Source organism: Halorubellus amylolyticus, from assembly GCF_034808145.1.
Lineage (GTDB): Archaea > Halobacteriota > Halobacteria > Halobacteriales > Natrialbaceae > Halorubellus.
In genome coordinates this window covers 239,603-295,138 of sequence record NZ_JAXHGM010000004.1, presented here as the reverse complement: position 1 = coordinate 295,138, position 55,536 = coordinate 239,603, and the positions used below count along the sequence as shown (strand labels likewise).

The 55,536-nt window shown below is 70.1% G+C and carries 53 protein-coding genes and 1 tRNA gene (1 of these 54 running past the window's edge); 18 read left to right on the top strand and 36 right to left on the bottom strand.

From position 1 onward, the window contains the following. From SM754_RS12615 to SM754_RS12605, 3 genes are all read right to left on the bottom strand, one after another. Positions 1–1,132, bottom strand: partial view of an acyl-CoA dehydrogenase family protein gene (locus SM754_RS12615; RefSeq protein WP_323676590.1) — the 5' portion only. Its footprint begins 5 nt before the window's first position; the window shows 1,132 of its 1,137 coding nt (coding positions 1–1,132); it begins with the start codon at positions 1,130–1,132; its stop codon lies beyond the left edge, outside the window. Positions 1,133–1,181: 49 nt separating this feature from the next. Next, a complete protein-coding gene (locus SM754_RS12610) occupies positions 1,182–2,465 on the bottom strand; it encodes an alanine--tRNA ligase-related protein (RefSeq protein WP_323676589.1) in 1,284 nt (427 codons plus the stop codon). Positions 2,466–2,655: 190 nt separating this feature from the next. Continuing rightward, positions 2,656–3,177 (bottom strand): helix-turn-helix domain-containing protein, encoded by a 522-nt coding sequence (locus tag SM754_RS12605; protein WP_323676588.1) that lies wholly within the window; start codon positions 3,175–3,177, stop codon positions 2,656–2,658. 201 nt (positions 3,178–3,378) lie between these two features. On the opposite strand from SM754_RS12605, the gene SM754_RS12600 reads away from it, so the two are divergent. Continuing rightward, a tRNA-Leu gene (locus SM754_RS12600) sits at positions 3,379–3,463 on the top strand. Positions 3,464–3,836: 373 nt separating this feature from the next. On the opposite strand, the gene SM754_RS12595 is transcribed toward SM754_RS12600, so the two are convergent. Next, positions 3,837–4,436, bottom strand: a complete 600-nt coding sequence (locus tag SM754_RS12595) for a hypothetical protein (RefSeq protein ID WP_323676587.1) — start codon at positions 4,434–4,436, stop codon at positions 3,837–3,839. 262 nt (positions 4,437–4,698) lie between these two features. Between SM754_RS12595 and SM754_RS12590 the strand changes: the two genes are divergently transcribed. Continuing rightward, a complete protein-coding gene (locus tag SM754_RS12590; protein ID WP_323676586.1) occupies positions 4,699–5,271 on the top strand; it encodes a DUF420 domain-containing protein in 573 nt (190 codons plus the stop codon). A 40-nt stretch (positions 5,272–5,311) separates the two neighbouring features. On the opposite strand, the gene SM754_RS12585 is transcribed toward SM754_RS12590, so the two are convergent. The 7 genes from SM754_RS12585 to SM754_RS12555 all read right to left on the bottom strand — a co-directional run bounded on the left by SM754_RS12585 (position 5,312) and on the right by SM754_RS12555 (position 10,770). Continuing rightward, the gene (locus SM754_RS12585; protein WP_323676585.1) at positions 5,312–5,851 is read right to left on the bottom strand and encodes a GNAT family N-acetyltransferase; all 540 of its coding nucleotides are present in this window, start codon (positions 5,849–5,851) and stop codon (positions 5,312–5,314) included. Between the two features lie 104 nt (positions 5,852–5,955). Continuing rightward, complete coding sequence (locus SM754_RS12580) at positions 5,956–6,666, bottom strand: universal stress protein (RefSeq protein WP_323676584.1); 711 nt, start codon at positions 6,664–6,666, stop codon at positions 5,956–5,958. 122 nt (positions 6,667–6,788) lie between these two features. Next, a complete protein-coding gene (purF, locus tag SM754_RS12575) occupies positions 6,789–8,270 on the bottom strand; it encodes an amidophosphoribosyltransferase (RefSeq protein ID WP_323676583.1) in 1,482 nt (493 codons plus the stop codon). 104 nt (positions 8,271–8,374) lie between these two features. Continuing rightward, positions 8,375–9,148, bottom strand: a complete 774-nt coding sequence (locus SM754_RS12570; RefSeq protein ID WP_323676582.1) for a response regulator — start codon at positions 9,146–9,148, stop codon at positions 8,375–8,377. A gap of 102 nt (positions 9,149–9,250) precedes the next feature. Then, on the bottom strand, positions 9,251–9,424 hold the full coding sequence (locus SM754_RS12565) for a 50S ribosomal protein L37e (RefSeq protein WP_227131278.1): 174 nt from the start codon (positions 9,422–9,424) through the stop codon (positions 9,251–9,253). Next, positions 9,421–9,615 (bottom strand): LSM domain-containing protein, encoded by a 195-nt coding sequence (locus tag SM754_RS12560; protein WP_323676581.1) that lies wholly within the window; start codon positions 9,613–9,615, stop codon positions 9,421–9,423. The genes SM754_RS12565 and SM754_RS12560 overlap by 4 nt, the downstream gene beginning before the upstream one ends. Positions 9,616–9,705: 90 nt before the next feature. Further along, a complete protein-coding gene (locus tag SM754_RS12555) occupies positions 9,706–10,770 on the bottom strand; it encodes a M20/M25/M40 family metallo-hydrolase (RefSeq protein ID WP_323676580.1) in 1,065 nt (354 codons plus the stop codon). Positions 10,771–10,992: 222 nt separating this feature from the next. On the opposite strand from SM754_RS12555, the gene SM754_RS12550 reads away from it, so the two are divergent. Both SM754_RS12550 and SM754_RS12545 read left to right on the top strand, forming a co-directional pair. After that, on the top strand, positions 10,993–11,334 hold the full coding sequence (locus SM754_RS12550; RefSeq protein ID WP_323676579.1) for a hypothetical protein: 342 nt from the start codon (positions 10,993–10,995) through the stop codon (positions 11,332–11,334). Positions 11,335–11,397: 63 nt separating this feature from the next. Beyond that, a complete protein-coding gene (locus tag SM754_RS12545; protein WP_323676578.1) occupies positions 11,398–12,357 on the top strand; it encodes a zinc-dependent metalloprotease in 960 nt (319 codons plus the stop codon). A 43-nt stretch (positions 12,358–12,400) separates the two neighbouring features. Here SM754_RS12545 and SM754_RS12540 read toward each other — a convergent pair whose 3' ends face one another. From SM754_RS12540 to SM754_RS12510, 7 genes are all read right to left on the bottom strand, one after another. Then, positions 12,401–12,667 carry a DUF8527 family protein gene (locus SM754_RS12540; protein WP_323676577.1) on the bottom strand — a complete coding sequence of 89 codons (267 nt, stop codon included), beginning with the start codon at positions 12,665–12,667 and terminating at the stop codon, positions 12,401–12,403. Then, positions 12,667–13,056 (bottom strand): nuclear transport factor 2 family protein, encoded by a 390-nt coding sequence (locus SM754_RS12535; protein WP_323676576.1) that lies wholly within the window; start codon positions 13,054–13,056, stop codon positions 12,667–12,669. Before SM754_RS12535 ends, SM754_RS12540 begins: the two co-directional genes overlap by 1 nt. Before the next feature lie 124 nt (positions 13,057–13,180). Continuing rightward, positions 13,181–13,990, bottom strand: coding sequence for a mechanosensitive ion channel family protein (locus tag SM754_RS12530; RefSeq protein ID WP_323676575.1), 810 nt, complete (start codon positions 13,988–13,990; stop codon positions 13,181–13,183). Next, a complete protein-coding gene (locus SM754_RS12525; protein ID WP_323676574.1) occupies positions 13,987–14,982 on the bottom strand; it encodes a hypothetical protein in 996 nt (331 codons plus the stop codon). The genes SM754_RS12530 and SM754_RS12525 overlap by 4 nt, the downstream gene beginning before the upstream one ends. A 110-nt stretch (positions 14,983–15,092) precedes the next feature. Further along, positions 15,093–15,647 carry a hypothetical protein gene (locus SM754_RS12520; RefSeq protein ID WP_323676573.1) on the bottom strand — a complete coding sequence of 185 codons (555 nt, stop codon included), beginning with the start codon at positions 15,645–15,647 and terminating at the stop codon, positions 15,093–15,095. Between the two features lie 81 nt (positions 15,648–15,728). Next, complete coding sequence (locus tag SM754_RS12515; protein WP_323676572.1) at positions 15,729–15,920, bottom strand: glycine zipper domain-containing protein; 192 nt, start codon at positions 15,918–15,920, stop codon at positions 15,729–15,731. 85 nt (positions 15,921–16,005) lie between these two features. Beyond that, positions 16,006–16,560, bottom strand: coding sequence for a hypothetical protein (locus tag SM754_RS12510; protein ID WP_323676571.1), 555 nt, complete (start codon positions 16,558–16,560; stop codon positions 16,006–16,008). Between the two features lie 116 nt (positions 16,561–16,676). Between SM754_RS12510 and SM754_RS12505 the strand changes: the two genes are divergently transcribed. The 3 genes from SM754_RS12505 to SM754_RS12495 all read left to right on the top strand — a co-directional run bounded on the left by SM754_RS12505 (position 16,677) and on the right by SM754_RS12495 (position 21,338). After that, positions 16,677–19,379 (top strand): AAA domain-containing protein, encoded by a 2,703-nt coding sequence (locus SM754_RS12505; protein WP_501993789.1) that lies wholly within the window; start codon positions 16,677–16,679, stop codon positions 19,377–19,379. 77 nt (positions 19,380–19,456) lie between these two features. Further along, positions 19,457–19,978, top strand: a complete 522-nt coding sequence (locus SM754_RS12500) for a DUF6789 family protein (protein WP_323676569.1) — start codon at positions 19,457–19,459, stop codon at positions 19,976–19,978. A 94-nt stretch (positions 19,979–20,072) separates the two neighbouring features. Next, entirely contained in the window at positions 20,073–21,338 is a 1,266-nt protein-coding gene (locus tag SM754_RS12495) for a lactate racemase domain-containing protein (RefSeq protein WP_323676568.1), read from the top strand. A gap of 11 nt (positions 21,339–21,349) precedes the next feature. Here the strand turns inward: SM754_RS12495 and SM754_RS12490 are convergent, their stop codons facing one another. Beyond that, the gene (locus SM754_RS12490; protein WP_323676567.1) at positions 21,350–22,540 is read right to left on the bottom strand and encodes a hypothetical protein; all 1,191 of its coding nucleotides are present in this window, start codon (positions 22,538–22,540) and stop codon (positions 21,350–21,352) included. Between the two features lie 167 nt (positions 22,541–22,707). Between SM754_RS12490 and SM754_RS12485 the strand changes: the two genes are divergently transcribed. Continuing rightward, the gene (locus tag SM754_RS12485; protein WP_323676566.1) at positions 22,708–22,983 is read left to right on the top strand and encodes a hypothetical protein; all 276 of its coding nucleotides are present in this window, start codon (positions 22,708–22,710) and stop codon (positions 22,981–22,983) included. A 20-nt stretch (positions 22,984–23,003) separates the two neighbouring features. Here the strand turns inward: SM754_RS12485 and SM754_RS12480 are convergent, their stop codons facing one another. From SM754_RS12480 to SM754_RS12470, 3 genes are all read right to left on the bottom strand, one after another. Next, positions 23,004–24,287: a hypothetical protein gene (locus SM754_RS12480; RefSeq protein WP_323676565.1), complete on the bottom strand. Its 1,284-nt coding sequence runs from the start codon at positions 24,285–24,287 to the stop codon at positions 23,004–23,006. 88 nt (positions 24,288–24,375) lie between these two features. Further along, positions 24,376–27,201 (bottom strand): ATP-dependent helicase, encoded by a 2,826-nt coding sequence (locus SM754_RS12475; RefSeq protein ID WP_323676564.1) that lies wholly within the window; start codon positions 27,199–27,201, stop codon positions 24,376–24,378. 89 nt (positions 27,202–27,290) lie between these two features. Continuing rightward, a complete protein-coding gene (locus SM754_RS12470; protein WP_323676563.1) occupies positions 27,291–28,205 on the bottom strand; it encodes a hypothetical protein in 915 nt (304 codons plus the stop codon). 272 nt (positions 28,206–28,477) lie between these two features. Between SM754_RS12470 and rpl7ae the strand changes: the two genes are divergently transcribed. Genes rpl7ae through ndk form a run of 4 tightly spaced genes read left to right on the top strand, consistent with a single transcriptional unit; the run spans position 28,478 to position 29,726 of the window. Further along, positions 28,478–28,837, top strand: coding sequence for a 50S ribosomal protein L7Ae (rpl7ae, locus tag SM754_RS12465; protein WP_323676562.1), 360 nt, complete (start codon positions 28,478–28,480; stop codon positions 28,835–28,837). A 6-nt stretch (positions 28,838–28,843) separates the two neighbouring features. Then, positions 28,844–29,068, top strand: a complete 225-nt coding sequence (locus SM754_RS12460) for a 30S ribosomal protein S28e (RefSeq protein ID WP_227131260.1) — start codon at positions 28,844–28,846, stop codon at positions 29,066–29,068. Next, positions 29,068–29,265: a 50S ribosomal protein L24e gene (locus SM754_RS12455; RefSeq protein ID WP_323676561.1), complete on the top strand. Its 198-nt coding sequence runs from the start codon at positions 29,068–29,070 to the stop codon at positions 29,263–29,265. Before SM754_RS12460 ends, SM754_RS12455 begins: the two co-directional genes overlap by 1 nt. Next, positions 29,262–29,726, top strand: a complete 465-nt coding sequence (gene ndk, locus SM754_RS12450; RefSeq protein ID WP_323676560.1) for a nucleoside-diphosphate kinase — start codon at positions 29,262–29,264, stop codon at positions 29,724–29,726. Before SM754_RS12455 ends, ndk begins: the two co-directional genes overlap by 4 nt. A 112-nt stretch (positions 29,727–29,838) precedes the next feature. On the opposite strand, the gene SM754_RS12445 is transcribed toward ndk, so the two are convergent. Beyond that, positions 29,839–31,728: a S9 family peptidase gene (locus SM754_RS12445; RefSeq protein ID WP_323676559.1), complete on the bottom strand. Its 1,890-nt coding sequence runs from the start codon at positions 31,726–31,728 to the stop codon at positions 29,839–29,841. 117 nt (positions 31,729–31,845) lie between these two features. On the opposite strand from SM754_RS12445, the gene SM754_RS12440 reads away from it, so the two are divergent. Both SM754_RS12440 and SM754_RS12435 read left to right on the top strand, forming a co-directional pair. Further along, complete coding sequence (locus SM754_RS12440; protein ID WP_323676558.1) at positions 31,846–34,356, top strand: penicillin acylase family protein; 2,511 nt, start codon at positions 31,846–31,848, stop codon at positions 34,354–34,356. After that, complete coding sequence (locus tag SM754_RS12435) at positions 34,353–34,691, top strand: hypothetical protein (protein WP_323676557.1); 339 nt, start codon at positions 34,353–34,355, stop codon at positions 34,689–34,691. The genes SM754_RS12440 and SM754_RS12435 overlap by 4 nt, the downstream gene beginning before the upstream one ends. 226 nt (positions 34,692–34,917) lie before the next feature. On the opposite strand, the gene SM754_RS12430 is transcribed toward SM754_RS12435, so the two are convergent. The 8 genes from SM754_RS12430 to SM754_RS12395 form a co-directional block, all read right to left on the bottom strand. Further along, positions 34,918–36,063 (bottom strand): methionine synthase, encoded by a 1,146-nt coding sequence (locus SM754_RS12430; protein ID WP_323676556.1) that lies wholly within the window; start codon positions 36,061–36,063, stop codon positions 34,918–34,920. Then, the gene (locus SM754_RS12425) at positions 36,060–37,058 is read right to left on the bottom strand and encodes a 5-methyltetrahydropteroyltriglutamate--homocysteine methyltransferase (protein WP_323676555.1); all 999 of its coding nucleotides are present in this window, start codon (positions 37,056–37,058) and stop codon (positions 36,060–36,062) included. The genes SM754_RS12430 and SM754_RS12425 overlap by 4 nt, the downstream gene beginning before the upstream one ends. A gap of 98 nt (positions 37,059–37,156) precedes the next feature. After that, on the bottom strand, positions 37,157–37,735 hold the full coding sequence (locus SM754_RS12420; RefSeq protein ID WP_323676554.1) for a HemK2/MTQ2 family protein methyltransferase: 579 nt from the start codon (positions 37,733–37,735) through the stop codon (positions 37,157–37,159). Next, on the bottom strand, positions 37,732–39,126 hold the full coding sequence (locus tag SM754_RS12415) for a mechanosensitive ion channel family protein (RefSeq protein WP_323676553.1): 1,395 nt from the start codon (positions 39,124–39,126) through the stop codon (positions 37,732–37,734). Before SM754_RS12415 ends, SM754_RS12420 begins: the two co-directional genes overlap by 4 nt. Beyond that, positions 39,123–39,959 (bottom strand): 16S ribosomal RNA methyltransferase A, encoded by an 837-nt coding sequence (locus SM754_RS12410; protein WP_323676552.1) that lies wholly within the window; start codon positions 39,957–39,959, stop codon positions 39,123–39,125. Before SM754_RS12410 ends, SM754_RS12415 begins: the two co-directional genes overlap by 4 nt. Positions 39,960–40,047: 88 nt before the next feature. Further along, positions 40,048–40,611: a DUF655 domain-containing protein gene (locus SM754_RS12405; protein ID WP_323676551.1), complete on the bottom strand. Its 564-nt coding sequence runs from the start codon at positions 40,609–40,611 to the stop codon at positions 40,048–40,050. A gap of 49 nt (positions 40,612–40,660) precedes the next feature. Then, positions 40,661–41,017 (bottom strand): RNA polymerase Rpb4 family protein, encoded by a 357-nt coding sequence (locus tag SM754_RS12400; protein WP_323676550.1) that lies wholly within the window; start codon positions 41,015–41,017, stop codon positions 40,661–40,663. A 1-nt stretch (position 41,018) separates the two neighbouring features. Continuing rightward, positions 41,019–41,309, bottom strand: a complete 291-nt coding sequence (locus tag SM754_RS12395; RefSeq protein ID WP_323676549.1) for a 50S ribosomal protein L21e — start codon at positions 41,307–41,309, stop codon at positions 41,019–41,021. A 434-nt stretch (positions 41,310–41,743) separates the two neighbouring features. Between SM754_RS12395 and SM754_RS12390 the strand changes: the two genes are divergently transcribed. The 3 genes from SM754_RS12390 to SM754_RS12380 all read left to right on the top strand — a co-directional run bounded on the left by SM754_RS12390 (position 41,744) and on the right by SM754_RS12380 (position 46,225). Next, positions 41,744–43,096, top strand: a complete 1,353-nt coding sequence (locus tag SM754_RS12390; protein WP_323676548.1) for an RNase J family beta-CASP ribonuclease — start codon at positions 41,744–41,746, stop codon at positions 43,094–43,096. Next, positions 43,096–44,151 carry a geranylfarnesyl diphosphate synthase gene (idsA3, locus tag SM754_RS12385; RefSeq protein ID WP_323676547.1) on the top strand — a complete coding sequence of 352 codons (1,056 nt, stop codon included), beginning with the start codon at positions 43,096–43,098 and terminating at the stop codon, positions 44,149–44,151. Before SM754_RS12390 ends, idsA3 begins: the two co-directional genes overlap by 1 nt. A 349-nt stretch (positions 44,152–44,500) precedes the next feature. Continuing rightward, a complete protein-coding gene (locus tag SM754_RS12380) occupies positions 44,501–46,225 on the top strand; it encodes a glutamate--tRNA ligase (RefSeq protein ID WP_323676546.1) in 1,725 nt (574 codons plus the stop codon). 30 nt (positions 46,226–46,255) lie between these two features. On the opposite strand, the gene SM754_RS12375 is transcribed toward SM754_RS12380, so the two are convergent. The 5 genes from SM754_RS12375 to tmcA all read right to left on the bottom strand — a co-directional run bounded on the left by SM754_RS12375 (position 46,256) and on the right by tmcA (position 53,087). Continuing rightward, on the bottom strand, positions 46,256–46,969 hold the full coding sequence (locus tag SM754_RS12375) for a hypothetical protein (RefSeq protein ID WP_323676545.1): 714 nt from the start codon (positions 46,967–46,969) through the stop codon (positions 46,256–46,258). A gap of 28 nt (positions 46,970–46,997) precedes the next feature. Beyond that, a complete protein-coding gene (locus SM754_RS12370; RefSeq protein ID WP_323676544.1) occupies positions 46,998–47,483 on the bottom strand; it encodes a DUF456 domain-containing protein in 486 nt (161 codons plus the stop codon). Positions 47,484–47,523: 40 nt separating this feature from the next. Then, positions 47,524–49,677: a HAMP domain-containing protein gene (locus tag SM754_RS12365; protein WP_323676543.1), complete on the bottom strand. Its 2,154-nt coding sequence runs from the start codon at positions 49,675–49,677 to the stop codon at positions 47,524–47,526. Continuing rightward, positions 49,674–50,618 carry a glycine betaine ABC transporter substrate-binding protein gene (locus tag SM754_RS12360; RefSeq protein ID WP_323676542.1) on the bottom strand — a complete coding sequence of 315 codons (945 nt, stop codon included), beginning with the start codon at positions 50,616–50,618 and terminating at the stop codon, positions 49,674–49,676. Before SM754_RS12360 ends, SM754_RS12365 begins: the two co-directional genes overlap by 4 nt. Positions 50,619–50,720: 102 nt before the next feature. Continuing rightward, on the bottom strand, positions 50,721–53,087 hold the full coding sequence (gene tmcA / locus SM754_RS12355; protein WP_323676541.1) for a tRNA(Met) cytidine acetyltransferase TmcA: 2,367 nt from the start codon (positions 53,085–53,087) through the stop codon (positions 50,721–50,723). A 443-nt stretch (positions 53,088–53,530) separates the two neighbouring features. Between tmcA and SM754_RS12350 the strand changes: the two genes are divergently transcribed. Beyond that, the coding region (locus tag SM754_RS12350) for an integrin alpha (RefSeq protein WP_323676540.1) at positions 53,531–55,536 on the top strand (2,006 nt) is incomplete at its 3' end.

Here is a 55,536-nt window from a genome sequence, read left to right as displayed (position 1 = left end):
CGTCGAGCAGGTGGCGCGCGATGATCTTCTTCTGAATCTCGCTCGTGCCCTCGTAGATGGTGAGGATTTTCGCGTCACGGTAGAGGCGTTCGACGGGGAAGTCCGTCGTGTACCCGTAGCCGCCGTGGATCTGCACGGCCTCGTTCGCGACCTCGATCGCGTTCTCGCTCGAGAAGAGCTTGGCTTGCGACGCCGCCATCGCCGTCTCCTGCGGATTCCCGCTCGCCTTCTTCCGCGCCGCGTCGTACGTCAGGAGCCGGCCGGCCTGCACCTTCGTCTGCATGTCCGCGAGCTTGTGGCGGATGGTCTGGATGTCGCTGATAGGTTGGTCGAACTGCTCGCGCTCCTGACTGTACTCGAGGGCGGCGTCGAGCGCGGACTGCGCGAGCCCGACCGACTGCGCGCCGATGGCGATGCGGCCGCCCGTGAGGATGGTGAAGGCCGCGGACAGCCCGCGGCCCTCCTCGGTGAGCTGGTACTCGGCGGGGATGCGCGCCCCGTCGAACTCCAGGCTCGTCGTGTCGCTCGCACGCAACCCGAGCTTGTCCTCCTTCTTCCCCACCGAGACGCCCTCGGTGTCCTTCGGAACGAGGAACTGGGTGACGCTCCCGGGGTCGTCGCGGTCGGTCTTCGCGAACAGGATGACGACGTCGCTCCGCCGGCCGTTCGTGATCCACTGCTTCGTGCCGTCGATGACGAACTCGTCGCCCTCGCGGCGCGCGACCGTCGACATCTCCGCCGGATTCGACCCCGCCTGCGGTTCGCTGAGCGCGAACGCGCCGACCGGCCGGCCGGTCGCCATCTCCGGCAGCCACTCCTCGCGGACGTCCTCGCTCCCGAACTCCGCGATGCACGACGTCGCGAGCCCGTGCACGCTGAGCGCGGTCGCGACCGACAGCATCCCGTACGCCAGTTCCTCGTTGACGAGCGCGTACGTCACCGGGTCGGCGTCGTACCCGCCGTAGGTCTCGGGGACGGTCAGTCCGGTGAGGTCGAGCTCCGCGAGGTCGTCCCAGACCTCCTCGGGGAACGACTGCTCGGCGTCGCACTCCGCGGCGACCGGCCGGAGCTCCTCGACGGCGAACTCGCGGACGACGTCACGCACCGCCTCCTGCTCGCTCGTGAAATCCATACGCCCGCTACGTGCGGTCCCCGAAAAAATTGCCCGATTCCGCGGAGCGTCACGCCGCGTCCCGGAACCACTCGACGACGCCCGTCGGGTCGACGGACAGCCCGCCACCCTGCGCGAACTTCGGACTCCCACCGCCACCGCCGCCGAACTCGTCGGTGACGCGACCGACGACCTCGCCAGCGTCGACGCTCGCGGCCGCCCCGGCGGCCGCGACGACGAACGTGCTCCCGGCCTGCCCGACGAGCACGACGACCGCCGCGCGCTCGCCCGCCGCCTCGCGAACCACCGGCTCGACGTCGTTCGCGTCCACGCCCTCGACGGTGCCGACGAGCCAGCGCTCGCCGTCGCGCTCCACGACCGGGAACTCCGACAGTCGCGCTTCGAGCGCGCGACGCTGCGCGTCCGCGGCCTCCTCGCGGAGCGCGGCCACCTCGTCCGTGAGCCGCGACACCGCCTCCGGTACCGCCGCCGGTGCGACGTCGAGCTCCCGACCCGCCGCGAGCAACGCCGTCTTCTCGCTCCCGCGGCGCTCGATGCCCCGCGGCCCGACCGCGAACTCGACGCGAGTCATCCCCTCTCCGGGGTTCGACCGGCCGAGGACCGTGATCGGCCCGATCTCGCGCGTGTTCCGGACGTGCGTCCCACCACACGCCGCGACGTCGAACGGCCTCCCGGACGGCTCGCCCGCCGCCACCTCCGCCCCACCGACGGTGACGACCCGCACCTCGGCGTCCTCGCCGAACACGCCCTCCTCGGTCTTCTCGTTGAACACGATCCCCTCGCGCTCGCGTGCCGCGTCCACCGACAGCGTCTCCCAGGTCACGTCCCGCGACTCCCAGACCGCCTGGTTCGCGCGCCGCTCCAACGTCACCAGGACGTCGTCGTCGACGGCCGTCGACGTCACGAAGTCCACGCGCACGCGGTCCGCGTCGCTCTCCGCGACCGCCTCCGCGCTCGACCGGTCCGCGGCCGCGCGGATGTCGAACCCGCCGTACCCGAGGTCGTCCATGCACGTCCGCGCCGCCCCGTACAGGACGTGACTCGCCGTGTGCGCTCGCATACAGTACATCCGCCGGCGCCGATCGACGCGACAGAGCACGGACCGACCGGCGCCGAACGTCGGCGGTTCGTCGAGCGTATGCACGACGACGTCACCGTCCACCTGCACGTCCACGACGGCGCGACCGCCCATCCGTCCCCGGTCGCCGGGCTGGCCGCCGCTCTCCGCGTAGAAGTACGTCTCCTCGAGCACCACGTCCCGTCCGTCGACGCGTTCGACTGTCGCCTCGAAACTCGTCGTGTACGGCTCCACAGCGGCACGCTGTACGGTCATCACCGAGACAAGACACGTGGCGGCAGCAAAAGCACTTCGCCGTCACGAACGCTCCCCACGCCCAACCGCATCGCCGACCCGCCGCGAGCAACGCCGTCGAGACGCCGGAGCGCACCGCGGAGACCACCGTCCAGGCGCCGGGGTCATCGTCGAGGTACCGGACACCACCGCCGTGACTCGTTCCGCGACGCTACTGCTCGGAGATCTCGACGTCGAGGTAGTCCTCTATCGCGGCGATGAGACCACCGCCGATGCCCGCCTGCGTCGCACGACCCTGCTCGATCGCGATGATGTCCGCCTCCGTCGCGCCGAGCTCCTCCGCGAACTCCTCGCGCTGCAGGCCGCGCTCCTGGCGCGCCTCCGTCACCGTCTTCCCGTAATCGTTGTGGAGGTACGGCAACTGGTCGTCGTCGTAGTTCGTGCCCTCCTCCTCCCAGTGCCCGGAGTCCGAATCCCAGACGTCGTTCGCCTTCGCGGCGTTCTGGACCGCGCGACGCTTCCGGTCGCGCTCGCCGCCGCTCCCGCTCTCGCTCCCGGTGTCGTTCGATGACCGCTTCGTCTCGGTGTCGTCGTGGGGGGCGCAGGACGCGCACACGTTCAGTCGCGCGCCAGCGACGTTCGCCATGCTGAGGTTCTCGCTCGCCGCGCCGCAGAGCTCGCACGTGTCGCCGTCGCCGCCACCCGACGAACCACCCGTCGAGTACTTCGCCATACCTCTCCCTTTCGCACCACACCATTTCAACCCCGCGCTTCGACCGACCGCGACCGACCCGTGTCTACGCGCCGAACGGGGTCGTGTGGACGTCCAGGCGGCGAGCCCGCCGGCGGCGTGCGAATCCCAGTCACTCCCGGCGGAAAAGAAAGGGCTTTTATTCGTCCCCCGGAAACGAAGGAGTGCAGCAAGATACCGCGAGCGTGGGTAGCCAAGCTAGGCCAACGGCGCAGCGTTGAGGGCGCTGTCCTGTAGAGGTCCGCCGGTTCAAATCCGGTCCCACGCATCGCACCTCGCAGCCGGACAGGCTGCACTCGCTGCGATGCGGGTGCTCTCCCTCGTGGACAGCACCCACGCACATTCCTTTCCGACGCAACGATCGACCAGTGACGTGTCGATGTTGCGTCGATTCTTCGTGTCTGCGTCGACCTGCGGATGCTGCGTCGCTCTCGACGGTCAGCGACGAGTTGGTCGAAGGTGTTGGGCGGCGAGCGCGGTCGTCCCGACGCGCTTGGACGCACCGTCCGTCCTCGTCGTCGACCGTGTCGTGGTGACGGTGTCCTCTCGTCGCGTCGACAGCTTCGAATCGGTACTGTTGGTTCCGTCGGCGGTCGTCGACGTCGGCGCTCCGTGGGACCGGTAGCGCGTCGGTCGTCCCCTCACTCCGTGACGTCTCGCTGGAGTGCGGTGCCGGCGACGAACGAGACGCTGGCGCCGACGACGCCAACGGCGAGGGTCTGGGCCTCGGAAGCGAACACGCTCGGCGCGAGGGCGAACGCGAGCACGTTCAGGACCACGTACGCGGGGTCCACGACGGTCGGGAGCCAGCGCACGAGCGGGTTCGGGAGGACCGTCACGAGCACGCCGGAGACGACGCTCGCGACCGCGAGGATGCGGACGATGCGTCCGTACCGCGCGCGGTCGCCGCGTCCTTCGAACAGCCGCTTGGCCATCACGGCGAAGCCGACGACGAGCGTCGCGTTGACCGCCTGCACCACGAGGAACCCGACCGCGTCGAGGGGTCTCCCCGCGCTCACCGCTACTGGCGCGTACTGGAGGGACTGGAGGACCGTCGCGCCGCCGAGGAGGGCGCCGGCGGCGAGCAGGACGGCGACCGCGCGCGACGTCAGGGACGACACTCGGTCGTCGACCGACGCGGTGGTCGTCGTCGTCGGACCGTCGCCGTCTCGGTTCGCGCAGTCCTCGCAGTACGCGGACCCTCCGCGGACTGGCCTGCCACAGTCGACGCACTCGTTCATGCCGACGGGTCGGGCGGGCGTCGGGAAAAGTCCCCCGTCAGCGCGACGACGATCGCCGCGCTCGAGACGCGCCGCCAGCAGGAGCTCCGGGACGAGTACTGCGAACCGGCGTCGTCGTACACGTCGCTCCCCGGACTTCGACGCGGAGTCGCCCGAGCGCGTCGGGAGCGTCGTCCGGCCCGACATCTCGGTGCACGACCGCGACTCGTCGCGGCGACGCGAGACGACAAGCGGTAAGCCGACCGAGTGCCCAGGAGCGGGTATGGAACGGCGCGTCCGTCGGAATCTCCGCGAGGTCACGGCCGTCCTCTCGGTCGTCTCGCTCGCACTCGTGTTCGCCGCGGCCCGGCAGGCCATCCCCGGGTCCGTCCTCCCAGGTGCCCCAGCGTGGGTTCTGGACCTCGTCCCGCACGTGAACGCGGGCATCAGTCTCGTCGCAATCGTCTGCATCGTCCTCGGCGTCCGCGAGGCGCGCGCGAAGCGCTTCGATGCGCACCGCAGGTACATGCTCGCCGCGTTCGGCCTGTTCGTCGCGTTCCTCGCCCTCTACCTCTGGAAGGTCGCGCTCAAGGGCCCGCAATCGTTCCCGGGGACGGGCGTCGTCGAACTCGCGTACCTCGGCGTGCTCGCGGTCCACATGCTGCTCGCCATCGTCTGCATCCCGCTCCTGTACTACGTCCTCCTGCTCGCGTGGACGCACTCCGTCGCCGAGATTCCGGAGACGAACCACCGGCGCGTCGCGAAGGTCGCGGCGCCGCTCTGGCTCGTCTCGTTCGTCCTCGGGAACGTCGTCTACGTCCTCCTCTACCTCGCCCCCACGGGATTCTACGGGTGAACGGGAGCGGTCGACTCGCTCCCGCCGTGCGCGCCAGCGGTCACTCCCGCTGTGCGCGCCACTCGTCTGCGGTCGTCGCGTAGACATTGGAGTCGACGAACTCGCCGTCGACGAACGCGCCCTCGGGGATGGTGCCGACGTGCTCCAGGCCGATCGACGAGAGGAGTGCGTTCGACGCCTCGTTCGTCTCGTAGGCCTCCGCGCGGACCGAATGCATGCGCTTCTCGTCGAACAGGTAGTCGATGAACGTCGCGGTCGCGTCCGACCCGTACCCCTCCCCGTGCGCGTCCGCGGCGATCCACGCGGAGAGGATGACGTGGCCCGCTCGCTCCGCCACCCACACCGTGTTCACGACGCAGACCGGTTCGCCGTCCGCGACGACGAGGAGCGTGATGCCGTCGCCGCCGTCGACCTCCTCCTCGATCCACGCCTCGTGATGCTGCCGGCTTCGCGGGTCCGCGACGCCGAGTGACTGCCGGACCGCCGGGTCGTTGACGGCGTCGGTGAGGAACTCGGCGTCCTCGGTCGTCATCGTACACAGCTCGACCGTCTCTCCTTCGAGAAAGGTTGCACCGGGCATACCATCGAGGACTCGACACTGCATGTTAAACCACCGGCAGGGTGTGCTAACGCCTCACGATGAACGAAGTCAGGCTTCGTCCGAAGTCGGTCGACGTCGCACTATCACCGGAGGATCAGGACGGGAACGTCCTGGTCCTCGACGATGTACTCGCCGACCGGTCCGAAGACCTCGTCACCGACGTCACGCTGGGTTTCACCCATGACGAGCAGGTCGCAGTCACGCGCGGCCTGATTCAGCTCGAAGGGAACGTCCCCTCCGGTTCGGACTTCGCGACCGATCTGCACGGCTGGAACGCCGTGTTCCGTGAGAATCGAAGCCTTCTCGTTGAGGACGCGCTCCCCTTCGGCCTCCCCGTCCGGGTCGTCCGGATCCGCGACGTGGACGAGGTCGAGCGAAATCAGTCCCTCGCGATTGACTATGTTGAGCAGGTTCGACATCCGCTCCTCGGCGTTCTCCGTGTGTCGGGCAGCGATGAGTACCTTCCCGAGGGTGTTCGCGCCACCGGGGAGGAGAATCGCGTCGACGTCGTCGTCCTTGGATATCCGGTGGCGGGCTTCGATAGGGTCCGGCTCGAAGATCAGGTCGAACTCCGTCCGGACGCCTCGCTCCTCGAACCGCTCGGCGTGGGCTTCGAGCTCTGCAGTGAACTCCTCCTCGTACGCGGCCCGTGCCTCCTCGACGGACTCGTCGTCGGCGAGATGGTAACAGCCGACGAGTTCCACGTTCGGGTACGCGAGATTGTTCAGGAATCCCGCCATCGGGAACGCCGGGTCCGGGAACTCGACAAACACGAGAACGGTTGGGTGATCCATAGGTTTCCTTCGAGACGCATGGCACTAATAGTTCCTCCGAAGCGGACGCGGAATCGACGATTCGGCTGTCCAGCGAGCACCGAACCACGGGGTCGTTCGCGGTGACGGTCGGGAACGCGGCGTCAGTCGTCCGCAAGCGCGCTCGTCCCCTCGATATCGGGGCGTGACACGTCGCGATCGGTCGTCTCGCCCTCGATGTCGTAGGGGTACTCGCCCGTGACGCAGCCCAGACAGAGGTCGGCGCGACTCGCGTCCAGCGCGTCGCAGACCGCGTCGATGGAGAGGTACGAGAGCGAATCCGCCTCGATGGCCTCCCGGATGTCCTCGGTGGTCTTGTCGGCGGCGATGAGCTCGTCTCGGGTCGCCATGTCGATACCCATGTAGCACGGCGCGACGATCGGCGGTGCACCAATCCGCATGTGAACCTCCTCCGCGCCGCAGTCCTTCAGCAGTTCGACGAGTTGCGTCGACGTCGTCCCGCGGACGATGGAGTCGTCGATGATGGTGACGGTCTTCCCCTCCACCGTCGACTTGATCGGGTTGAGCTTCAGGCGGACCGCGCGCTCGCGCTCGTCCTGCGTCGGCATGATGAACGTCCGACCGACGTACCGGTTCTTCATCAGGCCCTCCGCGAACTCGGTGTCCGCGCCGTCCTCGCCGGCCGCTTCCGCGTACCCGCTCGCGAACGCACGCCCGGAGTCCGGCACCGGCATCACGACGTCCGTCTCGATACCGGACTCGTTCCAGAGGTTCCGACCGAGCTGCCGGCGGACCTCGTAGACGAGGGAGTCGTCGATGACGGAGTCGGGGCGCGCGAAGTACACGTGCTCGAAGAAGCAGTGCGCGCTGTTGTCCTGATCGACGAGCTGGTAGGAATCGAAGTCGCTCCCGTCCTCGTGGAGCACGACGAGCTCGCCCGGTTTCACGTCCCGGACGAGCGTTCCGTCGAGCGTGTCGATGGCCGCCGACTCGGAGGCGAGGATGTAGCCGTCGTCGAGCTTACCGATGCACAGCGGTCGGTTGCCTTCCGGGTCACGGACGCCGAGGACGGTGTCGTCGTGCATGATGGTGAGCGAGTACGACCCGTGGATGCGGCCCATCGTGCGCTTGACCGCGCGAACGAGGTCCTCCTCCAGGAGGTTCCGCGCCAGGTCGTGCGCGATGACCTCGGTGTCGCCGTCGCTCGTGAACGCGTGCCCGAGCCCCGCGAGCTCGTCGCGGATCTCGCCGGCGTTCACGAGGTTCCCGTTGTGGCTGAGCGCGAGCGACCCGCTCTTGAACGAGACCGTGAACGGCTGCGCGCAGGACTTGTCGACGCTCCCCGCGGTCGGATAGCGGACGTGCCCGATGCCGGCGGCACCGGTGAGCGACTCGACGTCGTCCTGCGTGAACGCGTCCCCGACGAGCCCCATCTCGACGTGGTCGTGCTGCTGGAACCCGTCGTGCGTGACGATGCCGGCCGACTCCTGGCCGCGATGCTGGAGGGCGTACAGCGAGTAGTAGAGCGGTCGTGCAGCCGCCCGGTCGTCGAGAGCGACGCCCACGACGCCGCACTTCTCGGTCGGCTCGTCGGAATCGGGGGTGGCTCCCCGCCCGTCTGTCATGAGAGACTGTCGGGCGTCACCCACCAAAAAAGGACGTGATTGTGGTCTAAACGCCGCCCCACCGCGAAGAAGTATGCACGAACGTGCCTAATCTCTGGTTGGCGTCAGGAGTCCGACGGGAGGGGCCGCATCACCGTCACGAGGAACTCGCGCCCGTCGTACTCGATCGGCGCCGCCGTGATGTCCGACCGGATGACGTCGTCAGTGCGCGTATAGCACACCGACTCGACGCGCCCCCGACCGTCCGCGTCGACGAGCTCCCGCGCCCTCGCGAGGTACTCCTCGTAATCCTCCGGATGCACCTCGCTGATTGGCCTGCCGACGAGTTCGTCGTACGGATAGTCGAGCAACTCGCAGGCCCGCGGGTTCGCATCCACGATGACCGCGTCCGCCACGTCGAGGATGAAGATGCCGTCGAACGCCTGCTCGAACACGGCCTCGAACTGCTTGCGGCGCTTCGCGAGCGCACGCTCGGCCCGAGCCCGCTCCACGACCCTCGACACGGAGTTCGCCAACCGGTCGTACTGCTCGACCTTCCCCTTCTGGAGGTAGTCGTCGACGCCCGCCTCGATTGCTCGACTCGCTATCCGTTCGGACCCACGCCCCGTGAACAGCACGAACCCGACGGCCTCGTGCTCGCGCTCCATCGCGTCGAGCAGTTCCAGGCCGTCCATCCGCGGCATCTGGTAATCGCTCACCACGCACCCGACCGTCTCGTCCACCCGGTCGAGCGCCGCTTCGGGGCTCGTCTCCGCGACCGCGTCCAGACCACGGTCCTCGAGCATCAACATCGTCGTCTCCGCGACGTCCGGTTCGTCGTCCACGACGAGGACGGTGCCGCGGTCGCCGTCCGGAACGCGCTCCTCTCCGAGCGCCATACCACCACCTACGACGGACGGAGTGTTAGAACTACTGCCGGGACGCGCGGCTCGTCGCGCGAACGGTCGAGAGACCGGAGACCCGGTCGAGAACGAGGTCGACTACTCGCCGGCCTTCGACTGCCACTCGTAGTCCCGACGCTTCGCGGACTTCCCGAACCCACACGACGAGCACTCCTTCTTCTTCGTGTGGTAGGACTTCTCGCCGCAGCGGCGGCACTTCGTGTGCGTCTTCGTGTTCTTCTTGCCTTGAGAGGGGGTTCCTGCGCCAGTCATGGAGTTATCGAGACGACGTTGTCGCCACGGATAATCGTTGTGTTGTCGTCCGACTCGATGACCAGGTTCATGTGCTGGTCGTACCCCGTCAGCGTGCCCTCGTACGTCTCGCCGTCCTTCAATCGCACCGTGACCGTCTTCCCGACGGACGCGTCGAGCACGTCGAGGGGCCGTCCACTGTCGTCGTCCATACACCATCCGGGTCGTAGCGGTTCCTTAAACGTACCGGGTCGCAGCCGCCATTGCCCCCCGCGTTCGTCGATTCGACCGGTCGAACCCGGTCAGACGTCGACCGCGAAGCTCTCGCGGTCCTCGACGGTCGCCGCGAACGCCGCGAGCAGGTCCGCGACGCCCTCCACGTCCGTCGTGTCGACGACCTCGACGGGCGTGTGCATGTAGCGGTTCGGGACGCTCACGTTCAGCGACGGCACGCCGCCACTGGAGACGTAGAACTCGTCCGTGTCCGTGCCGGTGTAGCTGCCGGCGGCCTGCAGCTGGACGTCGATGTCCGCGTCCGCCGCGGCCTTCCGCGCGAGCTGGGAGATCACGGGATGGTTCGCGCTCCCGCGGCCCACGACCGGGCCGTCGCCGAGCGCGACGTCGCCCGTCTTCTCCTTCGGGGACTTCGGGTAGTCGCCGGCGTGCGTGACGTCCACGACGAGCGCCGCGTCCACGTCCAGGCGGTCGGTCACCATCATCGCGCCCTTCTTCCCGAGCTCCTCCTGCACCGTGCTGACGGCGTACACGGTCGCGTCCACGTCCGCCTCGGCCGCACGCCGCAACCCCTCGACCGCGGTGTACGTCCCGACGCGGTTGTCGAGGCCCCGCGCCGCGACCCTGTCGCCGACGAGCTCCTCGACCGTCGACGAGAACGTGATGGGGTCGCCGACCTCGACGAGCTCCGCGGCCGCCTCCCGGTCCTCGGCGCCGACGTCCACGACCTGCTCGGATATCTCGTCGTACTCGTCCTTCGCGGAGTCGCGGAGGTGGATCGCGACCTGTCCGACCACGCCCGGGACCGTCCCGTCGCTCCCGTGGATCGTGACGTGCTGGCCCTTCGAGACCGTCCGGTCCGTCCCGCCGATGCGGCCGAGGTGCACGAACCCGTCGTCGTCGATGCGGCGGACGATGAACCCGATCTCGTCGCCGTGTCCGGCGAACGCGACCGTCGGCCCGTCCGCGTCCTCGTTGTACGCCGCGACGGCGTTCCCGTACGCGTCCGTCCGCACGTCGTCGGCGTACTGCTTCGCGTACTCCACCCACACGCGCTGACCGCGCGTCTCGTACCCCGACGGACTCGGCGTCTCGAGGAGCTCTTCGAGGAAGTCCCAGCGTTCGCTATCCATGCCAGACCGGTTCGCGGGCGGAGACTTAAGGCCCGGGAATCCGCGCTCGCGCTTGCCGCCACCGGGCGGTCCGCGCGACGTCGCGCTCGCCTCACGGGCGACGCCACCACGCGTCCGCGGCGCCGGCTCCGCGGCGCCGACCTCTCAACTCGGTGGTGCTCGTCGACCCCCGGCAGCGCCCTCGTCGGAACCGATAAGTGACGACTCCGCGAACAGTACGGTATGGGAGACATCACGATCTTCGAGTTGCACTTCGACGGCGGCCTCCAGCTCGGCCCGAGCTTCGGCGACGACCCGACCCCCGACGTCGAGGCGACCGACGGCGGCACCCCGACCCGCGCGGACGACGACGCCGACGGCGCGTCCGCGACGCCCGCGGTCGACGTCGACCCCGACGGCGACGGCGCGGGGAGCGAGCGCAAGACGCCGGTCAAGGGCGCCATCCTCGGCGTCGTCGCGCTCGTCGTGCTCGCGGCCGCCGCACGCGTCCTCCTCGGCGGTGACGACGACGTGGACGACGTCGAGATGGTCGAACTCGACGACGTCGACGAAGCGGGCGAGTGAGACCGGCGCGATCGCCGAGTACAGACTGAAAGCGTTTACGTGTCCGCCACCTACGACGTCGACATGAACCTGTTCCGGAGCGTCCAGGCGGTCGCGTCAGCGTCCGGCGACGGCGCGGTCGACTGGACCGCGGTCGCGGAGGCAGCGAAAGCGGCCACCGAACCGGGCGACGTCTCGCTCACCGACGCGCAGCGACGCGGGTACGCGACCGACGTCCGCGACGCCCGCGACCGCGTCCGTCGGGTCGCGAGCATCGACTTCGACGTCCCCGACACCATCGAGATACAGCACCGCCATCACTGGGTGGACGCGAACGTCGACACGTTCCGCCGCGTCCTCGAACCGCTCGAATCCGAGGCGATGACCGCGTTCCCCGGCGTCGCCCGCACCGTGAACACGGGCACGATGTCGGTCATGCTATCGTTCCTCGCGAAGAACGTCCTCGGCCAGTACGACCCGCTCCTGCTCGCCGGCGACGACGACCCCGAGCACGCGCTGTACTTCGTGCACCCGAACATCGAACGCGTCGCCGCCGAACTCGACGTCGACGCCCCGCGATTCCGCCGTTGGATCGCGTTCCACGAGGTGACCCACGCCGCGGAGTTCGGCGCCGCACCGTGGCTCTCCGGGTACCTCGAGGACCGCGTCGAGTCCGGCCTCGAGGACGTCTCCGCTGGCGGCATCTCCTCGCAGGAGTTCCAGGAGATGAACGCCGCGATGACCGTCGTCGAGGGGTACGCCGAGCTCCTGATGGATCACGCGTTCGACGACGAGTACGCGGACCTCCGTCGGAAGGTCGACGAGCGCCGCGGCGGCCGCGGACCGCTCGCGCAGCTCGCGCGGCGCCTCCTCGGGCTCGGCCTGAAGCAAAAGCAGTACGAGCGCGGGAAGGCGTTCTTCGAGCACGTCACGGACGCACGGGGACTGGAGGCGGCCGGCCGCGTCTGGGAGGACCCCGAGCACCTCCCGACCGACGACGAGATCGACGACCCGGACGCCTGGCTCGCGCGACTGGGACTCTGAACGGACCGGTCGCGGTCGGTCGAACCGTTAGCTACCGTCGCGGTCAGTCGAAGCGCTCGCGTTTCTCGTAGCTGCTGTCGCGCTCGCGGTCCTGGCGGGACGTGCCGTCGCGGTACGCCCACACCATGTAGTACCAGAGCGCGAGTCCGAGCGCCGCCCCGCCGAGCGCGCCCGCGGCGACGAACGGCAGGCCGGCGTCGGCGTACAGCGCGACGAGCGTGCCCGAGCCGGCGACGAGCAGGACGACGCCCGCACGGAGGCGGTTCATGCCGGCGGCGCGGTCGGACTCCGAGAGCGATGGCCCCACCATCAGACTGCGGTCGGGGCGCTCACGTGCAGTTCCAGGAACAGCCACTCGCCGTCGTGCTCGACGAGCGTCCCGCTCCAGCGCGTCTCGAACTCGTGACGGGTCGACGCGTCGTCGTCGTCCGCCGGCGTCCGCGTCCACGCGAGCGAGACGTCGTCGTGGAACGACGCCCAGTCCTCGCGCCGGACGACCGACGGCGCGTCGCTGTCGACCGTCCAGTCCGTCGTCGTCCGCGTCTGCTCGCGCAGGGCCTCCGCGACCGCGTCGTACCCGTCGTAGCTCGTCGACACCGCCACCTTGTGCGTGGCCGGCGACTCGCGGAAGTACGGGTAGAGCGGTTCGCCGCGACGCAACGCCTCGTAGTAGTCCAGGATAGCGTCCTCGGCGCTCATGCCCGAATCCAGGGGTGGTACCGGTATCAAACCCTCGCTTCCGGGAGAGCGAGATTCTCGATGACGGTCGCCCGACCGTGCTCGCTCGCCCGGGGCGGACGCGGCCACCGTGCGACGGGAGCGGTCAGCGTTCCTCGGCGCGGCCGACGGGGGTCTCGGGCACCTCGATCCCGTGACGGGCGAACGCGGCCAGCGAGCGTTCGGTCACGTCCGAGGCGAACGCGAACTCGTCGCGGAGGTCGGCGACGTACGCCTTGCCGCGGATCAGTCGGTAGTGCGATCGGTCTTCGACCCTGACCACGGCGGGGTGGTCGTCGTCGACGGAGACGAACTTCGACGTCACCATGGCTTCCTCGACGATCGTCGTCGCCTGGTCGACGTCGGTGGCGGCGGTGATCCCGACTTCGACGACGACCTGCATCTCCGGGCGTCCGTCGTTGGCGTTCGAGACGTTCGCGGTGAACAGCGTCGCGTTCGGCACCCTGACGGCGCTGTCGTTCGGCGTCGTCAGCGTCGTCGCCCGGAGACCGATGTCGGTCACCTCGCCGTAGTCGCCGTCGATCTCGACCTTGTCACCAACCTGGTACGGTCGCTCGGTGACGAGCACGAGCCCGCCGAGCACGCCGGCGAACAGGTCCTTCAGGCCGAACCCGAGGGCTGCCCCGAGCAGTCCGGACACGGCGAGCAACTGGCTGCTCGACAGTTGCAGGAGCGGCCCCAGGACGAGGTACACGGCGGTCCCGTAGAGCAGGAATCGGGCGACTGGAATCAGCATCTTGATGCTGATCCGGCGGCGCGGGCTCCGCTCCGCGACCGCGGTCAGCCCGTACCCGACGACCCGGCTCGCCAGGTACGCGGCGACGAGGATTCCGACGCTCCACGCGAGCGTCTCGGCGTCGACGCCGAGGTCGGCCAGGGCCTGGAGGGCGATCATAGCACTCGGCTCCGTTCGCTCGCGTCCGCAGCGGTCGGTAACGCCGCCGGCACCAGTTCCACCGTTCCGTCCTCGACCGAGACGAGTCCCGCTCGCGCGAGCCGGCCGAGCACGCGGTCGATGCCGTCGACGACCCTGGAGAGCCGCGTTCGAGTGATCCGCTCCTTCGAGAGGACGAGCCGCAGGCAGAACGCCTCCTCTCGGTCCAGGGTCCGGTCGAGCGCGGGCACGGCGACGTCGCTCGGCCGTACCTCCGTGCCCTGCTGGGTCTCCCAGAGCGCGGTGGCGACGCCGACGTTCCCGTCCGAGACCGCGGCGAGCCGACCGAACGTCACGTCCCTCGGATCCAGGTCGCCACCCGACAGCCGTTCCTTCGTCGAGAGCACGTTCAGTCTCGGAACCGGTACCGACACCGACCACCCTCGCCAGCCGATCTCGCGTCGGCTCGTACCGACGAACCCGTCGTCGTTCGGGTCCTCAACGACGAACTCGGGCATCTCGTCGTACCGACCGAGGACGAGTTCCGCGATCCGGTCCACGGGAAGCGGCCGTATCTCGACGGTGACGGCGAACTCCCGGTCCAGGCCTCGAACCGCCGTGAGGTACGCCCACGCGTACCGGTTCCAGCCGGTCACCACGGTCGCGTCGACGCTCGCCAGCTCGTCGAGGAACGTCGAGAGCGCCGCGAACCCGCCGACGCGTCGCTCGTACAGGTGCTGGCAGCCCTCGACCACGACCGGGCCGTCACCGAACGCCTCCCGGATTCGGTCGACGCCGTCGCCGGGTGCGAGCGTTATCCTGGTCGCGTCGAGCGCTCGTTCCGCCCGGTCCAGAACGGTCTCGCGTCCGGCGAACGGATCGCCGACGACGGCGACCGGTCCGCTCGCCTCGCCGGAGACCGCCGCGGCGAACGCCTCGTGGTCGTCGTCGAGCAGCGTGGCGGCATCGACGCCGACGGCTCCGCGCGTCGGGCCACTCGTGTCGTGCTCCATGCTGTCCCGACTCGGGCAGGTGAACAATAGAACGAGGGGTATCCGCATTCGACCACGGGGCCCGACTCCGGAGCGGTCACCCTCTGACCGACCGTCGTCCCCGAATCGGGCTACATGAAGCCCTTGTCGACCTCGTCGGTCTCCACGAGCTCGTCGAGCTCCGTGTTGAGGACGTCCTCGGCCTCCTCGAACGTCGACGCGAGGTCGTCGAGCCCGTCCGGGCGGTCGTACTGGTCGTACTCCATCGGCCCGAACGCGGGCGAGTCGAGCGTCTCCATGACGTCGTCGAAGAAGTCACCGGGCGTGGTCGGCGCGTCCGCGTGCGCCTTCACGACCTCCTCCAGCTCCGTCGCCTTCTCCTTCGCCTCGGCCTCGTCGATGTCGTCCGCGGGGCCCTGGACGGCGAACCGCCCCGACCCTTCGGTCGGGAGGTACTGGCCGATCTCGTCGTCGAGGTTCCGGGCGACCTGCGACCCGACGCCCTTCACCTCGAAGGGGTTCTTCGCGTACGTCTTCAACTGGTACATCCCCCTGTCGGGATGCCCGAGGTAGAGGTCCTCCCCGAGGCCGGACGCGCGGTCGCCGGCGACCGCGCGCCAGCCGTCCGGGTCCACGTTCGACTCCACGACGTCCTCGACGATATCGTCCCAGTCGCGAACCCGCATGCCCCGACGTAGTGCTCGCGCCGGCAAGATTGTGTCGGTCCGGGCGATTCCGGAGCCTGTCGTGGTACCGACCGGGCCACGTCAGTCCAGTCCTTGCTGTGCCAGCCCGGCGCCGACCGCGACGCCCATCCCCATCCCGATCGCCAGTCCGAGCGCGAGGTCGTCCATCGCGGTCCCGAGGGCGACGCCGACCCCGGAACCGAGGGCAAGGCCGATCGCCATGCCGCGACCGTCGAGTTCGTCCCCCTCCTCGCCCGCGTCCGTGTCGGTCATCTCGACTCCCGGTTCGGAGCGAGGTCACCTCAACGGTTCGGTGACCGCGACGGGCCGGCGACGAGTCCCCTCGCTCGGACTCGCGTCACGCGCAGGCGATGGTCGTCCAGCCGTCCTCTGGCGGGGCTCCGTCGTCGTACGCTGGTGCGCGCTCGACCCGCGTCGCGGTGACGCGGTACCAGGCGTCGTAGTGGAGGCTCGCGACGAGCGTCGTGGCGGTGCCGTCGGCGCGCTCGGCGGACTCGACGGCGTCGAGACTCACCTCGGCGTACGCGTACGCGCCGTCTTCGGGCTGGTCATCCGCGGTCTCGGAGCGGACGTACTCGACGCCGCCGACGTTCCAGCCCTCGGCGTCGGCGCGGTCGCGAGCGACCGTCTCCTCGACGAACTCGGCGAGCGACCGCGCCGCACCGGGCGTCGGATCCTCGGGGACGTCGACGTCGACGACGCCGAGGGAGTCCTCGACGGTACAGGGCTCGGTCGTCGCGGTCCCGCTTGCTTCCGCGGTGGCGTCGCTCCCGATGGTCGTCGGCCCGCCGGCGGTGGAGTCGTCGCCGGGGAGGGCGCCGAGACAGCCGGCCGTCGCGGCGGTGCCCGCGGTCGTCGCGGCGAGCGCGGCCAGCAGCGTGCGGCGTCGCATGCCGTCGACTGCCGGCGCTCGCGGTAAGTGTCTTCTCCAGGTCACCCCGGGAACCGACACCCCTAACCGAGTCCCGCGCGTCCCCGTGGAGTGTGACAAGCGCGGACCGCGACGCGATCGAGGGAGTCATCACGGCGGTCGGCGACGCCAAGGAGGTGTCGACGCAGTACGGCAAGTCAGACCTCGCCGAGGTGACCGTCGAGACGGAGACGGGCGAGGAGCAGGTGACCTGCTGGGGGAAGTGGACGGAGACGACCGCGGTCGCCGAACCCGGTATGCGGGTGCGGGTGACGAACCCGGAGGAGCGCGAGTACCAGGGCGAGACGCAGTACTCGACGACCGGGGACTCGTACGTCGTCCTGGAACCGGAGTTCCTCGTGGACGTGACGGACGTCCGCGAGTACGTGCAGTGCCCGCGGATGTACTACCTGAACAAGCTCTCGAGTGCGCCCCTGAAGTACCCCGTCATCAAGGGAACGATCGTGCACGAGGTGTTCGGGGACCTGCTGCGGGGCGTCGAGTTCGACGCCGCGGTCGACGACCGCGTCGAGGAGGCCGGGCTCGACCTCGGCCTGCTCGGGATGGACGCCGACGAGGTCCGCGAGGAGGTCGCGGAGAACGCGCGCGCCATCGACGCGTGGCTCTCTCAGGGGAAGCTCTCGGGCGACGACGAGTGGCGGTCGGAGATGACGCTCATCTCGGAGACGTTCGGCATCAAGGGGCGCGCGGACGCGGTCCGGAACGGGATGCCCGTCGAGCTGAAGACGGGGAAGAACCTCAAGCGCGACCCGCGGTTCGAGGACAAGATTCAGGCGGCGTCGTACGCGCTCCTGCTGCGCGAACGCGGCGTCGACGTCGACACCGCGACGCTCCTGTACACGAAGAACGCGGCGCTCGACCGGTCGGAGTTCTCCGGGGACTTCTCGCCCGCGAAGGAGTTCAGCGTCGGCGACGGCCTCCTGAAGTACGTGGTGCGGGCGCGGAACGCCATCGCGGCGTTCGAGTTCGACTTCGACGTCCCGACGGGGTACGAGGCCGACGCGGTCTGCGAGTACTGCTTCGAGCAGGACACGTGTCGCGTCGTCGCCGGGCGACTCGACCAGGAGTCCAAGGCTGGCCAGATTGGTCGGACGCTGCCCGAGGACGAGCTCGCGTACTACGAGGAGACGTACAGGGCCATCGAGGAGGAGCGCGTGGAGACCCACCGCGAGTACGCGAAGCTCTGGGAGCAGACGCCCGCGGAGCGCGCCGAGGACGACCGTGCGCTCGTCGACCTCGCGTTCGAGGCGAAGCGCGAGCGCGCCGACGGCCGCTGGGAGCTGCGCGCGAGACGGACGAGTCCCGCAGTGTCGAAGCTGCGGGAGGACGACCTCGTGCTCGCGAGCGACGGCGACCCCGTGCAGGGCGACGCCGAGCTCGCGTACATCGAGCGGCTGGACGACGACGAGGTCGTCGTCTCCGCCGCCGAACCCGTCGAGGTGTGTCGCCTCGACGTCTACCCGAGCGAGCTGTCGGTCGCGCGCATGCAGGTCGCGCTCCACGACGCGCTCCTGAAGGGCGACCCGGACCGGAAGGACGTCCTGTTCGGCCGGCGCGACCCCGAGTTCGACCCCGAGCGTGCGCTCGCCCCCGACGCCGAACCTGGGGATGGCGGCGAGTCGGTGGCGGACGCCGAACCGGAGACGTTCGTCGCGAACAACGACGCGCAGGACGAGGCGGTGCGGAAGGCGGTGACCGCCGAGGACGTCGCGCTCGTCCACGGGCCGCCGGGGACGGGGAAGACGTACACCATCGGGCAGGCGGTGCGGTCGATGGTGGCGCGCGGCGAGCGCGTGCTGCTGTCCGCGTTCACGAACCGCGCGGTCGACAACGCCCTGGAGGCGCTCGAGGAGCAGGGGTTCTCGGACTTCGTGCGCGTCGGCACCGAGTCCGGTATCCGCGACGACATGCTCGAGTACCGGCTCCGGACTCGCGGTGACCCCGACGAGTGCGCGCAGCGCCTGCGGGACGCGCAGGTGGTGGCGGCGACGACCGCGACGTGCGGGTCGCGCGTGATGCGCGAGCAGACGTTCGACGCGGCGCTCGTCGACGAGGCCGGGCAGTTGACGGAACCGGACGCGCTGGCGGCGGTGAACCTCGCCGAGCGGTTCGTGCTCGTCGGCGACCACCAGCAGCTCCCGCCCGTCGTGCGGGCGGAGAACGAGCTCCAGGAGTCGCTGTTCGAGCGGCTCGTCGAGCGGTACCCGGAGGCAGGCGTGATGCTCGAGGAGCAGTACCGGATGAGTCAGCGCATCCAGGCGTTCGCGTCCGCGGAGTTCTACGACGGCGCGCTCCGGCCGGCGACTGGCGAGGTCGCCGCGCAGCATCCGCGACAGCTCGTCGCCCTCGACGACCTCCCGGCGGCGCTCCGTGACGGCGTGACGTTCCTCGACACGCCCGGTGACGGCGGTCGGAACACGGACGCGGTGGAGGCCGAGCGCGTGGCCGACGTCGTCTCGTCGTACCTGGCGGCGGGCGTCGAGCCGGCGGACGTGGGCGTCATCGCGCCGTTCCGCGCGCAGGTCGCGGAGATAACGCGGCGCGTCCCCGAGTCGGTGACCGTGGACACGGTCGACCGCTTCCAGGGGTCGTCGAAGGAGGTCATCGTCGTGTCGTTCGTCGCCTCGGGCGACCTCGACTCGCCGATCTTCGAGGACTACCGGCGCGTGAACGTGGCGTTGACCCGAGCGAAGCGCGCGCTCGTCCTGGTCGGGGACGCGGACGCGCTCGCGACCGACCCGGTCTACGGTCGGATGGTGGCCTGGGCGCGTCCCGACTGACTCAGATGCCGTTCCTGGCTGCCTCGGACACGAACACGTGAGGTTGCTTTATTATCGTGGCGGACCACGCAGTTACCATGGCAAGTGATAACGCGACCCACGACGAGTCGGCGGTGGAGGACGGCGCCGCGGAGGACGCGTTCCCCACGGTGGAGGCCAACGAACTCGAGCGCGCGCTCGGCGGCATCGCGGGCGGGGTCGTCGGCACGATGCTCATGACGGGCGTGCTCTTCATCGTGAACGCCACGCTCACGCCCGGAATCGACGTGTTCGGGACGCTCGCGGAGCTCGCCGGCGTCGGGAACGCTCCCGCGCTCGGCCTGGCGCTGTTCTTCGGCGCCGGGATGTTCGCGTGGCCGCTCCTGTTCGTCACGCTCGGCGCGTACCTACCTGGAACCACCCGCCCCCAGCAGGGCATCGTGTTCGCCGGCGTCCTCTGGACGGGATTCATCACCGCGTTCTACTCGCGGTACGCCGGGTTCGACCTCCTCGTCTTCGTCGTCTTCTCCGTCGTCACGCACCTCGCGTACGGCTGGGTGCTCGGGTTCGTCTCCGCCCGCCTCACCGGCCAGTACGAGGCCCCGGAACTCGCGGTCTGACCGGTTCGGTACCACGTCCGCGAGTCCTCGCGGTGGAATCGACCGCGGCCTCGACGCCCACCTGCTTTTGGGACACGCACTCGATGGGTCGGGTATGGACCTCCCACTCGGCGACGGCACCGTCTCCGTGTCGTTCGACGCCGTCGACGCGACCGTCGCACGCGCCCCCGGTGGCAGCGGCGTGGACGTCCCGGCCGCCTCGCAGGACGCGCTCGCCGACCCACACGGCCCGCGGCTCAGCGAGCGCGCGAACGCGAACGACGACGTCGCCATCGTCGTCACGGACGGCACGCGCGCCGTCCCCACCGACGTCCTCCTCGACGGACTGCTCGGCGAACTCGACGCCGCGGGCGTCGACCGCGACCGGGTGACCGTCGTCGTCGGGCTCGGCCTCCATCGGCCGATGACCGACGACGAGCTCGAAGCGACCCTCGGCGAGCACGCCGCGCTCGCCCGGAACCACGACCCCGAGGACGTCGTCGCGGTCGGCGAGGTCGACGGCGTCCCCATCGAACTTGGCCGGGTCGTCGCCGACGCGGACCTGGTCGCGGCGACCGGCGTCGTCGAACCCCACCAGTACGCGGGCTTCTCCGGGGGCGCGAAGACCGTCGTCGTCGGCGCCGGCGGCGAGTCACAGATCGGGTACACGCACGGCCCCGACCTCCTCGCGCGCGACGGCGTCCGCCTCGGCCGCGTCGAGAACAACCCTTTCAGGGGGTTCCTCGACCGCGCCGGGGACCTCGCCGGCCCCGACTTCTGCGTGAACGTCACGAAGGGCCCGCAGGGCGTCCTCGGCGTCGCCGCCGGGGACCCTCGCGCGGTCGTCCGCGACCTCGCCGCGACCGCCCGGAACGCGCTCTCGGTCCCGATAGCCGACGACGAGACGTACGACGCCGTCGTCGCCGGCGTCGGCGCACCCAAGGACGCGAACCTCTACCAGGCGACCAGGGCCGCGACGTACGTCGCGCTCGGCGACCGGAACCCGCTCGTCCGACCCGAGGCCGACGCGAGCGTGAGAGCTGACTCGCGCGGCCGCATCGTCGTCCCTGCGGGACTCCCCGAAGGCGCCGGCGACGGGACTGGCGAACGACGGTTCCACGAGTGGCTGTCGAACGCGACGGACGCCGACGCGCTCTACGAGGAGATGAAGCAGGGCTACGAGCCGGGCGCACAGCGCGCGTTCGTCGTCGCTCGCGTCCTCCGCGACCACGACGTCCACGTCACGAACAGCGAGCACCCCGACGTCGTCGACGACTGCCTGATGCACGCAGCCGAGACGGTCGAGGACGCACTCGACCCCGGGAGCGACGTGCTCGTCGTCCCGGACGCCCTGAACACGCTCCTCGTCCGCGAGCGCTGACGCGAGCGACGCTACGGGACGTAACTGTCGAGTACCTCCCAGTTGGTCGGCTTCGAGAGCGTCTCGTTGAACTGCCAGCGGACCTCCACGACGGTCGCGTCCACGGGCACTGTCGCGGTCACGGCGTCCCCGGCGGTCACCGTCCCGTGGTCGTCCGCGAACTGCGAGTCGAGCACGGTCTGCTCGCCGCCGCCCTCGGCGACCAAGCGGACGCGCGCCGCCGGGAACGACTCGCCGCCGTCGTGGACGACGGTCAACGCTCGCGTCGCCGCGTCGTACTCGAACGCGAACGACGCGTCCGGCGCCGGCCACCCGTACGCGAGGAAGTCCAGGCGCTTCGTCGGCGTACTCCCCGTGACGAGCGCCGCGTCCCCGCGGCGCTCGCTCTCCAGATCCTCGTACGTCTGGAACGCCGTCCGGTCCCGACAGGTCTCGAGGAACGCATCCGGGTCCGGCGAGGACGGGTAGAGCGCGACGGCGCGGAGGTCCGTCGTCCGCTCGCCGACCGCGAACGCCTCGGCGCTCCCGATGGCCTCGGGGACGTACGCCGACTGGGTCGAGAGGCGCGCGACCGTCGGGTCGTCGGCTAGCTCGACGACTCGCGCCATGCGCTCGGCTCGCTCGCTCTCGGTCGCGAACGTCGACGGGCGCTCGGATAGCAACCGCACCGCTCGCCGTTCGAGTCGGCCCCGGCGCTCGACGACCGACGCGTCCTCGTCCGGCGTAGCGTCCATCGAAAGCAGGACACCGTCGCCGACCACCTGGAGGACGTGGTCGCCGCGGACGCGACTCCAGTAGCCGTCCGCGTCCATCGGCTCGAACGTCTCCCACACGTCGTCGGCCGCCCGCAGCGCAGCCCCGCCGTCACGGAGGCGTGCGACGGTGTACTGGTACTCCCTGATGGTCACGACGAGGTCGCGCACGATCGCGGGGTCGAGCAGCGGCGCCGACGCCACCCACTCCCGGAGGGTGGGAAACCGCTCGACGTGCTCGGCGAGCGCAGCGAGGTCGACGTACCGAGCGTGCTGGAGCTTCCAATCGGGCGTCACGTTGGCCGCCTGCAGCCAGTCGTCAGTCACGATACGGGACGCGAACGACGGCAGGTCCCTCCCGAAGAGGGCCCCGGCACAGCCGACGACCGCCGTCGTCGACGCGACGGCACCGACCGCGCGGAGGACGCTGCGACGCGGGGGCGTTCGCATACGCCACTCGCGTCACGGCGCCGGTAAGTGTCTTGGGCCGCCGCGCTGGATACGTGCTCACGCGAGGTCGGGTGTCGCGAGCACGCGGCAGTCGCGGGCAGTCATGCTCCTCGTGCGCGAGCAGCGACCGGCGAAAGGTTCAGTATCTGACCGCGATGGTGTGGAATATGTACGTTCCCTCGGGAAGCTCCGGGTCATCGCTCGGCGAGTCACTCGGCAAGTGGGCCAAGGAGTCCATCTGGGGCGCACTCTTCATCGCGGGTCTCGGCGTCGCCTGTATCGCGTACGGCGTCACCTACGCGTTCACGGGCGGCACGAGCCCGTTCCTGCTGAACTGGATTCCGGCGTTCGGTGGGGTGTTCCTCCTCGTCGCGGCGTGGGCCGTCCTGAAGTTCCACGCGGGTCGGCTCCGGCGTCTCCTCGGGCGTCGCACGAGCGAGTGAGCGGCCACCGAATCCTCGACTCAGTCGAAGGTGGCGTCGGCGAGCGCGCGCCAGTCGCTCGCGGTCTCCGTCTCTAGTTCGAGCCAGCGAACGACGACACCGTTCTCGATGGCGTTCCCGGGAACCGTCGCGACGTCCCCTGGTTCGACCTGCCCCTGCGACCGCCCGAAGTGGACGTCGACGGTCGCGACGTCGGCGGCCGCCGAATCCGGAAGCCACGTCGCGACCTGGACGCGGTTCGCGGGGAGCGCCGGCCCGTCGACGTACGTCACGACGACGTCGCCGGTCCCGTCCTCGCGCCGGAAGTCGAACGACGTCGGCGGCGCCGGCCGGCCGCGCGAGAGGAGGTCGACGCGATGCGTCGGCGTCTCGCCCGTGAGCCACACCGCGTCGTCGACCGAACGCACCGTCACGCCGCGGTAGCCGTCGTACGCGCTCGCGGCGTCACGTCGCTCACGGACCGCGGTGACGTCCGGGTCCTCCGCGAACGTCACGACCTCGCGGAGCGCAGTCGACTCGCGCCCGACGTCGAACCCGGCAGCGTGGGCGACGCCGTCAAGTCCACCCAGCGGCGAATCGACTGACGACCCCGACTTCACGCTCGGATGGAGCGCGGCGTACGTCGGCGCCCCAACCGCGTCCGCGACCCGCCGCAAGCGCGCCACGGCCTCCCCGCCGACCGGTGGCGATTCCGGCCGTGCCTCGACCACCGACGCCGCCTCGGCGAGCAGTTCCGATTCGCGGTCGGCGTCCATCTCGTTCCCGAAGTACTCGCCCCACCAGTACCCCTGGAACAGCACGTCCTCGGCCACGACCTGGACGCCCCCCTCGTCGACGCGACCCACGAGGTCAGTCCCCGGTATCGGCTCGAACGGGACGCCGGCGTCCGCCGCGACCGCCTCCGGGTCCGCGTCAGGCTGGAGCCGGCCGACGCGGAACCGCGGCCACGACCCCCGCGTGTAGACGTACTCGCTCACGACCGCGGGGTCGAGGAACAGATCTGCGTGGTCGAACAGCGGCCGACGGAGGTATCGACGCGTCGCCGGCGGGAGCGACTCGCCGACCGACGCGACCGCCTCGCTGTCGACGTACTCGACGCGACGGACGTCGAACCCGCCGTCGGCCGTGACCGCGTCCGGGAGCCAGTCGTCTTCGACGAGCAGGTCGAGATATCCCGGGTCGTCCGCGTCGTACGCGCCGCCAAGGTCGTCGAGGGCGCCGGACTCGACGGTCGACGCCACGCCGGCCGCGGCGAGCAGCCCGCCCCCGGCACCCAGCAGCCGGCGGCGTGACACGTCTTCCATACGATACGAATGCCCGTGATTCCTGAAGTGTCTTGTGTTGGCTCGAACGTACGCCGGAACCGCGCCAGTCCGCGGTGCGCCGACTGACCTACCCGCCTGCGGTCGGTCCCGCGGCCTCGTCCTCGCTCTCGATGGCGTCGACGACGCGCTCGTGGAACTCCTGGAGGACCGCGGACTCGTCCTCCGCGAGCACGACGTCGCTCGCCATCAGCGTCGCCAGCCCGAACGCGCGCGGCGACGGCGACTCCACGCGCGTCCGCGATACCTCGACGTCGCCCGTCCGGACGGCGCGCGCGAACGCCTCGATGCCCTCGACGTGGAGCTTGTCCTCGAGTATCTCGCGGTACGTCTCCTCGACGACCGCGAACGACTCCAGGTCCTCCGCGAACGACAGCAGCATCTCGCTGGCGACCTGCTGTTGCTTCGCGGACTTCTCGTAGCCCTTGTACCGCTTCAGTATCATCAACGCCCGCGTCGCGTCGATACGGAAGTACCGCTGGAGGAGGTCCGTTCCTCCCACTGCCTGCCGGAGCGTCTCCCGGACCGCCTCCGGGTCGAGGTCCTCGACGATGCCGACGACGTCGACCTTCCGGTTCAGCGGGAGCTTCAGCGTGAACCCGTCGTCCGCCACCGCGACCGTGACGTTCGCGTTGGCCTCCTGCGCGATACGGTACGCGAGCAGCCGCGACAGCCCGTCGTTGAACCGCCGCCCGTAGTTCGAATGCACGTAGTAGTGGCGCTCGTACGCGTCCCGGTCGCGAGCCTCCTCGATAGCGAGCCGGTCGGGCGTACTCACGCTGTCGACGCCCGCGTACCGGACCTGCTCGTCGTACATCCGACTGAGTGCGCGCACCGCGTGCTCGTCCACCGGCAGCTCGCGCAGCCAGTGCCGGACCGCGGGCGTGCCGCCGCGCTCGTACCGCTCGAGGAGTGCCTCCTGGAACGCGAGCACCTCCACGCCGAGGTCGTACGCGAGCGGCAGGCGCTCGCTGAACCACGACGGGACCGTTGGAGAAGCAGTCGTTCGGTCGACGTACACCTTCGACCCCCGTCGGTACTTGTACTCGAAGTTCGACCCGCCGAGCACGAACACGTCCCCTGACTCAAGCGTATCGAGATAGGACTCGTCGAGCTGCCCCACCCACTCGTCGCCGCTCCGAGTGAACACGTCGCACGCGAACGAGTCCGGGATGGTGCCGATGTTCGTCATGTAGATGACGCGCGCGAGCCGGCCGCGCTTCCCCATCAGGACCGTCCCCGGCTCGTACTCGTCGTAGTGATGCTCGCCACCGGGCTCGTCGTTCGCGTCGCGCCACACCTTCGCGTACACGTTCTTCTCCTCGAGGCCGTCGTAGTCCGCGGTGAGGTACCGGACGAGCTGCTCCCAGTCGTCGTCGCCGTAGTGCCGGTAGGGATACGCGCCCTGGAGGATGCGCTTGACGTCGGCTTCCGGTCGAATCTCGGCGATGGCCATCCCGTAGACGTGCTGGGCGGCGACGTCCTGGCACCGCTCGGGGACGTTCACGGAGTCGACGAACCCCTCGGTCGCCTTCTTCAGCATCACCGCGCACTCGACGAGCTCGTCGCGGTCGAGCGCCACCACCCTGCCCGTGACGGTCTCGCCGACGCGATGGCCCGCGCGCCCGACGCGCTGCAGGAGCGCCGCGACCGACTTCGGACTCCCGACCTGCACCACGAGGTCGACGTGGGGCATGTCGATCCCGAGTTCGAGGCTCGTCGACGACGTGACGACGTCGAGCTCGCCGTCCTTGAGCTTCCGCTCGACCTCCTGGCGGACGTCCTTCGAGAGGCTCCCGTGATGGCACGCCGAGTTGGCCTCGTCGTACGCGTCGTACCTGTCGCGGAGGTTGTGGAGGACGCGCTCGGCCCCGGAGCGCGTGTTCGTGAACACGAGCGTGTTCGTGTGCCCCTGCACGTGCTCGTGGAGCGAGTCGTAGAACTCGCCCGTGACGACGTCCCGCGGCGTGTGCACGAGGTCGTCCGTCGGACACTCCAGCCGGAGGTCGAACTCGCGCGCGAACCGCGCGTCCACTATCTCGTAATCCCGTGGCTCGCGCTCGGCGACCAGCGCCCCGTCGTCGGCGCCATCGCCGGCGGCCTCCTCGCCGGCAGCCTCCCCGCCGGCATCGTCGACGGGTTCGTAGCCGACGAGGAACTTCGCCATCTGGCTCAGCGGTTCGATGGTCGCCGAACACCCGATACGCGTCGGCGACCCGTTCGCAAGCGCCTCCAACCGCTCCAGGCTCACCGACAGGTGCGTCCCGCGCTTGCTCTCGGCGAGCGAGTGAATCTCGTCGACGACGACGTACTCCACCGTCCGGAGCTTCTCCCGGAACTTCGGCGAGTTCAGGAGGATCGCGAGCGTCTCCGGAGTCGTGTTCAGGATGTGCGGGGTCTCCCGCAGCATCTTCTGGCGGTCCGCGTCGCTCGTGTCCCCGTGCCGTATCGCGTGCCGGAGCTCGCCGACGTCCTCCCCGCGCTCGGCGGCGATGTCGGTGATGCCCTCGAGGGGCTCGGTGAGGTTCCGGTGGATGTCGTTCGCGAGGGACTTCAGCGGCGACACGTACAGGCAGTACACCGAGTTCTCGAGGCCCTCCTCGCGTTCGCGCTCGCGCTCGAACAGCGCGTCGATGATGGACGTGAACGACGCGAGGGTCTTCCCGCTCCCCGTCGGCGCACACACCAGCGCGTTCTCCCCGCGCTCGACGAGCGGTATCGCCGCCTTCTGTGGCGGCGTGAAGAACCCGCCGTTCTCCGGGACGAACTCGCCGAACTGCTCGACCCACCACCGTCGGACCGACGGCGACAGCGACTCGAGGACGTCGGCGTCGTCGACCGCGACCGCGTCCACGTCGACGCCGGTCTCGGCTTCCAGCAGGTCGAGCGCGTCCATTGATGCGGGGCTGGGGGCCACACGTACAAGAACGTGGTGACGACCGAAGCGACCGCCTCGACAGCCCCGTCCGGCGACCGGTGACTCGCTTAGTAGCGCGACAGCATATCGAACTCGCTCGTCGGGACCGAACCCTCCAGCACGGCCGTGCCGTCGCCACCACTGACCGAGACGTCGTCGTAGGGCGCGTAGTCACTGCCGCCGGAGAGTCGTCGCTGCTTGAACGTGTCCGGGTCGAGGTCGTCGCCGAGCCCGACTGCGCGGTGCTGGGTTCGCTCGGGGCCGACCGTGAACCCCTCGCCGACGCCCTTCAGGCCGATCTCGAGGTTGGTCCGGCGCGGTCGGAGTCGCGCGATGGTCTGCGTGCCGACCGCGTCGACCAATCTGTCGGTTCGGGAGAGCGCGTCGGACGCCGTCGCGAACTCGGCGTCCTCGCGAGCGGCGAGCATCTTCGCGTGTGCGGCGACGTCGTCGACTGGCGAAGCGGACTGGTCGCCGTCGTATCGGTCGACGCTCACGGCGACGCCGTCCCCGACGACCGTCACGCCGTGCTCGTCCGCGTGCCCGTAGACCTCGTCGAGTCCGTCGACGGGTGCGTACGCGTCGCTCTCGCGAGCGGCGGTCCGGAGAGCCTCCGCGTCCGCGTACGAGGTGACTCTGACGGGGTGCGGCATCGCAGTGAACGTCTGTCGCTGCATCGGCTGGTCGATGCCGGGCATCCGGTTCGTCCCCGCTCCTTCGAGCCACTCGGGGAGGTCGGCGTCGATATCGCGGAGCGCCGCGAGGTCCCACGTGATGACGACGTCGAGTCGGTACCCGTCCGGCGCGGCCGCGGACTGGGACGCGTCGAACCAGCCCGGGTGCGTGATCGTCGACCGGTACTCGCCGCCGCTCCCGTCCGAGTCCCCGTCGAGCGCGGCACATCCCGCCATCGCGACCCCGACGGTCGTCGTCCCGGCCGCCGCGGCCGACCGCAGCAGCCCACGCCGACTCATCTCTTCCATACGATACGTTCTGGCACGAACCGATAAGTGGTTGTTCATCTGGCAGTTCGACTGCCGCGACGGCGTGACACCCCGACCCACCCGAGGAGCGGATTGAACATGCTTATAAGGCGGGCCCAGAAACTCACGAGGTACACCCTACGCGGGGTTGATGATGCTCCTAGCCCCACAGGACGAGGGCCGTCCCGCACCCAGCCGGTCGGCCCAAGCGGACACACGAGTCCGCGGACGGCAGGGGAGCGCGAGCCCACGCGTAGACAAGGTGAACAACCATGCCAGTTTACGTCAACAAAGAAGTCCCAGCCGACCTCCAAAACGACGCCCTCGAGGCGCTCGAGGTCGCACGAGACACAGGTAGCGTAAAGAAAGGAACGAACGAGACGACCAAGGCCGTCGAACGCGGGAACGCGGACATCGTGTACGTGGCCGAGGACGTCCAGCCCGAGGAGATCGTCATGCACCTCCCCGAGCTCGCCGACGAGAAGGGTATCCCGGTCGTCTTCGTGGAGACCCAGGACGACGTCGGGCACGCCGCCGGCCTCGAGGTCGGCAGCGCTGCCGCGGCCGTCGTCGACGCCGGCGACGCCTCGGATCAGGTCGACGATATCGCCTCGAAGCTCGAGGACCTCTGATAGGCCATGAGCGCAGAAGAATCAGAGAGCGGCTCCACGCCCGCGGAAGTTATCGAGATCGTCGGCAAGACCGGCATGCACGGTGAGGCCATGCAGGTCAAGTGCCGCATCCGCGAAGGCGAGAATCAGGGTCGCATCATCACGCGAAACTGCCTCGGTCCGGTCCGCGAGGGCGACGTCCTCCAGCTGCGAGAGACCGCCCGCGAGGCCGACTCCATCGGAGGCCAATAATGCCCCAGACTCGAGCCTGTGATTACTGCGGTGACGACATCGAGCCCGGTACCGGGACGATGTTCGTTCGCAAGGACGGCACGACGATTCACTACTGTAGCGCGAAGTGCGAGAAGAACGCGGACCTCGGCCGCGAGCCCCGCGACCTCGAGTGGACGGACGAGGGTCGCGCGAACTCCGGGGTGTCCGACGAATGACCGAGCACGAGCGGACGTTCGTGATGGTCAAGCCCGACGCGTTCGCGCGCGGGCTCGTCGGCACCGTCATCTCGCGTCTCGAGGACCGTGGCCTGAAGCTCGTCGGGATGAAGGTCGAGATTCTCGACGAGGAGACGGCACACGAGCATTACGCCGAGCACGAGGACAAGCCGTTCTTCGACGACCTCGTCGACTTCATCACCTCGGGACCGGTCGTCCCGATGGTCTGGGAGGGCGAGGACGCGACGCGGCAGGTCCGGCAGATGATCGGTGCGACGGACCCGCTCGAGGCGGACGCGGGCACCATCCGCGGTGACTACGCGCTCGACCTCGGTCGGAACGTCGTGCACGCGGCGGACCACGAGGACGAGGGCGCGAACGAGCGCGAGATCTCGATCCACTTCGACGACGACGAGCTCGTGGCCTACGAGGGCCACGACGAGACCTGGCTGTACGAGTAACCAGCCGGTTCCGCGCGTTTCTCGCTTTGTTCGCTCGTTCGATAGCGACGGGTACGTTGCGTTCGGTCGATTCGGTCGACGGCGACGGGTGTGACGCGTCGACCGTCGGTCGTCAGTCGTCGGCGGGTGCGTCGACGCGCGTGCCGATGCGGCGGTCGAGGAAGTCCTCGAGGAGTTCGAACATGCGGAGTTTCTGGTCCTGGTCGCTGGAGGCGTGGCCTTCCTCGCCGAGTTCCTCGTACTCGTAGTCGTCGCCGTCGTCGTAGCCGGCGTCGTCGAGCGCGTCACGGAAGATGCGTGCCTGGGAGACGGGGACGCGGCGGTCGTTGACGCCGTGGACGAGGAACATGGGGGCGTCGACGTTCTCGACGTACTCGACCGGCGAGCGTTCGCGGTAGAGGTCGGCGTTCTCCTCGGGCGTCCCGAGGTACTTCACCATGAGTTCGGTCTTGAAGTGCGGCATGGTGTTCTCGTACATGTCTTCGAGGTCGGTGAGGCCGATCCACGCGACGCTGGCGTCGTAGAGGTCGGGGTACTGGACGGCCTGCCAGTACGCGCTGTAGCCGCCGTAGCTGCCCCCGAAGACGACGACGCGGTCGTCGTCGAGCCAGTCGCGCGTCTCGAGGACGTGCTCGGCGGCGGTGGCGACGTCGCCCTGTTCGGCGCCGCCCCAGTCCTCGATGAGTTCCTCGACGAACTCGCGGCCGCGGCCGGTCGACCCGCGGTAGTTCACCTGAAGGACGGAGAAGCCCATGGAGGCGAGGACCTGCGTGTAGAGGTCGAAGCGCATGGTGTCGCGGGCCCGCGGGCCGCCGTGGGGGTTGACGACGAGCGGCGACGGGCGTTCGCCGGAGTCGTAGAGGATCGCACCGACGTCGAACGTCTCGTAGGGGTCGTGCTCGACCGCGTGCTGGGCGGTGTCGGGGACGCCGTCGGAGTCGACGGTGAGGTACTCGGCGTCCGCGAAGTCGTCGGGGTCGAACGGCCCGTACTCGGGTTCGACGAGCGTCTCGGTCTCGTCGGTGTCGAGGTCGTACGTGAGCAGTTCCGTACGGGTCGTCGGGGTCGTGTGGGTGAGCGCGACGGTGGAGTCGTCGACGCTCGCGTCGCCGGCCATGCCGAATCCGGCGACGCCGTCGGGAAGGTCGAGCTCCTTGCGGCCGCCGGTCTCGGCGTCGTAGACGACCAGGGTAGTGATGGCGTCGCGGTCGCGGGTGGCGACGATCCGCTCGCCGTCTTCGGTGAAGAACTGCGCGGTCTCCTCGTACTCGTCGGTCCCGTACCACGTCACGTCGTCGGCGTCGAGGTCGTAGACGCCGACGCGGGAGAGGTCGGCCGAGTTGTCGATCACGAGGAGGCGGTCGCCGTCGGGGCTCCAGTCGACGGGCATCGACTCGGCGCCGACGTCACCGATCTCGAGGTTGCGTGCGTTCGAGCCGTCGGTATCAGCGACGTAGACGTCCTTGTTGTCGTAGTCGTCGGTCTCGTTCGTCGAGTACGCGATCCGGTCGCCGTCGGGCGAGAGGTGCGACGCCCAGACGGCGCGGTCGTGGTCGGTGACCTTCGTCGTGTCGCCGGATTCGAGGTCGTGCCGGTAGACGTTCATCTGGCCGTCGCGCGAGGACCCGACGAGGAGCGTCTCGCCGTCCTCGCCGACGTCGTGCAGCATCGCTTGGCCGTCCATCTCGACGACCGGTTCGACGTCGCCGTCTCGCGTGATGCGGTGGATGTCGTTCTGTTCGTCGCCGTCGTCGTCGAGGTGGAAGTAGATGGCGTCGCCGTCGGCGGCCCACTCGACGAACCAGCGGGCGTTCCGCGGTACTTCGCCGTCGCTCCACTGCTCGCGGTCGCCGGTCTCCAGGTCGAGGACGTGCAGTTCGTTCCGACCGGTGTCGTCGTAGTAGAACGCGACCTCGGAGCCGTCCGGGGAGACGGTCGGGTGCGCGAGCGTCGGGAGGCTGGCGAGCGCTTCGAGGACGTCCGTGTCCGGAGGCGTCTCCATGCACGGTTCCTGTCGCGTGGACCACATAAGCGCTTGCAGAAGATTCCTTCTGTGCGCCGGCGGTCGACCCCGAGCGCGTGTGAAACTATTTGTGCGTGGGCTGTTCACGTCCTTCGCATGGTTTCGGATACGACCCGTCGCGCGCTGCTCTCGGCGGTCCTCGGCGCTGGCGTCGGCGGGATGGCGCTCACGGACGCTCGCGAGTTCCTCGCTGACTTCGCCCCGCTCTCGGGGTCGACGTGGGACGCTGACGGCCGCGAACCCCCCGACTCGGTCGCTTCACCGTACGGCGAGGCGTCGGTCACGTACGACGACCACGGCGTCCCGCACGTCACCGCGGCCGACGAGCGCGCGGCGTACTACGCGGTCGGGTACGTGCAGGCGAGCGACCGCCTGTTCGAGATGGACCTTCTGCGCCGCGTGATGCGCGGCGAGCTCTCGGCGGTCGTCGGCGACGTGGCGGTCGACTCCGACCGCTTCAACCGGCAGATGGACTTCGCGCGTGCGGCCGAGGTGACGTGGGAGGCCGCGAAGGACGGTCCCGCTGCGCCCGCGAGCGAGGCGTTCGCGGAGGGCGTGAACGCGTACCGCGAGGACGCCGGTCGCCCCGTGGAGTTCGAACTGCTGGATTACGACGCGGACCCGTGGACGCCCGTCGACTCCATCCTCGCCCAGAAGCAGATCTCGTGGGGGCTCACCGGGAGCTTCGCGACGCTCCGACGGACCGCGGTCGCGGACGCGTTCGACCGCGAGACCGTGGACCGCCTGTACCCGCTACCGGACGCGGGCAGCCACGACGCGCCCATCCTGCGCGCGGACGACCGCGAACCGAACCCGCCGGGTGGCGCGAACGGCCGCGCCGTCGGCGCCGAGACCGCGGGCTCGGGCGACGTCGTCGACCCCGGGCTGGTGTCGTGGCTGGAAGCGTTCGAGCCACCGGAGGGCATCGGGTCGAACTCGTGGCTCGTCAGCGGCGAGTACACGGAATCCGGGAACCCCGTGATGGCGAACGACCCGCACCTCGACCTGCGCGTCCCCCCGATCTGGTACGAGCAGCACGTCGTCGTCGAGGGCGAGCGCGACGTCCGCGGCGTCACGTTCCCGGGCGTCCCGTTCGTCGTCATCGGGCGGAACGACGCGGGCGCGTGGGGCTTCACGAACACCGGGTACGACGTCCTCGACTGCTACACGTACGAGACCCGGAACGACGGCGCGGAGTACCGGTACGGCGACGGGTTCCGCGAGTTCCAGACGCGCACGGAGACCATCTCCGTCGCGGACGGCGACGACGTCGACGTCGAGGTGGAGAAGAGCGTCCACGGGGCCGTGCTCTCCCGCGGAAGCGGCGGCGAGTCGCTGTCCGGGACGACGGGCCGTGTCGGCGTGCAGTGGACGGGGCTGTCCGCGGCCCGGACCGTGGAGTCCATCTACGACATCGGGCGGTCCGGCGGCGTCGACGACGTCCTCGACGCGCTCCAGAAGTTCGACGAGCCGACGCAGAACTTCGTGTACGCGGACCGGGACGGCCGGACGCTGTACTACACGACCGGTCAGGTCCCGATCCGGACCACCGATGGGGAGCCGGTCGCGGGAACGCGCGTGTTCGACGGGTCCGCGCGGGAGGGCGAGTGGGAGGGGTTCGAGCCGTACAGCGACGTGGACTGGGCGGCCGCGAACACCGTGCCGTTCGACGAGAAACCGCACAGTATCGACCCGGGCTATCTCGCGACGGCGAACCAGCGCATCGTCGACGACCCGGCGCACTACCTCTCGGAGGGGTACGCGCCGCCGTTCCGCGGGGCGCGCATCTACGAGCGACTGGACGAACGCGCCGCGAGCGACGAGCCGATGACCGCGGAGTTCGTCCGGGACATCCAACTCGACGCGGTCGACCGACGCGTCGACCACCTCCGCCCGATCTTCGAGGACGCCCGGAGCGAGGTCACGGGCGACGCTCGCGAGGCCGTCGACGCCGTGCTGTCGTGGGACGGCGAGATGACGACCGACCGGCGCGAACCGCTGGTGTTCGCGTTCTGGGCGCGGAAGCTCAACGAGCGCGTGTTCGACGGGCGGTTCGAGGACGCCGGATTGGACGTCGGGACGCCCAACGACTGGGTGCTCGGCCGTCTCCCGGCCGACAGCGACTGGTTCGTCCCGCGGAACGACGGCGAGGACGGCGGTAGCGACGACGGCGACCCCGACCGCGGGGTCGTCGCCGCGAACGCGCTCGAGGAGGCGCTCGCCGACATCGAGGAGGCGGGGTACGCGACGTACGGCGACTACAGCACCACCGCGCTCACGCATCCGTTCGACCGCGGGTTCCTGAACTACCCCGAGCACCCGACCGCGGGGTCGCCGACGACGGTGGACAACTTCCGGCCGGAGTCCAACCGCGGGAGCTCCTGGCGACAGGTCGTCGCCGTCGGCGACGACGCCCCGGACGCCTGGGCCGTCCTCCCCGGCGGGAACGACGGCGACCCGCTCTCGAACCACTACGCGGACCAGCTCGACGACTGGGCGGCCGGCCGCTTCCGCGGGTTCGGGCTGGACGTCCCCGACGGCGTCGACGTGCGGTTCACCGGCGGCGACGGGGACGAGGGCGGCGACGCCGGAGGTGAGGGCGAATGACGGACCTCGCGACCGAACTCGGGGCGACGCTCGACGATCCGCGACGCGCCGGTCTCACCGCGCTCGCGGTCGTCGTCGGCGTCGCGCTCGCGAGCGTGCACTGGCTCGGGCTCGTCGTCGGTGGCGCACTCGTCGCGCTCCCGCAGCGCTCGCTCCCGCGCGGGCTCGTCGCCGGGTTCCTGTTCGGCGGCGTCGTCCTCTCCGTGTTCCTCGTGGACCTCGCGGCCGCCGGCGCAGCCGGTGGGTTCCTCCGGTTCGGCCTGCTCCGGGACGTCGCCGTCGCGATGAGCCTCGGCCTGCCGACGTTCGGCGCGCTGGCGAGAGGACTGCGCTGAGCGGCGGTCGCCGTGGCGCCGAACTCCGCGCGCTCGCACGGGTCGTCGCCGACCGCGTCGTGTTCGTCCACGAACACCGGTGGGCCGACTTCCCGATGTACGACGGCATGGAACGAGACGGCGACGGTCGCTGGTGGCTACCGGACGACGTCCCCGTCGAGTTGCCACTGACGTTCTCGCTTCGCGCGACGAAGGAGTAGCGCCGCGACCGACTCCGCGACCGCGGTCAGTCGTCCGCGCTGGCGGGCGCGGCCTCGACGCTGATCTCGCCGGCGTCGAGTTCCGCCTCGACCTCGCGGGCGGCGGTGACGAGGTTCGCCATCTTCTCGTACGCGACCTCCCGGGGCAGGAGCTTCAGGCCGCAGTCCGGCGACACCACGAGCTGCTCGGGCGGCACGACCTCCAGGCCCTTCCGGATGTTCGCCTTGATCTCCTCGACGGTCTCGACCTCCGCGACGTGCGCGTCCACGACGCCGAGCGCGAGGTCCGCGGTGAACGCCGGGTCCTTGAACACGTCGAGCTGGTCGTAGTCGCCGTTACACAGCTCCAGGTCGAACTCGTCGACGGGGTACTCGAGCACCTCGGGGTAGATGCGCGAGTAGTCGCCGTAGCAGACGTGCAGGCCGACGCGGACGTCCTCGGGGATGTCGTCGACGATGTGCTCCAGGCACTCGCCGACGATGGCGTGGTCGTCCGGCGTCGTCGCGAGCGCCGGCTCGTCGATCTGGATGTAGCGCGCGCCGGCGTCGACGAGCTTCTGGATCTCCTCGTTCACGAGGTCCGCGAGGTCCACGGCGAGGGACTCGAGGTCGTCGTACGCCTCGTTGAACGACCAGTTCGCGAGCGTGTACGGCCCCGTGATGGGGACCTTCACCGGGCGGTCGGCGACGTCGGCGGTGAACTCGTACTCGTCGACGAGCCACGTCTCGTCGTACTCCACCTCGGAGACGACGCTCGGCTTGTCGAAGTAGTTGTGCCCCCAGACCTTCACGGGGCCGTTGAACTCGTAGCCGTCGATGCGGTGCGCGAAGAACTCCACCATCTCGTTGCGCCGCATCTCGCCGTCGACGACGACGTCCAGGCCCGCGCGCTCGTGCTCCTTCGTGATGAGGCGGCTCGCGTCGTCCTTCGCCTCCGCCCAGGCGTCCTCGTCGAAGTCCGGGAGCTCCTCGGCGTGCTCGCCCTCGTGCTCGCGGGGCTTCGTCGTGTCGCCGCCCTGGTAGAGCTCGCGAGCGCGGTCGAGCCACTTCGGCTTCGGGTAGCTCCCGACGACGGTCGTCAGGAGGAAGTGCTCGTTGTCGTGGCCAGCGGGCCGGAACTGGTCCTTGCCGTCCGGAACGCTGTCGTCGACTGTCTCGGGCGCGTCCGTCATGCTTCCACCTCCGCGAGCGACACCGCGTCACCGAGGACGTCGAGCTTCGCCTCGTACTTCGGGTAGGGGAGGTAGAACAGCTCGGTGTTCGTCGTGACGTACGTCGTGTCGAAGTCGGCGCTCACGGCCTGCTCGTGCACCCAGTCGACGCGGTCGCGGACGACCTCGGGGTCCTCGACGAGCGTGTTCTGGCCGTCGACGAGCCCGAGCGAGACGTCGCTGGTGGTGCCGTACTCGTTGATGTTGTAGAGGTTGTCCTCGTGGTTCGCGACGAAGTCGTACCCGATGGCGTCGACGTCCGCGTCGAGGAGGTGCGCGTGGGTCTTCTCGTCGAGCGCGCCCCAGTACGGTTGGACGACGACGTCGCAGTCGACGGCGTCCGCGACCGTCGTGACGGCGTCGGCGAGGTCGGCGGCGACGTCGTCGTCGGGCGCGGACTCGACAAGCGACGGCTCCAGCAGGTAGAGCGTCTCGACTTCGGGGAACGCGTCGGCTTCGCCGGCGAGGAACTCGCTGATGGCGGCGAGGAACTCGCGGTCGCCCTCGTAGTGCTCGTTCGTGGCGAGGTCCGCGAGCGAGTACGGGCCGGGGAGGACGGCCTGGACGGGGTCGTCGGTGAGCGCGGCGGTCGCCGTCAGTTCGTCGGCGACGTCCCCGGAGAACGCGAGGTCGTCCCGGACGACGGGCTCGCGGTAGAAGTTGTTGTTGTCGTAGTACCGGACGATGCCGCGGGTCTCGACGGCGTCGTGCACCGTGAGGGGGTGCGCGAGCATGTCGTCCCAGCGGAGCTGGCCGTCGACGACGCGGTCGAGGCCGGCCGCTTCCTGTGCGTCGACGACCTCGCCGCGCGCGGTGGCGTAGGCGTCGTGGACGGCGTCGTCCTCGTCGCCGTCGACGAGGTCTTCCTTCTGGTGGCCTTTGAGGTCGGAGAGGTCGGATTTCGCCCAGTCCGGGAGCGGGAACAGCCCGGGTGTGGTGGCGACGAGTTCTGTCATGCGTAGTACCGCGTAGGAAATGCGGCTGTTTAATATTTACTGTACGCGCAGATGCGTAGCAGTAATCATGTGGCGTGGTGCCAGCGCACGCACCTCGCTCAGGCCGGCACCAGCTTCAGGACCGACAGCGTCTCGAACGGATGGGACTCCTCGCGCATCGCGACCGCCGAGAACCCGCGTTCGCCGGCGAACTCGACGACCTCGTCGACGCCGGTCAGCGAACTCACGAGCACGAGCACGTACCCGTCCGGCGCGAGCACGCGCCCGACCGCCTCCACGAACGGCTCCACGACCGCACGACCGTCCTCGCCACCGCTCAGCGCCCGCTCCATCCAGTCGTCCCGCGCCGCCGCCGCGTCCGCCGGCAGGTACGGCGGATTGAACAGTACGACGTCGAACGCCCCGTCGCGGAACCCCGACACCAGATCGCCCTGGACCGCCTCCAGCCCGCGCTCGCGCGCCTGCCGGGTCGCGTGCGGGTTCAGGTCCGACGCCACCACGCTCGCCCCCGTCTCCGCGCGGACGCGCTCGGCCACCCATCCCGACCCCGTCCCCACCTCCAGCACGCGATCGTCGCCCCGCACCGACTCCTCCGCGACCGACGCCAGCAGCGCCGAATCCTCCGCCGGCTGGTACACCTCCGTCTCGACGCCCCGGCGCTCCGCGAGGTCCGTCACGACGACCCCTCCGACTCCCCGTCGCTCGCGTCCTCGTGGTCTTCGTCATCGCCAGCGCCGCCGTCCCCGCCGTCGCCGTCGTCCGCTCCGGAATCGTCGCCGCGCGACACGCGACCCTTCGTGAACGTCATCCCGAGGTCGTCCCCGCCGATACCGAACCCGCTCTCGCGCGCGCCGGCCGCGTCGGGCGTCGGCACGTCCTCCTCGGCCGGTTCGACGACCGCGTCCGGTTCGGGCTCCGCGTCCACGCCGCCGTCCTCCACGGGCACCGACGCCGACGTCTCCGCGTGCCGGAACCCACCCGTCTCCGCGCGCCCCGAGTGCTCGCGCTGCGGGAACGGGATCTTCACGCCCGCCTCGTCGAACGTCGCCTTCACCGACTCGACGACCGCCGTCCGCGCGCGCCACTTCCGGCGCGCACTCGGCTTGTCGATCCAGAACCGACACCCGAGCACGATCGCCGAATCCCCGAAGCGCTTCACGACAACCTGCGGCGTCGGCACCGACAGGATGGCGTCCAGGTCGTCCATCGCCTCGCCCGCCAGCTCCGTCGCCGTCGGCACGTCCGCGTCGTAGTCCACGCCGACCTCCACCTCGATGCGGAGCCGGCCCTTCCGCGACCGGTTCACGACCTCTTGGCCGCTCACGAGGTCGTTCGGGAGCATCACGTACTCGCCGTCGAACGTCTGCACGCGCGTGTTCACGATGCTGATGTCCGTCACGATGCCCTCGTTGTCGCCGATTTCCACCCAGTCACCGATCTCGAACGGGCGCGCGAACATCAACACGAACCCCGCGAGCACCGCGCCGAGCGTCTGCCGGGCGGCCATCCCGACGACGATACCGAGGAAGCCCGCGCCGACGAGGACGCCCGTCAGGTCGACGCTCCACAGCCCGAGGACGACCGACGCCGCAGCCACCCAGAGCGTGATCTGGACGACCCGGTACGTGATCTCGACCTCGTGCTGGCCGAACGCGTCGCGTCGACTGACGAGGTTCCCGACGATCCGACGGCCCGCCCGCGACAACAGGTGCGTCACGAGCAGGATGATGAACGTCGCCGCGAGCAGCGGCCCCGTCCCCTCGTTGGGCAGGAGTTCTCCGATGGCGCTCGCGACGTCGTCCGCGAGCCGCCACACGCCGAGGGTCACCCCGATCGCGGACGCGAACGTCGTTCCGACGACGACGACCGTCAGGACGTCCGCGGTGAACTCGCTCAAGCGCTCGCGGAGCCACGTCTGGACCTTGGTCGTCACCCACCCGATACCGGCGAGCACCCCGAGCGCCGCAACCGTCACCGCCGTCCGCATGACCGTCGTGTCGAACGTCTCAGAGAGCCCGTTCAACCCGTCGACGAGTTGCTGGACGAACGTCGGGTCCGTCTGCATCATTCCGCATCACGGCCGACGTCGGCGGCGAGCACCGCGAGCGCCGCCAGTCGCTCCGGCGACACCTTCCCCGGCCGCAGCCCCATCAACTCCTCGTCGGCCGCGTCCACGACCGCCGACCCGTCGTCCAGCCCCGAGATGTGGACGGTGTTCCGCACCGCGTTCCGCATCGTCTTCCGGCGCTGCGTGAACACCGCCTTCACGAAGTCGAGGAAGAAGTCCTCGTCGTCGACCTCGTAGTCCGGGTCGCGGGGGTGCGCGCGAATCACCGCGCTCTCGACCGCCGGCGGCGGGCTGAACGCCTCCTTCGGGACCGGCTCGACGATCTCCACGTCCGCGTAGTGCTGCGCGCTCACCGACAGCCGACCGTAGTCGTCCGTGCCCGCCGCCGCGACCATCCGCTCCGCGAACTCCTGCTGGAACATCAGGACGAGCGGCTTCTTCAACGGAAGGAGCCGGAACGCGATCTGGGAGGACACGCTGTAGGGGAGGTTCGCGACGCACGCCGAGAACTCCGGGAGGTCGACCTCCAGGGCATCGCCCTCTATCACGTCTAGGTCGCCGGCGGCTATCTCGTCGGCGAACTCCTCGCGGAGGAAGCCGGCGAGCTCCGGGTCACGCTCCACGGCCGTCACGTGCTCCGCCTGCGCGAGGAGTCGCGCGGTCAACGCACCGTTCCCAGCGCCGATCTCGAGCACGTGCTCGCGGACACCCTCGCCCTCCGGGAGGTACGACGGCAGTCGGTCGAGCACGCGGTCGTCAACGAGGAAGTGCTGGTCGCGGTTCGGGTCGCCGCGCACACCAGCACGAGACAGCAAGCCCTCAGGGTCTCTCATCGATTGCACTCGGCTAGTACGCGAGGCGGCGTAAACCCAGCGGGACGTCCGTCACCCTGAGCGAGAACGCAGCGTCCAGTCTCGCGACTCAGGCGTCCTCGTCCCGACCCACGAACGTCTTGTACTTCAGGTCGTCCTCGCGGACCTCCTCGAGGATTCGCTCGACGAGCACGCTCACCGGGTCGTGCAGGCCCTTCACGCGCTCCTCCAGGTCCTCGAAGCTCTCGAAGGGCTTTCGCTTGCGCTCGTCGAGTATCGTGTTCCGGAGCTTCTTCCCGATACCCGGCAGGAGGTTCAACTGGTGGAGCCGGAGCGTGATCGGTTGCGCGTCGTTGTAGAACGCCACGAACCGGTCCTCCTCGGCCTCCACGAGCTCCTCGACGATGTACTCGAGCTCGGACTGCGCGCTCCCCGAGATATCCTCGTAGTCCACCGGATACACCCCACGGACCGCGTCGCCGGACGGCTCGATGACGAGCTCGTCGTCCATCCCGACCTCCGGCGTCTCCTCGAACACGATCTCCTTCAGCGTGAAATCTCGGACGTCGAGCGCGTACGCCATCGGGCGAGAGCCGTGACGCCCGTCGGAGCGCCCGTTCGGGAAGATGTCGAGGACGACCGCGACCCGCTCCTCGGCGGTTGAATCACTCATGATAGTAGCAGTTAGGACGACGACGTATTTAAAAGATGGCGGGTGGGACTCAGACGTACTTCGCGAGAACGTTCAAGATCTCGTCGAGTTCGTCGCCGTCGAGCGTGTACCGCTCCTTCGCGAACACGGAACGCAGCTCCGTGCGGTCCTCCGGCAGGAGGTTCGCGATCTTGTACGCCGTCGCCTCGTCGACCTTCTCCAACGCCTGTAGCTCCTCGACGAGTTCGAGGGACTCCTCGGGGTCCAGGACCGTGAAGCGATTCACGTGCTCGATGGCGCGCGCGAGCTCGTACCGCATCTCGCGGTCCTCGTCGAGCGCGCGGTCGGCCTCCACCTCGTCGAGCAGTTCCTTCGTCTCCGCGAACGTCAGGAACTCCTCGTCGAGCTTCTCCTTGAATATCGTCATCCTACTGCTGGGCCTTCAGGTGCGCGGCCGCGGCGATGATCGTCTTCTCCTTCCCGCCGTCGTTGATGGCGACCTTGAACGCGGCGCCCTGCTTGCCCTCGACCTCGCCCGTGAGGCCGTTGAAACGCGGGTGGAAGCGACCGTCGGCGACCGACGGGTCGATCTTCAGGTGGACCTTCTGGCCCGTCTCGAACTCCTGGATCGCGCGCTGGGGCGGGGACGTCCCGCGCTCTCGGGGGTGGTTCTTGAGCTTGTTCCGGGTCTTCTTGCGGGGTCCGTGCGAGTTCGGCATAGTCGTACACTCCAGTTCCGCCGTCGTCGTTATAAAACGCACGTTCCTCGACGGTGGCGACGACCCCCGACGAGCGGGTTCGAGCGGCGAGCGAACGCCGCGGTTCGACCGCGGACTCGCTCGCTCCGGCCCGGGCGTCGACGTCGGACCCTGGACCCATCGGCTCGCCGAGACCAACCCACTGTCTTTTTACCCTCCGACGATGAAGAACCCAACACCACAACGCCCGCGGGTAAGTGCTCCGCTCGGAGTCGGACTCGCCGCCGGCCGGTTTCGCGGCCGTAGACGAGTGGAGCATAGCGGGTTGCACGCCGACGCGCTGCAAGACGCCGGGGCCCCTGCAATCGGACAACCGCGGGTATTTGCATACCAGAGTCGCCCTCGCGGGCGACCGACAGCGCTCGCCGCCGTGGCGGGCTTTCAGTGCGTTAGCTATGGAAATCGAAATCGCCACAATCGGCGGCTACGAGGAAGTTGGCCGCCAGATGACCGCAGTACGAGCCGGGAACGACGTCGTCATCTTCGACATGGGACTGAACCTGTCGAAGGTCCTCATCCACGACAACGTCGAGACCGAGAAGATGCACAGCCTCGACCTCATCGACATGGGCGCCATCCCGGACGACCGAATCATGTCCGAGATGGAGGGCGACGTGAAGGCTATCGTGCCGACGCACGGTCACCTCGACCACATCGGCGCGATCAGCAAGCTCGCGCACCGCTACGACGCACCGATCGTCGCGACGCCGTTCACGAACGCGCTCGTCAAACAGCAGATCGAGGGCGAGCAGAAGTTCGGCGTCGAGAACGACCTCGTGGAGATGGAGGCCGGCGAGACGATGAGCATCGGTGACAGCGGCCAGGTCGAGCTCGAGTTCGTGAACGTCACGCACTCGATCATCGACGCCATCAACCCCGTCCTCCACACGCCCGAGGGCGCCGTCGTGTACGGGCTGGACAAGCGCATGGACCACACGCCCGTCATCGGCGACCCGATCGACATGAAGCGCTTCCGCGAGATCGGTCGCGAGGGCGAGGGCGTCCTGTGTTACATCGAGGACTGTACGAACGCGAACAAGAAGGGCCGGACGCCGAGCGAGGCGACCGCGCGCCGCCACCTCAAGGACGTCATGCACTCCGTCGAGGACTACGACGGCGGGATCGTCGCGACGACGTTCTCGAGCCACATCGCTCGCGTCAAGAGCCTCGTCCAGTTCGCGAAGGACATCGGGCGTCAGCCCGTCCTCCTCGGTCGCTCCATGGAGAAGTACTCCGGGACCGCGGAACGCCTCGGGTTCGTCGACTTCCCGGACGACGTCGGGATGTTCGGGCACCGGAAGTCGGTCGACCGGACGTTCAAGCGAGTGATGAACGAGGGGAAGGGCGACTACCTCCCCATCGTCACGGGCCACCAGGGCGAGCCGCGCGCGATGCTGACGCGGATGGCTCGCGGCGAGACGCCGTACGAGCTGGAGGACGGCGACAAGGTCCTCTTCAGTGCGCGCGTCATCCCGGAACCGACGAACGAAGGCCAGCGGTATCAGGCCGAGCAGCTCCTCGGCATGCAGGGGGCGCGCATCTACGACGACATCCACGTCTCCGGGCACCTGAACCGCGAGGGCCACTACGAGATGCTGCAGGCGCTCCAGCCCCAGCACGTCATCCCCGCGCACCAGGACATGAGCGGCTTCAGCGGGTACGTGAACCTCTGCGAGAACCAGGGGTACAAGATGGGTCGTGACCTGCACGTGACGCGGAACGGGAACCTCATCCAGCTCGTGGAATGATGACAGACCCGAGTACGCGGGAGGAAGCGGTGCTGTCGGCGGTCGAAGCGCGCCGAGAGCACGTGAACGCCGCCATCCCGGAGGAGCTTCCGGTGAAGCGACCGGAGCGGCTGTACGAGGCCTCGCGGTACCTGCTGGACGCGGGCGGGAAGCGCCTGCGGCCCACGGTCCTGCTCGCGGTCGGTGAGGCGCTCACGGACGTCGACGGACTGTCCGAGGACGTCGACTATCGTGCGTTCGAGGACCTCACCGGGGAGCCGGTGGACCTGATGGCGGCGGCGGTGAGCGTGGAGGTCATCCAGTCGTTCACGCTCATCCACGACGACATCATGGACGACGACGAGCTCCGTCGTGGCGTGCCGGCGGTCCACGAGGAGTTCGGGCTCGATACCGCTATCCTCGCCGGGGACACGCTGTACTCGAAGGCGTTCGAGATCCTCCTGGAGACGGGTGCGCCCGCCGAGCGGTCGGTGGACGCGCTCCACATGCTCGCGTCGACGTGCACGAAGATCTGCGAGGGCCAGAGTCTCGACGTGGCGTTCGAGCAGCGCGGTGACGTGGTCCCCGACGAGTACATGGAGATGATCGAGCACAAGACGGCGGTCCTGTACGCGGCGTCGGCGGCGCTCGGCGCCATCGTGCTCGGTGCGGACGAGGAGACCGTGGACGCGCTGTACGGCTACGGGCTCGACGTCGGTCGTGCGTTCCAGATTCAGGACGACGTCCTCGACCTGACGGTCCCGAGTGAGAAGCTCGGGAAGCAGCGCGGGTCCGACCTCGTGGAGAACAAGCAGACGCTCATCACGGTGCACGCTCGCGAGCACGACGTGGACGTGGACGCGCTCGTCGAGACCGACGACGTGGAGGCGGTCACCGAGGCGGAAATCGACGATGCGGTCGAGCGCCTGCACGAGGCGGGGAGTATCGAGTACGCGAACCAGACGGCGCGCGACCTCGTCGAGCGAGGGAAGGACCGACTCAAGCGGCTGCCGGAGAACGACGCTCGTCGGCTGCTGGAGGACCTCGCGGATTACCTCATCGAGCGCGAGTACTGACTCGCCGCTGGTTCGCGCGAGCGGTCGGTCGTCTGGGACGTAGACGGCGCGGCTGCGACGGTCGGTGACGGCGGACCCGCTGCGGCCGGTGACGGCAGGGCAGCCGGTGGCGGTGGGTTCGACGTGTCCCGTCGGAAGCCGTTGCCGGCGGCGTCGGTCTGTTCGTCGGTGGAGCGCGACGTTCGCGACGTTCGGTTCGGAGCAGGTTCGGAAGGACGCCCGAACAGCGACTGGGGAGGCACCTTCGGCGAGCTCCGGTGGACACTGGAGGAGAGGCACGCGCTCGCGTGCTGGATGCGTCGGCGCGACATCGGGGTGGTTTTTACGCGGCCGGGAGTAGGTCGCGGTAATGGACGAGGCACTCCGAGCGCGCGTGGAGGAGGCTGCAGAGACGGCCGCGTTGTTCAACGCGGTCAAGCACGAGAGCGACGCGGCGGTCGGCGCGGTGATGGGGCCGTTGATGGGCGAGAACCCCGAGTTCCGCGAGCACGCTGACGAAGTCCCCGGCGTCGTCGGAGGCGTCGTGTCGCGCGTGAACGACATGAGTCACGACGAGCGCGTCGAGCGCCTGCAGGAGCTCGCGCCCGAGCGCTACGACGAGTTGCTGGCCGAGGACGAGACCGAGGACCGGCCGCTGCCGGACCTGCCGAACGTCGACGAGTACGACGAGGTGCGGATGCGGTGCGCGCCGAACCCGAACGGCCCGTGGCATCTCGGGAGCGCGCGGATGCCGGCGGTCATCGGGACGTACAAGGACATGTACGACGGCTGGATGCTCGTCCGGTTCGACGACACGGACCCGGAGACCAAGCGCCCGGACCTCTCCGCGTACGACGAGATCCTGGACGCGGTCGACTACCTCGGGTTCGAGCCGGACGAGGTCCTGAAGGCGAGCGATCGCGTGGAGACGTACTACGAGCACGCCCGGAACCTCATCGACGCCGACGGCGCGTACACGTGCTCGTGCAGCGGCGAGGCGTTCTCCGAGTTGAAGAACGACGGCGAGCCGTGCCCGCATCGGGACAAGGACGTGGAGACGACGCGCGAGGAGTTCGCGGCGATGGTCGACGGCGAGTACAGCGCGGGCGAGATGACCCTGCGCGTGAAGACCGACATCGACCACAAGAATCCCGCGCTCCGGGACTGGGTGGCGTTCCGGATGGTGGATACGCCGCATCCGCGCGAGGAGGCCGCGGAGTACCGGTGCTGGCCGATGCTGGACTTCCAGAGCGGCGTCGACGACCACCTCACTGGGGTCACGCACATCGTCCGCGGTATCGACCTCCAGGACTCGGCGAAGCGCCAGCGGTTCCTCTACGAGTACTTCGACTGGGAGTACCCGGAGGTCGTGCACTGGGGGCACGTCCAGATCGACGCGTACGACGTGAAGATGTCCACGTCGACCATCAAGGAGCTCGTGGACGCGGGCGAACTGGACGGCTGGGACGACCCGCGCGCGCCGACGGTGGCGAGCGTCCGCCGTCGCGGTATCCGCGGGGAGGCGCTCGTGGACGCGATGCTCGAACTCGGGATGTCCACGACGGACGTCGACCTGGCGATGTCGAGCGTGTACGCGAAGAACCGCGAGTACGTCGACGAGACGGCGACGCGACGGTTCCTCGTCCGCGACCCCGTCGAGCTCGGCGTCGAGGGCGACGGGCCGGCGAGCGCGCGGCCGCCGCTGCATCCGGACTTCGAGGAGCGCGGCGACCGCGACATCTCCGTGGGTGACGCGGTCGTCCTCGAGCCCGGTGACGTCCCGGACGCGGGCGACCGCGTCTGGCTGAAGGGCCTCGGGTGCGTCGAGCACACCGGTGACGCGCTCGCGTTCACGGACGACGACCTGTCGGTCGTCACGGACGGCGACGTGGACGTCGTGCACTGGGCGCCAGCGGACGGGCCGACGGTCCGGATGCGGACGATGGACGGCGACGAGCGCGGCGTCGCCGAACCCGGGCTCCTCGACCACGCGGTCGACGACGTCGTCCAGTTCGAGCGCGTCGGGTACGCGCGAGTGGACGATCTACACTTCGAGGGCGACGGGGACGTGCTGACGTACTTCGCGCACCCCTGACCAGCCCTGGCATTTCGGGCCGACGCGTTCTCAGGCGTGTCTCGTGACGCTCGATGGGTCGAGGAACCGGAGCGCGCCGTCTTCTGGTGGGTCGAGTCGCCAGTCGTCGCCGTCGCGCGAGACCCGGCCGACGACGGCGACGGGGCGGTCGACGGGGACAACGGTGACGCGGTACGTGCGACGAGTGCGGCCCGGCAGGACGCCGCCGGAGAGGAGGCGAGCGACACGTGACCGGTCGGTGTCGAGCGCGGTGAGGAGGTCCGCAGTGGTGGCGGGAACGTCGTTGCTGTCGTGGAGGACGCGCCGGTGCGTGCTGCGGGCGTCGTCGACGACCGGTGAGTGTGCGGTCGGGAGGCCGACGTGGACGGTCTCGCCGTCGACGTCGAGGCGGAACGAGGTGACGGCGCGGACGGTGGTGACGTGCCCGAACGGGCTGGCGACGCGGACGGCGAACGCGACCGCGTCGACGTCCGTGAACGGGGCGTCGAGCGGACTCTCGGTCGTCGGGGTGCCGACGACGGCGACCGAACCGAGCGCTCCGTCGTCGGTCGTCGCTGCCGCGTCGGTCGTCGGTCCGTCGGCCGTCGCCCTGAGTCCGTCGGCCGTGGATATCGGGCGGGTCGGTTGGACGGTCGGCGGGGCGCGGTCCCCGAGCGCGAACACGCCGACGAGGACGAGCGCGACCGCGGCGACGATGGCGAGCGCGAACGCGTTCCCGGCGAGGAACTCGACGAACGTCGTCATCGTTCGGGTTCGCTGTCGGAGTGAGCGGTCATACGAGGACGGCGAGCGTGAACGTGGCGAGCATCCCGAACGCGAGCGCGACCTGGACGACGACGCTCCCGAGCGCGCCGACGGTCGAGTAGACGGCGGCGCGGGTCGCGTGCTCGGCGTTCTCGCGGGACGCTTCGACGAGGAAGACGGTGCCGGCGAGGCCGACGATGAGGCCGACGGGGCCGACGGCGAGGAACGCGACGAACCCGACGAGACCGCCGAGGATGCTCGCCGTCCACGACGCGCCGCCGTACTTCGCGGCGAGCGTGCCGGCGAGCCAGTCCGCGACGACCGCGACCACGCCGACCGCGACGAGCGCGGCGAGGACGACGGTGCTGACGCCGGTGCCGCCACCGAGGGCGTACGCGAGGACGCCGACGAGACTCACGAGCGGCCCGGGGATGGAGGGAATCGCGCTCCCGACCACGCCCAGCGCGAGGAGGGCGAACGCGAGGACCGTCACGACGTCCAGACCGAGGAACATGCCTGCTGGTAGCGCGAGAACGCCGAAGAACGTTCCGGTGTCACCAGTCGTCGGTCTCGGTATCCGGGCCCGCGTCGCCCCGGTCGCTCGTGTCGTGGCCGTCCTCGAGGCCGAACCCGTCGCCGTCGGGTTCGTCAGCGTCGACGCGCTCGGGGTCGCACGCCCTGAACCGGCACGTGACGAGGGCGCCACCGGCGGGCGCGTCGGCGATGGTCATGTCGCCACCGCCGAGGGTGACCGTCCAGTAGACGAGCCAGAGGCCGACGCCGGAGACGTGCTCGAGCTTGCTCTCCGCGCCGCGTTCGACGCAGCGGCGTTCTGTCTCCGGGACGGGTCGGCCGTCGTCCGCGACCGCGAGCACGACCATGTCCCCGTCGTGCCGGAGTTCGACGGTCGCGCTGACGGGCTCGTCGTGCGAGACGCGTTCGACGGCGAGCGAGAGCAGTTCCTCGACGGCGCGGCCGACGTGCACGGTCGCGTCCCCCCAGCAGTCCTCGGTCACGGAGCGCGTCACCGACAGATCGTCGTGCCGGTTCTCGGCGAACGCGACGGCGTCCCGGACGGCCGCGGAGAGGTCGACGGGCGTGGTGTCGGCGTCGATGACGGCCTGTGCGGCGCGCGCGTCCTCGCTCAGTTCGACGACGCGCTCGGTCTCCGCGACGAGGTCGTCGAGCGCGCGCACGCCGGCGTCGTCCGCGACGTGGTCGCGGAGCGTCGACGCCTGCCCGAGGACGACGTTCAGTCGGTTCCGGACGTCGTGACGGAGGACGCGGTTCAGGACGTCGATGCGTTGCTGGCGCGTGATGCGGTCGGTGACGTCGTGCGCGACGACGACCGTCCCGCCGTCGTCGGTCGGACTGAACTGGACGTCGAACGTCCCGGCGGGCACGGTCAGGGTCGTGGAGACGGGGTCGCCGGCGAGCGCTTCGAAGCACGCCTCGCCGAGTGCGCCGTCGGCGAGCACGGTCGCGGCGTCCGCGCCGACCGCGTCGGCCGGGGCGAGCGCGTCCACGTGCCGGCCCGCGACCGCGGTGATGACGCCGTCGGCGTCGAACGCGACGAGCGTCGCGGGGAGGTTCTCGACGAGCGTCGCGAGGTGGCGTTCCTGGCGTTCGACGGTCGCGATGCGCGCGACGAGGTCGTCGCGCATGTTCGCGATGGCGTCCCCGAGGTCGCCGAACTCGTCGTCGCGGTCGACGCCGAGGTCCGTGTCGCGTTCGCCGGCGGCGACCGCGCGCGCTCGCCTGGACAGTGATTCGAGCGTGCGCGTCGTCCGCCAGCCGACGAGCCCGTACGCGCCGACCGCGCCGACGAGGACGATGGCGACCAGGGCGAGGACGGTCCGACGGACGGCTCTCGAGACCGCGTACGCCGCGTCGCTCGGTGCGTGCTTGACGACGACCCAGTCCGTCGCGGCGACCGGTGCGTACGACCGAACGTGGTCCGCGTCGAGGCCGCGGTCCGCCGGGAACGCGTCCTGGAAACCGCTCTGGCCGCGCAGCCCGCGCCGGACGGGGGTCGGCGTCTCGTTCCCGGTCGCGTACGGTTCGCCGACGCTCGCGGTGTCGGTCCCGAAGACGACGGTCCCCGAGGAGTCGACGACCGCGGTGAACCCGGCGCCGTAGGGCGTCTCGAAGCGCTCGGAGACGCCGTCGGCGCGGACCGCGACGACGACGACGCGCGACGTGTTCCCCTCGACGGGACTCGCGAACGCGACCGCTCGCCCGTCGTTCGCGCCGTACGGGTCGGTCGTGATGACGTCCCCGAAGTCCTGGAAGAACAGTCGCCCCCAGTAGGGGTCGTCGCGCTCCGGTCGGGCGCTCCCGACGGCGGTGACGACGCGCTTCGCGCGCCTGTCGATGACGTACACGCCGACGACGTCACCGTTCCGCGTGCGTTCGAGCGTCTCCCGCAGCCCCGACCGGACCTCGTCCGGGTCGTCGGCGGCGACGTGGTCCGCGGTGGAGACGAGGCGCGTGAACTCGCGGTGGCTGTCGAGCCAGTCGTCGACGCCCGTGGCTTCGGCGCGCGCCTGGGAGACCATCGTCGATTCGACGGTCGCGCCGAGTTCGGCGTCGATGGCGGCGACGGCGACCGCGCCGACGCCCGCGACCACGGCGACGACGACCGCGATCGCGATGGCGACCTTGAGCGCGTACCGCCCGCGGACGCGGTCGAGGACGCGTCCGATCACAGGACGCCGACCTCGCGGAGGTGTTCGCGAGCGACGGTTCGCGGCGACTCGTCGTCGAACGCGACGCGCGCCGTCAGCTCGCGGAGGACGGCCGCGTCGTCCAGCGCTCGCCCCAAGCTATCGGTCGTCTCCAGGACGGCGGCCGCGCTCGCGGCCGTCTCGTCGACGAGGAGGATCGGCTGGTACGGCGGGAAGAACCGGTGGTCGTCCTCGAGGGCGACGACGTCGAGGGCGACGACGTTCGGGTTCGTCGCGTACCCCAGGCCGACGTCGGCGGCGCCACTGGCGAGCAGGTCGTACGTGACGAGCGGTTCGACGAACGTCGTGCGCGCAGCCAGGCGTTCGCGCCCGTCGGGGTCGAGGTCGTAGTGGTCGAGGAGGGCGCTCCAGCCGTCCTGGCGCTGCTTGAAGTGTTCGGTGATGGCGACGCGGACGTCGTCGTTCCCGTCGGCGAGCCAACTGAAGAGCTCGTCGAGCGTCTCGATGCCGGTCCGGTCGACCCACGCCCGGCGCGCGTAGAGGACGTACGCGTTGTCGTACCCGCCGCGGGCGGCGACCGCGACGTCGCGGTCGGCGAGTGCGTCGACGACGGCGTCGTAGAGCGCGTCGGCGTCACCGAAGCGCTCGTCTCGCCCCAGGATGTCGCGCCACGCGGTCCCGGTGTACTCCCAGTAGCAGTGGACGTCGCCGTCGACGAGCGCCCGCCACGTCTCGTCGGTCCCGCCCGTGCCCATCCTGTTGACCGGGTCGACGCTCCCGCGAGCAAGCAGCGTCTCGAAGGTCATCCAGCCCAGCAGTCGGTTCGCGGTGAACTGCTTGGAACCGACGGCCGCATGCGGCGTCGTGCCCGTCGACGACTCGGACGGTGTCGTCGCGCAGCCCGCGGTCGCGAGGGCGCCACCGAGCGCTCCGAGAACCCCCCGGCGCCCAGTGCCCTGCATCGTTCTCTGTGTCGTACGTTTTGAAGGAACAAAGGGTTACCCCCTCGCGTTCTTGGACCGGTCGCCGCAGGTTCCGGGGTGGTCCGGTCGTGAGAGCGGCGTTCAGTCCCGGTAGCGCTCGCGCTCGCGGAGCGCGTCCGCGTCGCCGTACGCGTCGACGAGCGGTTGGACGGCGTCGCCGAGCGCGCGCATGCAGGCGCCCGGAGAGACGTACTTGAGGTCGTCCGCGACGGCGGGCCAGGGCCGTGCCTGGAGGGCGCGTTCGACGAGCAGGCGCTCCTCGCGAGCGGAGAGGTCGCCGGTGCTCCCCGCCGGGTCGACGAGGTGCTTCGCCGCGAGGTCGCGGAACGGGCCGGGTGCGACGTCGAACAACCCGGGGCCGTAGGACGCGCCGACGACGGTCCGCCACGCGGCCCGCGAGAGGTCGACGTCGACGTCGGCGTCGCACGCCCGTAGCGTCGCACGGACGACGTCCGGGTCGCAGTCCGCGAGCGCGTCCGACAGCACGCCCGGGGCCCGTTCGACGAACCACTCGGCGTGCCGGTCGTGGAGCGCCCGGCCCGCGTCGCTCGTCGGACGGAGGACGATTGCGGAGAACTCGCCGCTCGCGTCGTTCCGCGTCGTCGACAGATGCACGCTCCCGTACCCGTTCTCGCGCCAGAAGTCGACGAGGTCGGGCGTCGCGCCGAACCCCGAGCCGAGCCAGTCGACGTCGTCGCCGACGTCGGCGCGGAGCTCCGCGAGGAGGTGCGAGGCGAGGCCGCCGCGACGGACGGCGTGATGGGTCGCGATGCGGACGACGCGGTAGCCGACGGTCGTCGCCGCGCGTTCGTCGCGGAGCTGGCTCGTGAGGACGTCCGGGAGCATGTTTCCCTTCACGCGACCGCCCTCGTACATGCTCGCGCGTCGCTCGGCGGACAGGTCGCCTTCGCGGGCGAGGAGCGCGACGCAGGCGACGTGGCCGTCGTGGACCAGCGCGTGCACCGAGAGGTTCGGCGCGTCGAGCAGCCGCGCGAGGTCGTCGGGCTCGGTCCGGTAGTGCGCGAGCACGAGCGACCCGAAGACCTCCCGGAGCAGGTGCTCGTCGCCGAGCAGCGTCTCGGCGTCGAGCTCGCGGTAGTCGACGGAGTCGGGCGTCGCGTCCGCGACGAGGGAGTCCACGGGCGGCCTGGCGTCGAGCAGGAGCGCGCGGAACGCCCACACCTCCACGGGGTCGCCCGCCGCGTACCGGATGGGCGTCACGAGTTTGGACTCGACGACGTCGTGCGCGCCGTCGTCGAGACGGCCGCGGAAGCGGACGTCGAACCCGCGACCCGTCCCCTCGTAGCCGTGGACGGTCGTCGCATACGCCACGCGGTCCGCTTCGAGCGTCGCCTCCAGGCGTCGGACCGGCACGGTCGCCGCCTCGTCCACGACGAGGACGTCTCCGATGGTCGGGTCGGCGACGACGTCCGCGAGCGACGCGAACCGGACGCGCCCGGCCGGGCCCGTGGACGTCCCGGTCGTCGCTCCATCGCGGTCGGCGTCGTCACCGGGCGACGCGGCTCGCAGGTCGTACTCGCCGGGGTGGTCGCCGGCGGCGTCGAGCGCGTCGAGGAGTTCCCGAGCGCGCTCGAAGACCTCGCGACTCCCGCGGCGGTCGCTCGCGGTCACCACCACGTCCTCGCCGCCGGCCGCCAGCGCGCCCGCCGCCAGGCCCGCGGCGCTCGACTTCCCGCGTCCGCGGTCCGCCGAGACGACCACCGCCGACTTCTCGTCGAGCAGCGCCTCCAGGTCCGCGACCGCCTCGGCCTGGTCGACGGTCCGGCACGCCTCGTACGCCGCCGCCGGGAACCGCGCGTCGGTCGGCGATGACGGCGTCGGCGTCGCCTTCGCCGGCGGCGGGTCCGTGCGGCCGTCCGACGCGACGACGCCGGTCGCGTCCGCCCGGTCGCTCCCGTCGTCGACGTCGAGGACGCTCACGCCGCGGTGCGCTCGCGCGAGCGCCACCAGCCGCCGCCTGAAGTGCCCGGTGACGTCGTCGAGCGAGAACGGCGGCACCGCCATGCCCTCGTCGAACCCGTCGCGGACGTCCGGCCACGCGTCCACGTCCGGCGCGAGCACGACGAGGAGCCCGCCGCCGTCGACGACGCCGACGACGCGCCCGAGCGCGTTCGGCCGGCACTCCTCGTGGCAGTCGAGGACGACCACCTCGCGCGTAGTCCCCAGGAGCTCGCCGGCGCGACGCGTCCCGACGTGCTCGCCCGCGAGGAAGTCCTCGGGGCCGACGACCGTCGTCTCGCTCACGCCCACCGGGACCGCGTCTACCGCGTCGTGCGCCCGCGCTCGGGTCCGCTCCGGCTCGCCGGCGAGCACGAGCACGCGCCGCTCGTTCGCCCGACGCGCCTCGCCGTGCAGCGCTCGCGCGTACTCGCCGACCCGGACGCGCGAGTCCGCGGCGTCCCCTCCGTCCATCCCGTCCGCGTTCATACCGTCACGGTCGACGCGCCCGCAGAAACAGGTGTCCATCCCGACCCGCGCGTTCGCTCCGCCTCCTGGACCGCGAACCATCGGCGCGACCGTCGGTGGCACCATCGGCGCGACCGTCGGCGGCGCCAACGACACGTCCCACAGTGCGTCCCTCGCGACGTCGAGACCCGACACTCGGGCGCCCGGTCGAGCGCCAGCCCGTCGAAGTACGCTCACAGGAACCGGCTACGGCAAGTAACGGGCGCGTTCGACCGACGGTAGAACCCGGTTTCCGCCCGACTGCGTTGTCGTCTCCGCTCGCGAGGTGTCGTCGCGGTCGTCGCGCCCGTCACGGCGTCACTCCGAGGAGTCGAGAGAACCCGCTTCGAAGGCCGAGCGTGGCGTCGCGGGCGACACCGGTTGGAATCTCATAACAAAGACACGTTCTCTCGACAGTTCCTCGCATGGCCAGCACACGCCTCGGTGACGACGCGACCGCCGCGCAGTGGAGCGCCGTCGTCATCAGCGCCGTCGTCGTCCTCGGGACGCTGACCGCGACCGTCGCCCCGCTCGCGCCGGCCGACGGACGGACCGCCGACGCGGCCGCCGTCGACCCAGCGCCGGACGACCCGCTCACTGGAACGCTGTCGCTCGCGGACGCCGACGCGACGTTCCGCGGCGGCGGCATGAACGACTCCTTCGGCGACGCGGTCGCGAACGTCGGCGACGTGAACGGCGACGGCTACCGCGACGTCGCCGTCGGCGCGCCGTTCAACGACACCGGCGCGAAGTACGGCGGCGCCGTGTTCGTCTTCTTCGGTCCCGTGGAGGCGGACGAACTGCACGCGCGCAACGCCGACGCGACCCTCTACCGGGACGCGCGCAACAGTCGCGCCGGGGAGTCGGTCGCGGCGGCGGACGTGAACGGGGACGGCGTCTCCGACCTCGTCGTCGGCGCCCCGCACGACGACGCGAACGGGCACGACGCGGGCGCGGCGTTCGTCGTCCACGGCGGCGAGGACTTCGGCGGCGAGACGGCGCTGTCGACCGCGGACCACGTCCTCTACGGCGACGACCCCGACGACCTCGTCGGGTTCGACGTCGCCGGCGTCGGCGCGCCCGACGACGGCGTCCGCGACCGCGTTCTCGTCGGCGCACCCTGGGACGACGACGCCGGCCGGAACGCCGGCGCCGCGTACGTCCTCGACGACCCGCCGACCGGCGAGTCCGCCATCTCGGCGGCCGCCGACGCGAAACTCACCGGCGAGGCGGCGGGCGACTGGGCGGGCTGGTCGGTCGCGACCGCGGAGAACTTCGACGGCGACGGCGGCCACGACCTCCTCGTCGGCGCGCCGCACGCGAACCGGTCCGCGTCGAACGCGGGCGCGGCGTACGTCGTCACCGACGGGTCGCTGCCGGCGTCGAGCTCGCTCGCCGACGCGCGACTCGCACTGGCCGGCGTCGACCAGCGAGACGGTGCAGGATGGGACGTCGCCACGGCCGGTGACGTGAACGACGACGGCTCCGCCGACGTCGTCGTCGGTGCGCCGTTCGCGGACGAGAACGGGAACCAGTCCGGCGCGGCGTACGTCGTCCTCGGGGGCGCGAACGCGGCCGGCGTCACGTCGCTCGCGGACGCGGCGGTCGTCCTCGACGGGGAGGCGGCGGGCGACCGCGCCGGCTGGGCGGTCTCCTCCGCCGGCTCGGGTGACGTCACGTGCGACGACTACGCGGACGTCCTCGTCGGCGCGCCCGGGAACGACCACGCCGGACCGAACGCGGGCGCCGCGTACCTCGTTGTCGGCGCCAGCGACCCGCAGGGAACCCGGAATCTGGCCGACGCGCACGCGACGCTCCGCGGTGCGTCGGCCCGCGACCGCGCCGGCACCGCGCTCTCGGACGTCGGCAGCGTCACTCGCGACGACACGAAGGACGTCGTCGTCGGCGCACCGAACGCCGACACCACGCAACCCGACGCCGGCGAGGTCGCGCTCTTCGACGGCGAATGCGAACCGCCCGAAGAACCACCCGAGACCACGACGGAGCCGACGACCACGGAACCGACGACCACGAGGCCGACCACGACTGAACCCACGACGACTGAGCCAACGACCACGGAGCCGACCACGACGGAGCCGACGACCACGGAGCCGACCACGACGGAGCCGACGACGACTGAGCCGACGACGACCGAACCAACGACCACGGAGCCGACCACGACTGAGCCGACGACCACGGAGCCGACCACGACGGAGCCGACGACGACTGAGCCGACCACGACGGAACCAACGACCACGGAGCCAACCACGACCGAACCGACCACGACGGAACCAACGACCACGGAGCCAACCACGACCGAACCGACCACGACTGAGCCGACGACGACCACTACCACCACGACGGAGCCAACGACGACCACTACCACCACGACGGAGCCAACGACGACCACTACCACCACGACGGAGCCAAC

Coding starts and splice junctions, on each gene's coding strand:
- SM754_RS12410 (WP_323676552.1), bottom strand. CDS start 39,959: ATGAGAGACCCTGAGGGCTTGCTGTCTCGTGCTGGTGTGCGCGGCGAC.
- SM754_RS12375 (WP_323676545.1), bottom strand. CDS start 46,969: ATGACGACGTTCGTCGAGTTCCTCGCCGGGAACGCGTTCGCGCTCGCC.
- SM754_RS12415 (WP_323676553.1), bottom strand. CDS start 39,126: ATGATGCAGACGGACCCGACGTTCGTCCAGCAACTCGTCGACGGGTTG.
- SM754_RS12590 (WP_323676586.1), top strand. CDS start 4,699: ATGGAACGGCGCGTCCGTCGGAATCTCCGCGAGGTCACGGCCGTCCTC.
- SM754_RS12560 (WP_323676581.1), bottom strand. CDS start 9,615: ATGGACGACGACAGTGGACGGCCCCTCGACGTGCTCGACGCGTCCGTC.
- SM754_RS12495 (WP_323676568.1), top strand. CDS start 20,073: ATGGACCTCCCACTCGGCGACGGCACCGTCTCCGTGTCGTTCGACGCC.
- SM754_RS12380 (WP_323676546.1), top strand. CDS start 44,501: ATGGACGAGGCACTCCGAGCGCGCGTGGAGGAGGCTGCAGAGACGGCC.
- SM754_RS12515 (WP_323676572.1), bottom strand. CDS start 15,920: ATGACCGACACGGACGCGGGCGAGGAGGGGGACGAACTCGACGGTCGC.
- SM754_RS12485 (WP_323676566.1), top strand. CDS start 22,708: ATGTACGTTCCCTCGGGAAGCTCCGGGTCATCGCTCGGCGAGTCACTC.
- SM754_RS12555 (WP_323676580.1), bottom strand. CDS start 10,770: ATGGATAGCGAACGCTGGGACTTCCTCGAAGAGCTCCTCGAGACGCCG.
- SM754_RS12370 (WP_323676544.1), bottom strand. CDS start 47,483: ATGTTCCTCGGTCTGGACGTCGTGACGGTCCTCGCGTTCGCCCTCCTC.
- SM754_RS12430 (WP_323676556.1), bottom strand. CDS start 36,063: ATGACGGACGCGCCCGAGACAGTCGACGACAGCGTTCCGGACGGCAAG.
- SM754_RS12540 (WP_323676577.1), bottom strand. CDS start 12,667: ATGGTGGGGCCATCGCTCTCGGAGTCCGACCGCGCCGCCGGCATGAAC.
- SM754_RS12440 (WP_323676558.1), top strand. CDS start 31,846: ATGGTTTCGGATACGACCCGTCGCGCGCTGCTCTCGGCGGTCCTCGGC.
- SM754_RS12605 (WP_323676588.1), bottom strand. CDS start 3,177: ATGGCGAAGTACTCGACGGGTGGTTCGTCGGGTGGCGGCGACGGCGAC.
- SM754_RS12455 (WP_323676561.1), top strand. CDS start 29,068: ATGCCCCAGACTCGAGCCTGTGATTACTGCGGTGACGACATCGAGCCC.
- SM754_RS12360 (WP_323676542.1), bottom strand. CDS start 50,618: ATGCAGGGCACTGGGCGCCGGGGGGTTCTCGGAGCGCTCGGTGGCGCC.
- tmcA (WP_323676541.1), bottom strand. CDS start 53,087: ATGAACGCGGACGGGATGGACGGAGGGGACGCCGCGGACTCGCGCGTC.
- SM754_RS12500 (WP_323676569.1), top strand. CDS start 19,457: ATGGCAAGTGATAACGCGACCCACGACGAGTCGGCGGTGGAGGACGGC.
- SM754_RS12545 (WP_323676578.1), top strand. CDS start 11,398: ATGAACCTGTTCCGGAGCGTCCAGGCGGTCGCGTCAGCGTCCGGCGAC.
- SM754_RS12595 (WP_323676587.1), bottom strand. CDS start 4,436: ATGAACGAGTGCGTCGACTGTGGCAGGCCAGTCCGCGGAGGGTCCGCG.
- SM754_RS12480 (WP_323676565.1), bottom strand. CDS start 24,287: ATGGAAGACGTGTCACGCCGCCGGCTGCTGGGTGCCGGGGGCGGGCTG.
- rpl7ae (WP_323676562.1), top strand. CDS start 28,478: ATGCCAGTTTACGTCAACAAAGAAGTCCCAGCCGACCTCCAAAACGAC.
- SM754_RS12550 (WP_323676579.1), top strand. CDS start 10,993: ATGGGAGACATCACGATCTTCGAGTTGCACTTCGACGGCGGCCTCCAG.
- SM754_RS12390 (WP_323676548.1), top strand. CDS start 41,744: ATGGAAATCGAAATCGCCACAATCGGCGGCTACGAGGAAGTTGGCCGC.
- SM754_RS12400 (WP_323676550.1), bottom strand. CDS start 41,017: ATGACGATATTCAAGGAGAAGCTCGACGAGGAGTTCCTGACGTTCGCG.
- SM754_RS12535 (WP_323676576.1), bottom strand. CDS start 13,056: ATGAGCGCCGAGGACGCTATCCTGGACTACTACGAGGCGTTGCGTCGC.
- SM754_RS12585 (WP_323676585.1), bottom strand. CDS start 5,851: ATGCCCGGTGCAACCTTTCTCGAAGGAGAGACGGTCGAGCTGTGTACG.
- SM754_RS12460 (WP_227131260.1), top strand. CDS start 28,844: ATGAGCGCAGAAGAATCAGAGAGCGGCTCCACGCCCGCGGAAGTTATC.
- ndk (WP_323676560.1), top strand. CDS start 29,262: ATGACCGAGCACGAGCGGACGTTCGTGATGGTCAAGCCCGACGCGTTC.
- SM754_RS12525 (WP_323676574.1), bottom strand. CDS start 14,982: ATGGAGCACGACACGAGTGGCCCGACGCGCGGAGCCGTCGGCGTCGAT.
- SM754_RS12475 (WP_323676564.1), bottom strand. CDS start 27,201: ATGGACGCGCTCGACCTGCTGGAAGCCGAGACCGGCGTCGACGTGGAC.
- SM754_RS12565 (WP_227131278.1), bottom strand. CDS start 9,424: ATGACTGGCGCAGGAACCCCCTCTCAAGGCAAGAAGAACACGAAGACG.
- SM754_RS12445 (WP_323676559.1), bottom strand. CDS start 31,728: ATGGAGACGCCTCCGGACACGGACGTCCTCGAAGCGCTCGCCAGCCTC.
- SM754_RS12580 (WP_323676584.1), bottom strand. CDS start 6,666: ATGGATCACCCAACCGTTCTCGTGTTTGTCGAGTTCCCGGACCCGGCG.
- SM754_RS12470 (WP_323676563.1), bottom strand. CDS start 28,205: ATGGAAGAGATGAGTCGGCGTGGGCTGCTGCGGTCGGCCGCGGCGGCC.
- SM754_RS12405 (WP_323676551.1), bottom strand. CDS start 40,611: ATGAGTGATTCAACCGCCGAGGAGCGGGTCGCGGTCGTCCTCGACATC.
- SM754_RS12510 (WP_323676571.1), bottom strand. CDS start 16,560: ATGCGACGCCGCACGCTGCTGGCCGCGCTCGCCGCGACGACCGCGGGC.
- SM754_RS12490 (WP_323676567.1), bottom strand. CDS start 22,540: ATGCGAACGCCCCCGCGTCGCAGCGTCCTCCGCGCGGTCGGTGCCGTC.
- SM754_RS12395 (WP_323676549.1), bottom strand. CDS start 41,309: ATGCCGAACTCGCACGGACCCCGCAAGAAGACCCGGAACAAGCTCAAG.
- purF (WP_323676583.1), bottom strand. CDS start 8,270: ATGACAGACGGGCGGGGAGCCACCCCCGATTCCGACGAGCCGACCGAG.
- idsA3 (WP_323676547.1), top strand. CDS start 43,096: ATGACAGACCCGAGTACGCGGGAGGAAGCGGTGCTGTCGGCGGTCGAA.
- SM754_RS12425 (WP_323676555.1), bottom strand. CDS start 37,058: ATGACAGAACTCGTCGCCACCACACCCGGGCTGTTCCCGCTCCCGGAC.
- SM754_RS12610 (WP_323676589.1), bottom strand. CDS start 2,465: ATGACCGTACAGCGTGCCGCTGTGGAGCCGTACACGACGAGTTTCGAG.
- SM754_RS12530 (WP_323676575.1), bottom strand. CDS start 13,990: ATGATCGCCCTCCAGGCCCTGGCCGACCTCGGCGTCGACGCCGAGACG.
- SM754_RS12520 (WP_323676573.1), bottom strand. CDS start 15,647: ATGCGGGTTCGCGACTGGGACGATATCGTCGAGGACGTCGTGGAGTCG.
- SM754_RS12570 (WP_323676582.1), bottom strand. CDS start 9,148: ATGGCGCTCGGAGAGGAGCGCGTTCCGGACGGCGACCGCGGCACCGTC.
- SM754_RS12435 (WP_323676557.1), top strand. CDS start 34,353: ATGACGGACCTCGCGACCGAACTCGGGGCGACGCTCGACGATCCGCGA.